55 protein-coding genes (1 of these 55 running past the window's edge) are annotated in these 57,671 nt (G+C 41.4%); 20 read left to right on the top strand and 35 right to left on the bottom strand.

Translation table 11 applies throughout. The annotated features are described in order from the left end of the window. The 23 genes from IE056_RS16405 to IE056_RS16515 all read right to left on the bottom strand — a co-directional run. A partial coding sequence (locus IE056_RS16405) for a N,N-dimethylformamidase beta subunit family domain-containing protein (RefSeq protein ID WP_229793794.1) occupies positions 1-2,067 on the bottom strand: 2,067 nt, incomplete at its 3' end. A gap of 27 nt (positions 2,068-2,094) precedes the next feature. Next, the gene (locus tag IE056_RS16410; protein WP_189605951.1) at positions 2,095-3,066 is read right to left on the bottom strand and encodes a UDP-glucuronic acid decarboxylase family protein; all 972 of its coding nucleotides are present in this window, start codon (positions 3,064-3,066) and stop codon (positions 2,095-2,097) included. Between the two features lie 11 nt (positions 3,067-3,077). Beyond that, positions 3,078-3,932, bottom strand: coding sequence for a glycosyltransferase family 2 protein (locus IE056_RS16415; RefSeq protein ID WP_189605954.1), 855 nt, complete (start codon positions 3,930-3,932; stop codon positions 3,078-3,080). 34 nt (positions 3,933-3,966) lie between these two features. Further along, entirely contained in the window at positions 3,967-4,548 is a 582-nt protein-coding gene (locus IE056_RS16420; protein ID WP_189605956.1) for an LbetaH domain-containing protein, read from the bottom strand. Positions 4,549-4,569: 21 nt separating this feature from the next. Next, positions 4,570-5,739 (bottom strand): glycosyltransferase, encoded by a 1,170-nt coding sequence (locus IE056_RS16425; protein WP_189605958.1) that lies wholly within the window; start codon positions 5,737-5,739, stop codon positions 4,570-4,572. A gap of 258 nt (positions 5,740-5,997) precedes the next feature. Next, a complete protein-coding gene (locus tag IE056_RS16430; RefSeq protein WP_373297321.1) occupies positions 5,998-7,224 on the bottom strand; it encodes a glycosyltransferase family 4 protein in 1,227 nt (408 codons plus the stop codon). Further along, positions 7,187-8,563 carry a hypothetical protein gene (locus tag IE056_RS16435; protein WP_189605962.1) on the bottom strand — a complete coding sequence of 459 codons (1,377 nt, stop codon included), beginning with the start codon at positions 8,561-8,563 and terminating at the stop codon, positions 7,187-7,189. Before IE056_RS16435 ends, IE056_RS16430 begins: the two co-directional genes overlap by 38 nt. Before the next feature lie 7 nt (positions 8,564-8,570). After that, complete coding sequence (locus tag IE056_RS16440; RefSeq protein ID WP_189605963.1) at positions 8,571-9,821, bottom strand: glycosyltransferase family 4 protein; 1,251 nt, start codon at positions 9,819-9,821, stop codon at positions 8,571-8,573. Between the two features lie 22 nt (positions 9,822-9,843). Continuing rightward, entirely contained in the window at positions 9,844-10,878 is a 1,035-nt protein-coding gene (locus tag IE056_RS16445; protein ID WP_229793795.1) for a glycosyltransferase family 4 protein, read from the bottom strand. An 11-nt stretch (positions 10,879-10,889) separates the two neighbouring features. After that, complete coding sequence (locus IE056_RS16450) at positions 10,890-11,810, bottom strand: glycosyltransferase family 2 protein (protein WP_189605965.1); 921 nt, start codon at positions 11,808-11,810, stop codon at positions 10,890-10,892. 42 nt (positions 11,811-11,852) lie between these two features. Continuing rightward, on the bottom strand, positions 11,853-12,941 hold the full coding sequence (locus IE056_RS16455) for a hypothetical protein (RefSeq protein WP_189605967.1): 1,089 nt from the start codon (positions 12,939-12,941) through the stop codon (positions 11,853-11,855). A 43-nt stretch (positions 12,942-12,984) separates the two neighbouring features. Then, positions 12,985-13,860: a glycosyltransferase family 8 protein gene (locus IE056_RS16460; protein WP_189605969.1), complete on the bottom strand. Its 876-nt coding sequence runs from the start codon at positions 13,858-13,860 to the stop codon at positions 12,985-12,987. A 10-nt stretch (positions 13,861-13,870) separates the two neighbouring features. Then, positions 13,871-15,640: a glycosyltransferase family protein gene (locus IE056_RS16465; protein WP_189605971.1), complete on the bottom strand. Its 1,770-nt coding sequence runs from the start codon at positions 15,638-15,640 to the stop codon at positions 13,871-13,873. Between the two features lie 19 nt (positions 15,641-15,659). Next, a complete protein-coding gene (locus IE056_RS16470) occupies positions 15,660-16,955 on the bottom strand; it encodes a lipopolysaccharide biosynthesis protein (RefSeq protein WP_189605973.1) in 1,296 nt (431 codons plus the stop codon). Positions 16,956-17,006: 51 nt separating this feature from the next. After that, complete coding sequence (locus IE056_RS16475; RefSeq protein WP_189605975.1) at positions 17,007-18,155, bottom strand: DegT/DnrJ/EryC1/StrS family aminotransferase; 1,149 nt, start codon at positions 18,153-18,155, stop codon at positions 17,007-17,009. Further along, complete coding sequence (locus IE056_RS16480; protein ID WP_189605976.1) at positions 18,152-19,177, bottom strand: dTDP-glucose 4,6-dehydratase; 1,026 nt, start codon at positions 19,175-19,177, stop codon at positions 18,152-18,154. Before IE056_RS16480 ends, IE056_RS16475 begins: the two co-directional genes overlap by 4 nt. 12 nt (positions 19,178-19,189) lie before the next feature. Further along, a complete protein-coding gene (locus IE056_RS16485; protein WP_189605979.1) occupies positions 19,190-19,813 on the bottom strand; it encodes a NeuD/PglB/VioB family sugar acetyltransferase in 624 nt (207 codons plus the stop codon). 2 nt (positions 19,814-19,815) lie between these two features. Next, positions 19,816-20,934, bottom strand: coding sequence for a DegT/DnrJ/EryC1/StrS family aminotransferase (locus IE056_RS16490; protein WP_189605980.1), 1,119 nt, complete (start codon positions 20,932-20,934; stop codon positions 19,816-19,818). 86 nt (positions 20,935-21,020) lie between these two features. Beyond that, entirely contained in the window at positions 21,021-21,533 is a 513-nt protein-coding gene (locus IE056_RS16495) for an acyltransferase (RefSeq protein WP_189605982.1), read from the bottom strand. 11 nt (positions 21,534-21,544) lie between these two features. Next, on the bottom strand, positions 21,545-22,582 hold the full coding sequence (locus IE056_RS16500) for a Gfo/Idh/MocA family protein (RefSeq protein WP_189605984.1): 1,038 nt from the start codon (positions 22,580-22,582) through the stop codon (positions 21,545-21,547). Positions 22,583-22,655: 73 nt separating this feature from the next. Further along, on the bottom strand, positions 22,656-23,825 hold the full coding sequence (locus tag IE056_RS16505) for a GDP-L-fucose synthase family protein (RefSeq protein WP_189605986.1): 1,170 nt from the start codon (positions 23,823-23,825) through the stop codon (positions 22,656-22,658). 102 nt (positions 23,826-23,927) lie between these two features. Then, a complete protein-coding gene (gmd, locus tag IE056_RS16510) occupies positions 23,928-25,040 on the bottom strand; it encodes a GDP-mannose 4,6-dehydratase (protein ID WP_189605988.1) in 1,113 nt (370 codons plus the stop codon). 586 nt (positions 25,041-25,626) lie between these two features. Next, positions 25,627-26,115, bottom strand: coding sequence for a UpxY family transcription antiterminator (locus IE056_RS16515; protein WP_308427656.1), 489 nt, complete (start codon positions 26,113-26,115; stop codon positions 25,627-25,629). Positions 26,116-27,505: 1,390 nt separating this feature from the next. Here IE056_RS16515 and IE056_RS16520 point away from each other — a divergent pair. After that, positions 27,506-27,883: a DUF423 domain-containing protein gene (locus tag IE056_RS16520; protein ID WP_189605990.1), complete on the top strand. Its 378-nt coding sequence runs from the start codon at positions 27,506-27,508 to the stop codon at positions 27,881-27,883. Positions 27,884-28,017: 134 nt separating this feature from the next. Here the strand turns inward: IE056_RS16520 and IE056_RS16525 are convergent, their stop codons facing one another. Continuing rightward, complete coding sequence (locus IE056_RS16525; RefSeq protein WP_189605992.1) at positions 28,018-28,329, bottom strand: rhodanese-like domain-containing protein; 312 nt, start codon at positions 28,327-28,329, stop codon at positions 28,018-28,020. A 333-nt stretch (positions 28,330-28,662) separates the two neighbouring features. On the opposite strand from IE056_RS16525, the gene IE056_RS16530 reads away from it, so the two are divergent. From IE056_RS16530 to IE056_RS16570, 9 genes are all read left to right on the top strand, one after another. Then, complete coding sequence (locus tag IE056_RS16530; RefSeq protein ID WP_189605994.1) at positions 28,663-30,057, top strand: anthranilate synthase component I family protein; 1,395 nt, start codon at positions 28,663-28,665, stop codon at positions 30,055-30,057. 45 nt (positions 30,058-30,102) lie between these two features. Continuing rightward, positions 30,103-30,768 carry an anthranilate synthase component II gene (locus IE056_RS16535; RefSeq protein WP_189605996.1) on the top strand — a complete coding sequence of 222 codons (666 nt, stop codon included), beginning with the start codon at positions 30,103-30,105 and terminating at the stop codon, positions 30,766-30,768. A 196-nt stretch (positions 30,769-30,964) separates the two neighbouring features. Further along, the gene (trpD, locus tag IE056_RS16540) at positions 30,965-31,960 is read left to right on the top strand and encodes an anthranilate phosphoribosyltransferase (protein WP_189605998.1); all 996 of its coding nucleotides are present in this window, start codon (positions 30,965-30,967) and stop codon (positions 31,958-31,960) included. Between the two features lie 44 nt (positions 31,961-32,004). Further along, entirely contained in the window at positions 32,005-32,796 is a 792-nt protein-coding gene (gene trpC / locus IE056_RS16545) for an indole-3-glycerol phosphate synthase TrpC (RefSeq protein ID WP_189606000.1), read from the top strand. A gap of 93 nt (positions 32,797-32,889) precedes the next feature. Beyond that, positions 32,890-33,483: a phosphoribosylanthranilate isomerase gene (locus IE056_RS16550; RefSeq protein ID WP_189606001.1), complete on the top strand. Its 594-nt coding sequence runs from the start codon at positions 32,890-32,892 to the stop codon at positions 33,481-33,483. An 11-nt stretch (positions 33,484-33,494) separates the two neighbouring features. After that, positions 33,495-34,682 carry a tryptophan synthase subunit beta gene (gene trpB / locus IE056_RS16555; RefSeq protein WP_189606003.1) on the top strand — a complete coding sequence of 396 codons (1,188 nt, stop codon included), beginning with the start codon at positions 33,495-33,497 and terminating at the stop codon, positions 34,680-34,682. Positions 34,683-34,741: 59 nt separating this feature from the next. Next, the gene (gene trpA / locus IE056_RS16560; RefSeq protein ID WP_189606005.1) at positions 34,742-35,503 is read left to right on the top strand and encodes a tryptophan synthase subunit alpha; all 762 of its coding nucleotides are present in this window, start codon (positions 34,742-34,744) and stop codon (positions 35,501-35,503) included. An 80-nt stretch (positions 35,504-35,583) separates the two neighbouring features. Beyond that, a complete protein-coding gene (locus IE056_RS16565; protein WP_189606007.1) occupies positions 35,584-35,736 on the top strand; it encodes a hypothetical protein in 153 nt (50 codons plus the stop codon). Further along, on the top strand, positions 35,736-35,870 hold the full coding sequence (locus IE056_RS16570) for a 30S ribosomal protein THX (protein WP_189606009.1): 135 nt from the start codon (positions 35,736-35,738) through the stop codon (positions 35,868-35,870). Before IE056_RS16565 ends, IE056_RS16570 begins: the two co-directional genes overlap by 1 nt. Here IE056_RS16570 and IE056_RS16575 read toward each other — a convergent pair. The 7 genes from IE056_RS16575 to IE056_RS16605 form a co-directional block, all read right to left on the bottom strand. Beyond that, positions 35,867-36,529 (bottom strand): uracil-DNA glycosylase family protein, encoded by a 663-nt coding sequence (locus IE056_RS16575; protein ID WP_189606011.1) that lies wholly within the window; start codon positions 36,527-36,529, stop codon positions 35,867-35,869. The two genes, IE056_RS16570 and IE056_RS16575, sit on opposite strands and share 4 nt — an antisense overlap. 206 nt (positions 36,530-36,735) lie before the next feature. Continuing rightward, on the bottom strand, positions 36,736-40,188 hold the full coding sequence (locus tag IE056_RS16580) for a pyruvate carboxylase (protein WP_189606013.1): 3,453 nt from the start codon (positions 40,186-40,188) through the stop codon (positions 36,736-36,738). A gap of 139 nt (positions 40,189-40,327) precedes the next feature. Beyond that, positions 40,328-41,089 carry a peroxide stress protein YaaA gene (gene yaaA, locus IE056_RS16585; RefSeq protein ID WP_189606016.1) on the bottom strand — a complete coding sequence of 254 codons (762 nt, stop codon included), beginning with the start codon at positions 41,087-41,089 and terminating at the stop codon, positions 40,328-40,330. Positions 41,090-41,242: 153 nt separating this feature from the next. Then, the gene (locus IE056_RS16590; protein WP_189606017.1) at positions 41,243-41,575 is read right to left on the bottom strand and encodes a type II toxin-antitoxin system RelE/ParE family toxin; all 333 of its coding nucleotides are present in this window, start codon (positions 41,573-41,575) and stop codon (positions 41,243-41,245) included. Then, positions 41,551-41,754, bottom strand: coding sequence for a hypothetical protein (locus IE056_RS16595; protein ID WP_229793796.1), 204 nt, complete (start codon positions 41,752-41,754; stop codon positions 41,551-41,553). The genes IE056_RS16590 and IE056_RS16595 overlap by 25 nt, the downstream gene beginning before the upstream one ends. A gap of 150 nt (positions 41,755-41,904) precedes the next feature. After that, complete coding sequence (locus IE056_RS16600; protein WP_189606021.1) at positions 41,905-42,957, bottom strand: RluA family pseudouridine synthase; 1,053 nt, start codon at positions 42,955-42,957, stop codon at positions 41,905-41,907. Beyond that, positions 42,947-43,564 (bottom strand): PASTA domain-containing protein, encoded by a 618-nt coding sequence (locus IE056_RS16605; RefSeq protein ID WP_189606023.1) that lies wholly within the window; start codon positions 43,562-43,564, stop codon positions 42,947-42,949. Before IE056_RS16605 ends, IE056_RS16600 begins: the two co-directional genes overlap by 11 nt. Positions 43,565-43,665: 101 nt before the next feature. Between IE056_RS16605 and IE056_RS16610 the strand changes: the two genes are divergently transcribed. Continuing rightward, the gene (locus IE056_RS16610; protein WP_189606025.1) at positions 43,666-44,637 is read left to right on the top strand and encodes a D-alanine--D-alanine ligase; all 972 of its coding nucleotides are present in this window, start codon (positions 43,666-43,668) and stop codon (positions 44,635-44,637) included. Between the two features lie 44 nt (positions 44,638-44,681). Next, complete coding sequence (gene coaD / locus IE056_RS16615) at positions 44,682-45,134, top strand: pantetheine-phosphate adenylyltransferase (protein WP_189606027.1); 453 nt, start codon at positions 44,682-44,684, stop codon at positions 45,132-45,134. Between the two features lie 88 nt (positions 45,135-45,222). On the opposite strand, the gene IE056_RS16620 is transcribed toward coaD, so the two are convergent. Together IE056_RS16620 and IE056_RS16625 are read right to left on the bottom strand one after the other, a co-directional pair. Beyond that, positions 45,223-47,514: a TonB-dependent receptor gene (locus IE056_RS16620; protein WP_189606029.1), complete on the bottom strand. Its 2,292-nt coding sequence runs from the start codon at positions 47,512-47,514 to the stop codon at positions 45,223-45,225. 11 nt (positions 47,515-47,525) lie between these two features. Beyond that, a complete protein-coding gene (locus tag IE056_RS16625) occupies positions 47,526-48,812 on the bottom strand; it encodes a PQQ-dependent sugar dehydrogenase (protein ID WP_189606031.1) in 1,287 nt (428 codons plus the stop codon). A gap of 158 nt (positions 48,813-48,970) precedes the next feature. On the opposite strand from IE056_RS16625, the gene IE056_RS16630 reads away from it, so the two are divergent. Continuing rightward, positions 48,971-50,722, top strand: a complete 1,752-nt coding sequence (locus IE056_RS16630; protein ID WP_189606033.1) for a M14 family metallopeptidase — start codon at positions 48,971-48,973, stop codon at positions 50,720-50,722. Here the strand turns inward: IE056_RS16630 and IE056_RS16635 are convergent. Beyond that, positions 50,690-51,313, bottom strand: a complete 624-nt coding sequence (locus tag IE056_RS16635) for an NUDIX hydrolase (protein WP_189606035.1) — start codon at positions 51,311-51,313, stop codon at positions 50,690-50,692. The genes IE056_RS16630 and IE056_RS16635 overlap by 33 nt on opposite strands. A gap of 7 nt (positions 51,314-51,320) precedes the next feature. Between IE056_RS16635 and pyrE the strand changes: the two genes are divergently transcribed. Continuing rightward, complete coding sequence (gene pyrE / locus IE056_RS16640; protein ID WP_189606037.1) at positions 51,321-51,962, top strand: orotate phosphoribosyltransferase; 642 nt, start codon at positions 51,321-51,323, stop codon at positions 51,960-51,962. Positions 51,963-51,967: 5 nt separating this feature from the next. Beyond that, entirely contained in the window at positions 51,968-52,360 is a 393-nt protein-coding gene (locus IE056_RS16645; RefSeq protein WP_189606038.1) for an SRPBCC family protein, read from the top strand. 2 nt (positions 52,361-52,362) lie between these two features. Here the strand turns inward: IE056_RS16645 and IE056_RS16650 are convergent, their stop codons facing one another. Then, on the bottom strand, positions 52,363-53,094 hold the full coding sequence (locus IE056_RS16650; protein ID WP_189606040.1) for a biotin--[acetyl-CoA-carboxylase] ligase: 732 nt from the start codon (positions 53,092-53,094) through the stop codon (positions 52,363-52,365). A gap of 94 nt (positions 53,095-53,188) precedes the next feature. Between IE056_RS16650 and rsfS the strand changes: the two genes are divergently transcribed. From rsfS to IE056_RS16675, 5 genes are all read left to right on the top strand, one after another. Beyond that, positions 53,189-53,560, top strand: coding sequence for a ribosome silencing factor (rsfS, locus tag IE056_RS16655; protein ID WP_189606042.1), 372 nt, complete (start codon positions 53,189-53,191; stop codon positions 53,558-53,560). Between the two features lie 19 nt (positions 53,561-53,579). Next, positions 53,580-55,634, top strand: coding sequence for an ATP-dependent zinc metalloprotease FtsH (ftsH, locus tag IE056_RS16660; RefSeq protein ID WP_189606044.1), 2,055 nt, complete (start codon positions 53,580-53,582; stop codon positions 55,632-55,634). 97 nt (positions 55,635-55,731) lie between these two features. After that, positions 55,732-56,343 (top strand): LUD domain-containing protein, encoded by a 612-nt coding sequence (locus IE056_RS16665; RefSeq protein ID WP_189606046.1) that lies wholly within the window; start codon positions 55,732-55,734, stop codon positions 56,341-56,343. 1 nt (position 56,344) lies between these two features. Further along, complete coding sequence (locus tag IE056_RS16670; RefSeq protein WP_189606048.1) at positions 56,345-57,148, top strand: phosphatidate cytidylyltransferase; 804 nt, start codon at positions 56,345-56,347, stop codon at positions 57,146-57,148. After that, a protein-coding gene (locus IE056_RS16675) for a phosphatidylserine decarboxylase family protein (protein WP_189606050.1) crosses the window boundary here: on the top strand, positions 57,138-57,671 show its 5' portion. It continues 120 nt past the right edge of the window; 534 of the gene's 654 nt are visible here — the first part of the coding sequence; its start codon is at positions 57,138-57,140; its stop codon lies beyond the right edge, outside the window. The genes IE056_RS16670 and IE056_RS16675 overlap by 11 nt, the downstream gene beginning before the upstream one ends.

Consider the following 57,671-nt stretch of genomic DNA (forward strand, 5'->3'; position numbering starts at 1 on the left):
CCCAGTATGGACGCCTGTATTTCCCGACTGCTTGTAAAAACGCACTCCAGTAATAAACCCGTTTTCTGAACTGCGGAATTTCATTCCCACTTGTAAGGGGGAACCATCGCTCCACAAAGGACCCGTGGGTGCCTCGCCGGACGTAAAAACATTACAAGGGCATTCACTCGGTCCCGATGGACCAACCGTCACTGTGACTGTGTCCTCTGCACCAATATTTCCTGAATCATCAAAAGACCTTGCCTTAATGTTCACTTCGCCTTCACTTACAGGTGTCCAGCTATAACTCCATGTACCTGAACCCGTTGCCGGAACCCAGGAAAAACCATCATCCAGGGAAATTTCCACACCGGCCACTGTATGCTCGTCTGTAGCCGTTCCATTCATAGTAAAGGCTCTTCCTACAGGAATAGCACTGTTCTCAGCAGGCAGCAGAATGGTGGTAACAGGCGGGGTCTCATCAGTAGACCCTGTAGTTGGTATAAGTTCAGGGCGAATACTTCCCGGTTGCACTCCCATATCTGCAAGGAGATTTAATGTAGCCTGCTGCATGTTCAGGCTGCTGGGAGACCCGCTTCGATCATGATTGCTGTCAAGCCCCCAGGACCATTGCACTGTTCCCGCCCCAAAAACAAGAGCTCCACTGGAATGACGATACAGGGAAACCTGGTGAATCTTGCCCTCTATTTCTGTACGCGAAAGAATGATCCTGCCTTTAGGGTAAAAAGATTGATATTCCACCTGCTCCGGATTCCACTCAAAACCTATTGTTCCGAAAGGCATAGTTACGCTCTCACCATCTTCAAGAGAAGCAATACTCGTATTCCTCCAAAAACGCAGGGCTTTGAAATCAGCCGGCACCTCAATAGCTGCCTGGGACCAATCCCAACTAATTTGTCCTGTTAATTCATTCTCTGGCCGACAACCGTCCAGGAGAATATCACCAGTCGTATATTCACAGCCACTGCGCCAGAGTCCTGTCCATTCAGGTGTAGGATCACATTTCCCTGCACAAATATATTCACCTTCCATCCCTTCTTTATAACAAACCAAAGTCCTATATGAACTTTCTGCTCCATCTATACTTTTTTCCCAGCGGGTTTTCCAATAAACTTCATTTCCACTAAAAAAAGCCAGGTGAATACCTGCATCACGAGCATCAGTCACATTTTTTCTATGAGTTGCAGACCAATACTCATCATGGCCAACAGAAAGAAAGACTTTATGATTCCTGATTAAATGGCCACGCCTGTCACTATCCACATTAGTAGTATAGCTTACGTCATAGCCATTTGCCTCAAGCCATCGAATCATCGGGTACTCTGCATTGAAGAGCCAGTCTTCATAAGCATCGCCGCCCCCGCCTCCATCTCTGGTGACAAAAGGCCTGTTGTAGCTTACTTTAAATGCTTTACCGCCGACACCGGTGTAAAGGCTTTTCCCATTGTTATTATCTCCATAAACATTATACGCCTGCCAGGTAGCATCAGAGGTTTGAAAAAAAAGATCAGCATTGCTCCCATCATCACGCACTATAAAAGTAATGTGACTCGATCCACCCGTGTCCTGACGGGTGAGCTTGGCAATGTAAATTCCTGAGACTGCATTGGCAGGAATCTGCCAATTTCCGGATTCTGCCCAATTCCCGCAATCCAGAAGACCTGTTTCGGATTCTGTTATGCATAGAGGCTGCGTCTGGGGGAGGTTTGCAGTAACGGCCCCATTCCCCTGGAATCTGGCTCCAAGCCCCTGATAATAACCCAAACGATAAATTCTGATACTGTATGCCGAAGCATTAGTTTTGATTTTAAATCTCGCGGTTTCTCCCCTATTATAGCTTATTTCTGTAGCATAGCCTTGAATGGACCTATCCCCTGCTCCGTCGATCTGCCATTCCGAGGCTGGATTTCCTGGTCTGGAATTTTCCAGTACCACGGGGTTTTGTCCCAACGTACTAAAGGTGCACAACAAGCTGAGCCAGATAGTACCCACACCTATAATTCTACTAAAAATACCTGTGAGTTTGTGAAACATTTGTTTTCCGGGGTTAAGAGCAGTCTTTTCCATTGAAAGAAGTATAGAGGGTTCAGAGAATTATAAATCCACAGTGGCTTCTTTAGCAACTTTTGCTGCCACGATGTTTTCAAAGTAGGCAATGGTTCTTTTAAGCCCATCTTTCCAGTTGACCTCCGGTTGCCAGTTATCCAAATGCTTCTTTGCCAGGGCTATATCTGGTCGTCGTTGTTTTGGATCATCCTGTGGCAAAGGCTTAAATATTAGTTTAGATGCCGATCCGGTGAATTCTAAAACAGCTTCTGCAAGTTCAATCATGGTAATCTCTGTAGGATTTCCCAGATTAACGGGCCCGGTAAAGGCAGCAGGGCTGTTCATCATACGCACCATTCCCTCCACCAGATCATCGACATACTGAAAGGATCTTGTCTGCATACCATCTCCATAAATGGTAATATCTCTGCCCTCCAGAGCCTGCATAATAAAGTTGGAAACCACCCGACCATCATTGGGGTTCATATTTGGCCCATAGGTATTGAAGATCCTAATGATCTTAATTTCCACCTGGTTTTGTTTGTAATAATCGAAGAATAATGTTTCTGCACATCGTTTTCCCTCGTCATAGCAGGATCTCGGACCTATGGGATTTACATGACCCCAGTAGTTTTCCGGCTGTGGGTGAACCTGCGGGTCTCCATAGACCTCACTTGTGCTGGCCTGCAGGATCCTGGCTTTTACTCTTTTAGCCAACCCCAGCATGTTCAGGGCACCCAGAACAGACGTTTTCAAAGTTTTGACAGGATTGTATTGGTAATGTACGGGAGACGCGGGACACGCCAGGTTATAAATTTGGTCCACTTCTATAAAATAAGGAGTGGTGACATCCTGTCTTACTAATTCAAAAAATGGATTTTCCAGCAGGTCAATGATATTCTGTTTATTACCTGTAAAGTAATTATCCAGGCAGATCACCTCATTTCCTTGTTCCAGCAGCCTCTTACATAGGTGTGAACCGATAAAACCTGCCCCTCCAGTTACTAATATTCTTTTCATGTTATTTTGTTTTAAGTATATACTTCTAGCTGCTTTTCTTTTTTCTTTTTCCCACCGGACTCTTGTCTTCTAAGCTCCCTCATTTTTATTATAATTAAGAACTCGTAGTAAGCGATATTGACGCAGTAAATAAGACCAGGAATTCCTTCCAGAAACCCAGCATTAAAAATGTAGGTGTATATAAAGCGCATCACAGGCCAACCGGGAACTCTACTCAACCATGATTTCAACGCAGGATTTCTTTGGCTGGAATCGTTGGAGAAGATGGCTTTAAAGGGAGGAGGATGGTATAGTCGATCCCGGGCTTCCAGGGTAGAATATTTATTGTGCCTGTTAATCCACTGACCCCATCCTTTTGAAAAACTGTAGTGTAAATAAGGTTCCTTTATATAAGCTGCCTTTCCAAATAAAGTGCCTTCCTTCTGCCCGTGTCCGAAATCTGTAAAATCTGCACACCCCTTTTTGAGAAGCCTGAACTGCCATTTAGGAAAATTATCACAGTATTTAAGCCATTTCTCTTCCAGCATCATTTTCCAGCAACAGTAATAACCTGCGATTCCATCAGTCGATGTTGCGATAGCTTCTTCCACTGCTTTTCTAAAGGTGGGGGTAGCGACTTCATCAGCATCCAGAAATAGAACCCAGTCATATTTAAGGTCGAGATGATCCAGAGCAAAATTACGCTGTTGCCCAAAGCTTTTAAAGGCATTATAAGAAACCTTTGCTCCATAAGACTTAGCCACTGAAACGGTATTGTCGCTACTCCCGGAATCCAGTACATGAACATCATCACACCATTTCAAGGATTGCATGCATCGCGGGAGATCCTGCTCTTCATTTTTTGTTAGAATTATTATTGACAGCATATTATTTGGTTATAATTAGACGAAACCGTTTGTTTTAGCTTCGCATAATTCTATTCTTAATAAAACAGGCGGGATTGCCTCCTACTATTGCCCAGGGTAATACCTTTCTAAAGACCGCAGCACGGGCACCAACCACTGCTCCTTCTCCAACTGTCACGCCAGGACCTATAAATGCATCTGCAGCAATCCATACCTGGTCCTCAATGGAAACTGGCTTCACAATGAGGGGAAAATTTGAAATGGTATAATCATGACTCGAGGCACAGATATAGCATTTTTGAGAGACAATAACATGAGAGCCAATCACCACCCTCCCCTGGTTATAACAATCTACTTTTGGACCAATAGTAGTGAAGGTTCCAACTTTCAAATTCCACGGAGCCCAAATCTTAACACTGGCATAAATGTTCGATTTCTTTCCTATCTCCGCACCAAAGAGCCTCAAAATAAAGGCTCTCCAACTATTAAAAAAGCTCAAATTAAAGGGTCTAAAAAGTATCCAGTATGCAAAGAACCAGATTACACGTGCTACCTTGTTCTTAAAACTGAAACTAAAATCGTAACGCTGGAGATCTACTTTGAGATTTCCGGCAAAGGGATTAGATGTAACTGCCATGGGTAAATATTTTAGTTAATGTTAAGCGCAAACAGCTAAGGAAGAGACCATTCTTTTTACTGAATTCTCTATATCGAAATTGTCGGAAAAAGCCTGGAAAGCCATTTGATTCAAAAGAATTCTTTTCTCCGGGGGTGTTGACACCCACTGGAAAAGCATATTGTAAATACCTTCCTCTGTATCGGGAACTACAATTGCGGCATTGGCTTTCTCAATTTCCCGCCAGATGTTTACACGATCGGTTATCAGAACAGGTTTTTTACAAGCTAATGCCTCAACCACAGCAATTCCGAAATTTTCCTGATGGCTTGGCAATACAAAAGCTTCACAATTATAGAAGGCGCCCCATTTTGCATCTCCCTGCAGCATGCCTGGAAAATGAATAGTAGAAGTGGAAGCCATTTTTTTAATTCTTTTCCCATATTCACTTTCCAACCCCGGTCCGGCGATTACCAGATCCGGCAAATCGAACTGTATGCTCAACCGGTTGTAGGCTTTTACAAGTAGATCTACTCCCTTTTTGATATTTATTCTACTGAGAAATAAAAGAAAAGGTCGGCCCTGAACTTGTGGGCACAGCCGGAAAAACGCTTCTCCATATTCACTTTTACTCGCAGGTGGTCGCTGAATTCCATAGCCAACATTAAGTTCGGACTTTGGATGATATACTTTAAATGTTTTCCGGGCGAGGAGCAACTCTTCCTCACAGGTAAAGAGGACTCCATCAACCCCGTTCACCACCTTTTCCTCGATAATATTCCAGAAGAACCAGTTCCTGATGGCCTTAAATCTTCTTCCTTTGGCTACCTGGAAATAGGGATCCAGCATGCCATGAGCCATTACAAAGATGCGGGGGACGCTCTGATTCTTTTTTTTCAACTTTCGCCAGGCCCAATAGGATCCGAAACTATTATGAAGCCACAATCCATGAATGATGACAATATCAAAACGTTGAAAATTTTCCAGCAACCAAGAGTGCAATCGCGCACAATAGGAGTAGGGTCCTATAGCCGGCCCCAATGCATGGATCATATAGGGTTCCTCTTTTAGATAAGGAGAACCTGAGATATCAAAAGAGACGACTTCATTAGATATTCCCAACGGTTGCATGGCTGCAATGTTATTTTTAACTCCCTGACATACTCCTCCCTGTGAAGGATCCATGGAAGCTACAATATTTAAGATTTTCATGTTTTCGATTGAGTTAGTGACGTGTGAAAAACCCGTATGGGATATCATATTTTTCAGTTTGCACACCGTGTCCCATCACAGTGAGAGGCTGTTCCACGGAGCTAACAATTGCCGGGAGCAGCTCGAAGTACAAACAGCCTTTTTCAAAGAAGAAGAGCTACTTCAAACACCCTCTCTCTGAATGTACACAAAGCTTTCTCTTTATCCCTTATTCCACATCAGTGTGAAAACGGCTGGTAAACATTCTTGGAAGCAGGTTTATTTCGCAGTGAAGACCTCTTTTTCATGTGGAGATACTGTGGTAAGTTCCCACTGTCGAAGAACCTTTTGATACGAATTTGCTATTGCCTCTAAAGCTGCTTCATTATTAAATCTTCTGGCATTTTTAAGACCATTAGCTACCATTGATGCTCTTTCTTCAACTGGTAAGGAGAGCACCTTGTGCAATATGCTGGCACATTCCTTCAGCCATGCAGTTTCAGCTGTTTTATCATATGGCGGAATATAGCTCGCCGCGTCTCCCCCTACTTCGGTCATAGGGGCCTTCTGAGTAGTTACAACAGGACATCCACTTGCCATTGCTTCTGCAATGGGCCAACCAAAACCCTCTTCAAGAGAAGGAAATAGCAAGACAGACGCTCCCTGATAACAGGTCCTGAGAAGGTCATCTCCTACTTGCATTGCAAAGAAAATATCCTGGGAAAACTCACATTGCTTCAGCAGAATTTCCATCTTGTGATCCGGTCCGGCTCCAACGAACAACAAGGGAAGTTTGTTTTTTGTTTGTGTTCTCCAGCGAGCATAAATCTTCACGATGCCTCCCCTGTTCTTGTAGAAATGATTTCCTCCTACATGAAGTATAAACCCATTCTGAAGTGGTAGTTTTAGCGCCGCAGATAACTTAAATCGAGCCTGGTCAGGGTCAGCAGTTTTAAAGTCCTGATTCAGTCCATTGTATATCACATTACAAATATCCGGAGGGGAGACAAGAAATGACATCAGGTCCTGCCGTGTATTTTCCGAGATACAAATAAAGTTTTTCCCCCTATTGAAGCCCCTTCTGATGAATTGCTGATAAATTTTTCCCGACCATTTCAACCGGTTTTCCTCAAATCCACCCTTGGCTGACTTCTGTGCCATAAAATCATGACAATGAATAACATGAGGACGATCTGAAACTAACGGCACCCAGGGTCCCAGAGCCTGATCTGAAAAAACAAATAAGGTTTCCTTGTCAAGCCTTCCAATCTTTAATCTCACCAGAATTGGAAAAAACAGGAATTGATCAATATAACCTATATACTTCTTCAGTAAACCGGGCCATTTCACTTTCGTTAGCACAGGAGGAGCTGTCCATATTTGTACCTGATGTCCCTTTGCCCGCATACCCCTAGCAATCATATGAGTGTATTTAGAAATACTCATTGATTCTGAGAATGTCGGATGATTAAACAGAATGATCTTCATAGGACGCCTTTTGTTCATTAAAGGATGCGATCACAAGGCCTCCGATAAATACCACAAATCCGAGGTTAGTGGGCTGAGACCATTGACCCTGCAGGATATTGGCGAATCCGAAGCTCATAAGCATCCACGGCAATATATTGTTCTTCTTTATGGTAACCCAGGATCGATGCAGCAGCCGGAATGATAGGATAATTCTTACTCCTACCAGGATAAGCCCTAAAATCAATCCCATTTCCCCTATAATTCGGCCCCATTCGTCCTCGGCTATCAAATAATCTCCTCTTTTATCACCCATTAAAAGTTCAGCTCCGCCACTGGTGCCCATTCCCAGGCCTGCTCCCCAAAATGTGAAGTTTTCATTAGTAATTGCCGTAATCATTCCCCCCAGAAGCCGGTCGACTAATACCCCTTCCATTCCTCCTTCTACTTCATTAGCAGCAGTAAATCGCTCTGTGAATGCGCTGGAAGCCGTCTGGAAAAACTCAAATTTCCCAATAACTGAAAAGAGCAAAAGAATAATAATAGCCAGGACTAAAAATTTCTTAATGAATCGTGGGTTCCTAAATGAAATGATGATTAAAAACAAAGCAGACAATACGATCTCAAAAAGAAGCATTCTACTTATACTCAGTGGAATGGCAGCCAAAAGAGCACAGCTGGATAGTACCAGGACAACCCTTGATACTTTTTCGTTTTCCCCAGCAGCCCAGAAATAGAAAATGAAAGCAGCAGCTAGACCATAAAAGAGGGATAATCCATTAGTAAAGGAAAAAGTCCCCGGCACCCTGTAAAATCCGGCTGCACCACTAAATCCGGAACCTGCCATATTTCCTCCAACCCCGCGATTAACCCAGGCGGACTGAGGGCTGTAAAACTGAATTGCCACCAGGATGGTCATGGCAATACAAATCCAAAGAAGTACCCGACCTAAAACCAGCACATCCTCCTTGTTCAGAATAGCTCCAATAACAAATATCAGGGGAAACTGAATCACTGTGATCCTAAGGCCATAGAGCGCTACAAGCACATTTCCATGTCCCAGAATAAGTGCTGTAGCAAAACTTAAGATTGTTGTAGCCCAGATTAGGAGCGTGTAAATTCCCGGTGTCCACAAGCCTTTTCTCACCGCGTAAAAAATTATCAAAATTGCCACCGGATCCCTTACCACCAGAAGAGGCGTAGCCAGACCGGGAAGTATCCATTTGCGCAAAGCTCCTTCCATAAGCAATAACCCGAAATACAGCCATATCATTTTTTTTACAATATGCCTCTCATGGGTTACCAGAGAAATGTCTGACGACCAGGCCTCTTTTGCCTGTGCATCCCTGGTTATTAAATGTGTAGCGTTGTGATCCATTACAGCATTATAAAGGAATCCGTTCTACTTCCTGCACAGCAGCTATTAGTTCCTTTTCATAAACTGACCAGGGTCTTTCGGCTGCAGTTTCCCGTGCACATTCTCCCGTACTTTCCAGAATGCCAGGTTTTAATAATATCTCTTCTATAGCTGCCTGCAGGGAGTTTGAAGAACCAGCTTCTGAGATCCAGCCGTTCTCTCCATGATTTATTATATCCGGACCGGCCGTACGATCTGTCGTTATCACTGGTGTTCCCTGTGACATAGCTTCTGTAATGACCAATCCAAACCCCTCAAATAAAGATGGAAAAAGAAGCAAATCGCTTGCCTTCATCAAATGCAGGATCTCCTGATGTGGCAAACTGGGATACCAGGTGTGATTCTGCAGTGCCTTGTTAAGAGCGGCACAATGGTTTACTACCTTGTATCCCACAATAGTTAATTCCACATGAGGAGCAAGGGCTGCCACTGCTTCAAAAAGTTCAGCTATTCCCTTGCGTTGTGATAATCCGCCCACAAATAGAAGCTTTAGCTTTCTTTTTCTTAACGGGCGGTAAGTTTTTCGTTCTCCCACAGGAGGAAAAGCATAGGGCACCACTGCCACAGGAGCCAGTTTACCCGGGAAGAACTTGAGGGTACTACGCGTGAAACTACTGGCAACTATAATTAAATCTGCGAGCATCACCTCCCTGTCTTTTCTCTGTAACTTCTCAAAAGAATCCTGAAGCCCAGTGAGTGTGGAAGACCATTGGGGTCTGCGTTCCCGTTCATTTTCCAGGTAGTACCGGGCTGCTCTCCAGTAGCCTATGGGCAAATCATAAATACAAGGAATACCATTTTCTTTGGCAATTTCAAAAGAAAATGCAGCACCGTCTTCATATGCATAAACAGCTTCCGTCTTCTTATTCCTACCATTTTTTAAAGAAGAAGCTACCCTCCGGTCCAGGTCCCTGTATACAGCATCTACGCAGAATGTTCCTATCTCATGTGCCACGAGTTTTTCCAATCCTGCTCTGGTGGCAATTAGCCTGCCGGCTTCTCTCCAGGGTGCCTGTCTGGTAATTGAACGCAGGGAGGTATCATACCGGCGGCGGCGAATTTCTGAGAACATACGAGTTCCTCCCAGTTGATCTAAAAAACTGCCTTCAAAACTTGCTATAGTGGTATGGAATCCATCCAGCATACCCTGTTTTTGAAAAGAATGGACAGCTGCTCTAACAAAGGAATTACCAGTAGGATGTGAAAGAATGAGTTTCATAGGTACGAATTATTTTTTATGGTCAGGCAGAAACTGCTCCAGTTAAGACACGGAGGTATTTTTCTGCAATTAGTTGGGAGCGATGTTCTTCAAGATGAGCCGGTGCAGCATTTCTACATCTGGCTTCAAGCACAGGATCTTCTAAGATTTTCAACAGGGTATCTACCAGGTCCTCCAGATCTCCCCTTCTGAAGAGAATCCCTCCCGGACCTACTGCCTCCGAGAGGCCGCCTCCCCGGGAGGCAATTGGCACACAACCACAGGCCATTCCTTCAAGAGCTACCATTCCGAAAGGTTCTTCCCACACCGAGGGAATCAATATATACCGATGTTCGTTGAGACAGATCACCAGTTCCTCACCACGCATAGCTCCCTTAAACTCTACAAGGTTCTCTAGCCCCAGCTCCTGCACAAGCCCCTCCAGGGCCTCTCTTTCAGGCCCGTTACCTATAATAGTAAGACAAGGAGGTATGTCACTTTTTCCTAATATCTTTCTATCTATCAAGCGGGCAACAGCCTTTATTGCCAAGTCTGCCCCTTTATCTGAAACAAGCCGCCCTAAAAAAACAAACTGCTTTTTCTTCTGGATATCCGGTAGCACTCTAAAAAGATCCTGTCTATAGGGATTTTTTATAACTTCAGATGACGGTGCTGTCTGTAGTTTCAAAGCATTACTGGCTGACACGGTTTTGCTGGATCTATGAAGCCTCCACATCTTGATCTTATCCTGAACCCCTATTTTTCCATTCTCCCGACGTATCCAGGTATTAATGGAAATAACAAAGGGTCGTTTGATAAAAAATCCCGGCCAGGCAAGTCTGAGACAAGGGTTGTTCTCCAAAATGATATCCGACCATAAATGTGCCTGAATGATTTTTGTCGGTCCTGGATTCCTTATCACCTCATAGGCAAAGCTGCGGACAGCAGGATCGGGTGTCCAGGTGAGGATCTTCACCTGATGTCCTCTTCCAACGAAGTGCTCGGCAAATAGTTCCGTATTAACTTCAATTCCACCTATGAAAGGAAAAAAATTATGAGAAAGTATTAGAATTTTCAAAATCAGTAAAATTAAAAGGTGCCGGAAAGAACAACCCCATCTTTAGAAGTTCTTCCTGCCAAATTCTGTGTGAGAAAATATTTGATGATCTCCTTACGGCTGTGTGCTTTATCTTTGACAACTTCCACATCCCGATAGTAAATCGTTCCCAATGTCCAGATCAGGAGGAATTCCAGCCCTAATCTGAAACAGATCATACCTGCTACCAGATACGGCCACCTGATCTTACCAAACTTGTTTAAGAGGTACCACCTATTCCTGTAAAACCTAATGACCCGCTGGCTCACCTTCTGCGGAGTACCACTGCCTTTATGAAAAGCTTTTAAAGGCATTACTCCAATTTTCCAGCCTCTCCTGGAGGCCCTCATACAAATATCATGGTCAAGTTCGAGCCAGTCGAAATTTTGGTCGAACAAGCCGATATCCTCCAGTACTTCCTTCCTCAAGACCATCGCGCAGGTGAAAACATTGATATGTTTAGGGTGTTTTACAAAATAATTGAGATACCATTGATAAAGTTGTTGCCCTAATAGCAGGCTTAATACCCCTGGCTCTGCCTCAAAAGAAGCCGATGCTGTCCCTGCCGCGTTGACGGTCTGAAAAGTAGCGATGCCCACCTCTGGATTAGTTCTGAAATATTCTTTAATTCCTTTTACATAATTCTCAAGAGGCCAGGCATCCGAATCCAAAAGAAGTATTAGGTCGGAATCCAGGTTTTTCAGACCTCTGTTCAGAGACCGGATGAGCCCAAGGTTTCTTTTATTTCGGATTAGCTTTATTTGAGCAGGAACAGCACCCGGTATTTCAGAAGAACAATCGTCTACCACCAGGAACTGGTCAAAAGGAACCTCTGCATATTCAAAGCACTTTCCAATACATTGGGAGGTCAATTCCCAGGTATTGTAATTAGTAACTAAAATTCCCAGTGTCATATAGTTTCATTTTAATATTGAATATTGGAACCTGCTGTAACGCTACACCAGAGCTTCACTGTGCTTCAAAAAAGTCCTCTGATTAGCCGTTTCAAGACGATCCAAAAACCTAAGGGCCACATTTCGTGTCGTATATTTCTGAATCCATTTATATTGATTTGACTGAATTTCTTCCAGCTGAGAGAGCGTGCAGGAAGAAATCTTTTTCAGAAGATCCTCCTGATCTCGATAAGGGATACAGTTACTCTGGTCGAGGCCATAGGGTGCACATAAAGAATTTTTCTGATCCAGATCTTTAAAACAAAGAATGGCTCCCTTGGCTGCATATTCATAATGTCTCAAACAGTCCCAGCCTTCCCTTTTAGTAGTGACTCCAAACCTGGATCTTCTGATGTCATTAAAATAATCTTCCTGTTTTTCATAACGTGGTTTCCATTTCCCTACTTCTGCCACTTCCAGATCTTTAAAAAGCTCATTTAAGTCTGTGTCAATATTATAATTGACAAATTCCTGCTTCTTTTCTATGAAAGGAATAACCTCAATGTGCTCTTCAGGAATGGACATAGAAATACCATAGTGTTTGGCCGGAACCTTTAAAATTTTTGAAGCAATCCTGTGTATTCCCGGGAATTTGTTCTTAGTGATCCCGTACAATTCTGCTGTACTGGCGTGTTCCCTTTTAAAGAAATGAACCTTTCTAAAGTTATAGAAATAAGACCATGGTCTTACCTTGAGGTTAAAGGTATTATGAAAATACGGAAACATGGAGGCAGAATCATAACCGTCTATAATGCACAACCCTGTTCTTTTTGCAGGACCCAGGCTCTTGTAGATATAATGGAAGAGATCACACTGTTCAAAAATATCTGTAAAGAGGATGTAATCGTATTTTTCTATATCTGATAGCCAGTACGTTCTCTTTCCGCGTATTTTATCATCGTCAGGTAACATCCTGTACAGCGTATTTCCACGGCTGCCGGTTTTTTGAAGGTCCTCATCGGAGGCATCCCTGTACATATAATCCATTCGGGGAATATCCACCACCTCGACCTCACGAATAGATCGCAATCCGTGGAGAAGACCATCTATTAGATAATTAGGCACACTGGAGTTTAGAAAAAGTATTTTCATTGCTACTTCTTTGTTTAAAAGAATTGAAAGACTGGATTGAAGATTAATGCTTCTTTAGGCGTAAAACAATCAGGAATAAAGCTGCGGTTTTTCTTATGATATTAGTCAAACTCCGATCTTGCGGAGAATAATTCCTGAACGGGGTTTCCTTGATGAACTTCCTGTATAGATGCTTGTGAGGATGCCTTAACTGATAATGCCAGGGCTTAAAAGTCTGGTTAAAATGAATGATAGCCGGGTTGTCTATATCAGCAAGTACTTCAGTATCCTGGATCTCTTTTTTCCTGTAAATAAAATCTACCATAAGATTCCATCTTACTGGTAATTCTATCCAATCCTTTAAAAGTACCGCATTGAGGGCATCCTGATCCCAGAACCTGATTTTATCTGGATTAGAGGAAATGAAATCCAGCACCTTTGCCGATATACCTTCTTTTCGCCATTTCTCAAGGTTCATCAGCATCACTCCAGAATTGAACGTTCGGGTATTGCCTAATCCCATTTCTATATTCCGTTTGTTGTCAAACTCAGGGACGGCCGCAATAGCATTATCGGTCAGTTCAGTACTCCAAAGAGGAAGAAGATCGCCATTAATTAAAATATCACAATCCAGGTAAAGCACTCGGGTAACCTCGGAAGGCAGGGCGTCCGGAATTGAAATCCTGTAATAGTTGGCAAGGCTTGCATGCTGCGAGATCATAAAATCCGTATAAAGTGATTCATTAATCTCTATAACCTCCAGGAAAAGTTGGTGCTCCTTACCAAACTGAGCTAGTAATTCTTTTGAGCTACTGCTTAATCCGCCATTAATCACATAAATTTTAAGCCCTTCGGGATTCTTCTGGTGATGGACAAGAGAGACTACAGAAACCAGCAAGTGCTGTACAAAATGCTCGTCTGAACAATATACTATTACCATGGTTTAAAATTTAATGGTTGAAAAACTTGCGTAGCTTTTCCGCTTTAAGCCCTTTTCCAAGGCGGACTGCATAATCTTCTATGGAGACTGATGGAAGTCCTTTCCGTCTGTTCGGAATTTTTAAAATTTCAAAAAGATCATTTAACAGGGTAATTCCTTTTAACCAGATGTTAGAATGTAACACCAGGATCCATTTTTTCAGCCTCTTTACCACCGAAGGATCTTCTTCCTTTGTATACCATGCATGAAGCCTGGAATCATACTCAGACTGGTTACAATTTAGGAGCATGAGATGCAAATCGCCGTACCAGGACACCTCGTGGGGCGCTACCTGATGAATACTTTTCCTGATTTTTTCTTTCCCCGGATCAACCTTTAATTCTTCGCTGTAATGAAGAACATCAATCACCTCATGCACCTTTTTCAGGACGGGATGAACAAGCTTCGAAAACTGTTCTTTTCTTATAAAAGCTTGGGATAATTGTCCATTACACAAAAGCGCTACTAAGTAATAAGCCCATTCTACGGGATCAGGTTCGTGGGCGCCATAGGAACCCAGATTCGCCTGGATAGGATTTAAAATAGTCTCCAGAGCTTTCCGCGGCTCCCCCTTTTTCAGAAAGCAGCGGGTGAGATTGAGTTTTGCTTCGCTCATCCAGGGAATCATGTGCTCGCATTCCTTATATCTTGCAATAGCCTCATCGTAATTTCCTTCTTGAAACGACAAATTTCCCTGACGAAGGCACTCCAGGTGTATTCCTATACCACTGATGTGAAGTGTTTTTTCCCGTGACAGCCTCTGTACTACCTTTAATGCACCAAAGGGGCCTTCCTGGATTATTCTCTGATCAGATCGAAGTTCCTTTTGAAGAACAAACCACTGATAGATCTGGTCCCGCTGTTTCATTGTATGATGACGGTGGACCATTTCATATCCATTTTCAATAAGAGCTACCAATTTTTCCTTGTCGGAAAAGAGGAAATCCATCTTATCCAGGACATTGTTTTCATCTGCAAAAACACAGTTAACCATATCTTCAAACCCTGCGGCCTCCAGCACAGGGGATCGTTCCGTGATCAGGCAACTCCTAGATCCTGGAATCTCCAGGTGCTTCCGTACCATTTCCCGGGCTACTGTACCGCAGGCAGGCACGAACCAGCTGGCATTTATGGTTCTCGCATACTCTTCCCCAAAGATCATAACCGGGGAATGACTTTCATATCCCTTGTGTGGAAAAATCAGCGTAGGGTAACAACTCGCAATTATCGGATTCATCTTTTCTCTCCATGGATAAAGAGCGTTCACATAACCACTGAACATCACAGGAATGACCTTTGTTTGATGATAATCCCTGCATATCTCTGAATCTATAAAATTGGGCCATGTAAAAAAATTCTCTGCCAATCCCGGGGTGTGCTCAGCAGTGGTAGTAGAAATCGAAAAAAAGGTGTCTATTCCCCAATTATCCATATCTGAAATAAACCCGGAGCGACAGTCGCACCAGCCGTCTCCATTGTGCAGACCGAGCTTTGGCACCTGAGGATGACAATGTGTATTTTTTATTTTAATTTTTCTTGCAATCTGGGTCTTATAGCCACTCTCAAACAGAGCTATGTCTGGCTGAAAGTTGTCACACACCTCCCTGTAATCACAGTCGGTGTTTATAACCAGTACCTCAAAGAACTGAGACAGACATCTTTGGTGAAGTTGCATATGCACTTGCAAAAACTGCGGCAGTCCCCGGTGATCCCATTGGAAAAAAATTAATTTTGGTTTCATGTTAAATATCAAATAGTAATTAAATCTCCTGTTCCTCAAGCCTTCCTATTTTGAAGAGGCAATACAACAAATACATTAGTCCTTCCATGGAAGCAACAAAAAGGTTGAATTTTAAAACACCTGCGAGGGAACTGATATCGATCATACTTATTCCGGTTATAATGGTCAGTATGGTAATGGAGATGGACCATATGGGATTGAAAGCCCAGTTTCTGCTGGTGGCCAGGGTAAAAAGAGATACCGCAATTAGGTTACAACAGCCCCCGGCTATACTTAAGATAAGTTCCTTTTCCAGGCCGCGATAATTTTCTCCGAGGATCCACAATAACTGGGTGGGGAAAAGCGCCACAAAACCTATAATCCCCAGACATACCAGGAACAGGCCGCCCAGGATCTGTACAAATCGTTGGAACAAAATTTTTCTTTCGTTTGTTAAACGGGAATAACGAGGAATTATCAGTGTTCCGAAAATGTACGTCACCATAGTTAACGCCATGGAAAGCCTTGCCAGCGCTCCTATTTCTGCAATTGCCGTGGTGGTTCCGAAGATGGTAATAAGCCATACTGTGATTTGTCCGGAAAAACTATTGAAGACAGACCGTGGAAGTACTCTCTTCACTACGCCTAGAATATCCTTTTTAATCTTGGGTTGAGGTTTCTGCTGCCAGTCGGCATAGTGATGAGAAATCTTTCTAAGTTGAAGGTTTCCCCAAATATGAGGAAGCCCGGCAGCAAGGATAGCTATATATGCAAATGGAAAAATAAAAATAAATAATAACAACAAACTTCTTCCCAGCCCCAACCCTAGTTCAATTTTTTGAACGGGAACAATATCCTGATGCAAAGCGGGACCAACCGTCAGAACATACCCAGACAACGAGGTGAAAAATGCGGGTATCAGGGCGGCCAGAATTAGAACAGATGTAATCCATCCTGCACCATGATGACGAAATAAATAAAGGAACAGAGGAACGGAAATAGCCAATAGAACAATTGCAAAGCGTTTTCTGAGGTCATACCCTGTCACTACTACTGCACCGAGCTTTTCTCTGTCTTTCCACACTTTCCCCCCCTGTGCCATCACACTGGTGGTAATCCCTCCATCTGCCAGCATTATCAAAGAACCAAGCATTAAACTGGCTAACGTATAAAGCGCATATTCCTGAGTTGGGAGAATTCTAATGATGAGAATGCCGCACGCAAAACTAATAGCCTGAACCATAATCTGAAAACTCCCTGTTAGAGAAATCAATTTCAGCCATTCAAGAGCTTTAAAATAGGTAGGGCTATATGAAATTAAAGAAGAAATTTTCATATTTATATTTCAGAAACTAATACTGCCACTGCCTTTCTGGAGCGGATGAAATCATTGCCCTGTGGCAACCGGAACTGGAAAAAGCAGCCTAAGGAAAACATTCACAACTTGCTGCACCTCTTCCTGAGCCATTGGAATAAAGAGGGGTAAAATAATAGACCTCTCATTGATATCCTCAGAAACTGGCAGTTCCTCTTGATTATACTGCTGGTAGGCCTTTTCCCGGTGAATGGTCATCACACCTCGCCTGCTGGCAATGCCGGCATCCAGTAATGCCTGCATCAGTGTATTTCTATCTATCACACAATCCTTAGATAAATACACACTATAGGACTGGTAGTTGCAGTAGCTTCCATCTTCTTCCTGCGGAAGGATTATGCCCGGAACATGGTTAAAAGCGGTATTATACTGAGCTGCAATCTTCCTGCGCTCCTTTACAATCCAGTCTAGCTTTTCTAATTGACGTATGCCCACGGATGCCTGAATATCGGTCATTCTGTAGTTATAACCAACTTCCAGATATTCTTCAAAAATCAGCTTATCAGACTCGTGGCGCACCCGATCGTTTACAGACATCCCATGCTGCCTGAGAAGCTTCAGTCTTTCGTAATAATCTTTGCGATTGGTAGTAATCATCCCTCCGTCCCCCGTTGAAATTACTTTCCGCGGATGAAAAGAAAAACAGACCAGTTCAGAATGAAACCCTATTTTATTACCCATGTATTGAGAACCGGCAGCACAGGCTGCATCTTCGATTAATTGTAATTGATATTTCCCGCACAACTCATGAAAGGCATTAATATCTGCTGGCATTCCGAGTTGGTGTACCACAAGAATCGCCCTGGTTTTAGAGGTTATCTTCTTCTCTGTTTCAACAGGATCCAAATTACTGCTGCCTTTTAGTACATCTGCAAAGACCGGGGTAGCTCCTACATATCTGATGGCATTTGCAGTTGCAATATAGCTCAGCGAAGGACAAATGACTTCATCACCAGGTCCTACCCCTGCAACTATCATTGAAAGGTGCAATGCTGTAGTACAATTAGAAACCGCTACTGCATAAGGCGCACCAGTATATACTGCGAATTTCTCCTCAAACTCCTGGACTCTGGGACCTTGTGTGATCCATCCACTAAGAATAGTATCGTATGCCGCCTGGGCCTCTTCTTCGGTTAAATACGGTTTGGCAAGAGGTATCATATCTTTTCCTTTATCCAGTTAAATTCTTCTATCTCATTAAGCACCTGAGGTGACTTTAGCTTATCTCTATAAAACTTTATAGTTTCTTCCATGCCACTGTCAAAATCATATTTGGCCTTGAAACCTGTTTTATTAACGAATTTCTCGGCTTTTACCCATAGCCTGGGGACATCAGCCGGTCTTCCCGGCAAGTATTTAATGCCCAAATGGCTCCTTTCCATTACCCAGAGCAGACGGGAAAGCAATTGTTTCATTGAAATTTCTACGCCCGTTCCGATATTAAAGGTTTGTCCTGTAAGATCGGATACATCTCCTTCCCTGACCATTTCCAGTAGGCGCGAAAGAGCTGTTGCCGTGTCCTTAACATAGAAGAAATCCCGGGTCACACTACCATCTCCAAACAGCACAGGCTGCTGGTCGAATAAAATCTTAACAATACTTCTAGGTAAAATCTCACCTGCGTCTCCTTCAAAATGGGCTCGAGGTCCATAATTATTGAAAATCCTTAAAATGGTAACAGGAAGACCATAACATTCCAGATAAGCACGGGTGTAATGCTCTCCTGCCAGTTTACTTGCGCCATATACTGTTAAGGGATTTGTGGGGGAATCTTCGGTAATAGGAAAAGAGGTGGTACGGCCATAAACTTCTGAAGTTGAAATATAAAAGAAATGTGCCGCATTTTCGGTTCGGGCCGCCTCCAGTACATGAAGCGTCCCCTCGGCATTTACCCGGTGATTCTGGAAAGGGCTGTGGATAGAATTCCTTACTCCCAGGCAAGCCAGGTGAAATACGAAATCTATGCCATACAGTGCCTGCCTGCAGGTTTCAGCATCAAGGATGTCTCCTTCTATGAATTTAAAATTAGGAGATTTTGCCGCGTTGCGAAGGTTCTCCCGGGAGCCGTTCTCTAGATTATCCAGTACAGTAACCTTATAACCCTCCTTCAGTAATTTGTCCGTTAAATGAGACCCTATGAATCCCGCTCCCCCAGTTATTAGAATCGTCTTATTATTTTCCATCGAAAATTAGGATCAGTTAATAATTATATTTCGGGCGGGGTTACCCACCATTCTGGCTCTGGAGTTAACATCTTTCAGGACATTACTTCCTATTCCTATCAGCGAATGATCCCCGATGCTTATTCCATTTATGATACTCGACCCGCTGCCGATATAGCAATTCTTGCCGATTAAAGTACCCCCTGCCACCACCACACCACTTCCGATCAAGGTATAATCCTGCACCTGCGAATCATGATGAATAACGGAATTGGGCAGGATACATACATGATCCCCAATAACTGCATTACTGGTAAGTACCACTCCTGCCATGATGAGGCAATTCTTTCCTATTGTCACTCCTCTACCTACATGAACTTTAGGATGAATAAGAGTTATGAATCGGTCCTCATTGTCCACTAAAGAAGAGATAAGTTCTTTTCTTTTTAAAAAACTATGTGGACTGCCAGGTACTGCCAACAATCGAATCTCCTTATGTTGTAGAATATCTCTTCCAAAAATCTCATAATCCGGGGAGGTTTTACTAGTATCATCATCTATAAAACCAAGAAAATCATATGTTGAGCTATCTAGGCAGTCCAGTGCTTCTATGGCGTTTCCGTTATAAGGAAAAAGGACCAATTTTTCACGGCTCATTGTCAATAAAGATTAAGTACCTCAATCACTCTGTTGACTTCCTCTTCTGTCATTTCTGCATACATAGGAAGAGAAACACAGTGACTGGCTAAATATTCTGCATTTGGCATGTCTCCTTGTCGATAGTTTAATGATGCATATGCTTTTTGCAGGTGACAAGGCACTGGATAATGAAACCCTGGATTGATATTGTGTTCGTTGAGATATTTCTGCAATACCACCGGATCTTTAGTACAGATTACAAAAAGATGATATACCGATTCTGCCCACGAGGGTTGGAACTGCATTTTGAATTTTTCATTGCTGATATGTTCCTGATAGCGTTTAGCTATTTCCCTTCTGCGGTCGTTCCAGGAAGGAAGATATTTTAGCTTTACCCGAAGGGAAGCCCCTTCCAGTCCTCCCATCCTCATGTTGTAACCCACTTCATCGTGGTAATACCGCACGACACATCCGTGGTTCCTTAAACTGAGCAGGTGAGTGTAATACTTTTCATTATTGGTTGTAATACCACCTCCTTCCCCACAGGCACCCAGGTTCTTACCTGGATAAAAACTAAAACAGCCCATTTCTCCAAAACCGCCCACCGGCTGCTTTCTATACAGAGCCCCGTGCGCCTGAGCTGCATCCTCTATAAGGAAGATTCCATTATTTGCACAGATTTGTGACACTGCATCGACGTCAAACGGTTGCCCGTATAAATGGACCCCGATGACAGCCTTCGTTTTGAGGCTGATTTGCTCCTCCACTCTGTCGGCGTCTATTTGCCAGGTATCTTCCCTGCAGTCTACAAAGACAGGAGTGGCCCCTACATAAGTTACAGCCCATGCTGTTGCTATGAAGGTATTGGCGGGTACTATTACCTCATCTCCAGGTCCAATTCCCAAAGCCAGGAGAGCAAGATGTAATGCTGAAGTTCCATTATTGACTCCCACTGCAAATTTCGTACGGCACAAGCCAGCAAACTCTCTTTCAAAATGTTCCACGAAGGAACCTCCCGAGAAAGCTGTTTGGTCATATACCTCCTCAAAAGCTCTGAAAATCTCACCTTTGATACTCTCATGCTGACGATTCAGATCGAGGCACTGAATCTTACTGATATTTTTTTGTAGTACATCCATATTCTTTTTTTTAAACACTAGTGAAACGGGGGCTTTAACGATTTTTTTACGTAGACCTGGCGGCTTCTAGACCGCGTAGTCTGGATTTAATTACTTTCCACTGAAAGTTCATTTTTTTTCTTAATGATTCTGGCGGGATTACCTACCACCATCGCTCCTGCAGGAACATTACGGGTAACCACAGCACCGGCACCCACTATAGCTTCTTTTCCTATTCGTATTCCGCCAAGAATGGTAGCGCTCGAGCCAATAGAAGCACCCTCTTCCACAAAAGTTTCCATGCAGTGCCAATCAGCCTCACTTTGCATGGAACCATCCTCATTTGTCGCCCTTGGAAACTTATCGTTGATAAAGGTCACATTATGACCAATAAAAACGTTGTTTTCAATGTGCACCCCCTCACAGATAAATGAATGACTAGATATTTTGCAATTTTTACCAATTGTGGCTCCTTTCTGAATTTCCACAAAAGTGCCTACCTTAGTCCCGTCATCAATGCTGCAACCGTAAGCATTCACGAAGTTGTAGATTTTCACTCCCTTACCCAGTCTCACATTTTGGAGACTTTGTTTCTCATTCTCAACTGTTATTTTTTCCATTTTATCGCTTATTATGAGTGCATAAGAGCCGCAGCATACGAAGGTTCTAATATGACTTCTTTTCCATGGTTCCGAATTGACTGAGTAGAGGCTTCCAAAATACGGACGACCTCCAGACCAAGATATGAGGAAGATTTTGGGGTATTTTTTTGTTCAATACAACTAATAAAATCTTCCGCCATATTTAACAGGGCCTCTGAAGTTGCGACTTTAGGCACATGAATGTCACCTGTCCTGTAGTCGACCAAAACCTGCTTCTTTTCTTCATCTGTAGCATAACTGTATCCCGTATCATAGACCTTGATCTTTTCCGTTGGTTCCAGATCATTAAAAAGAATCATCTTTTTATCACCACCAATGAGCATCATTCTCAATTTCACGGGACTGCTCCATGAACAATTGAAATGAGCAATGAGTCCGGATTGGAAGTTCACCGTAAGGTAGGCGATGTTCTCTATCCGGTTTTCCGTGTGCGTAATGCCTCGGGCATTCACACTGTATGGCTGTTCTGATACCAGATATTTCAGGATGGAAAGGTCATGGGGCGCAAGATCCCACAAGACGTTTATATCCGACTGGAATAGTCCCAGGTTGATCCTGGTAGAGTCCAGATATTTTATACACCCTAATTCACTGCGATCGATTAGCTGCTTCATTTTCTCTACAGCTCCAGTGTAAAGATAAGTGTGATCCACCATCAGGAGCACTCCTTTCTGCTCAGCCAGATCAATCAATATTTCAGCCTCTTCTACGGAAGATGTCATGGGCTTTTCCAACAACACATTTTTCCCTGCAAGGATTGCCTCCCTGGCCAGTTCGAAATGCGTAAAAACAGGAGTAGCAATAACCACGGCATTGATCTCGGGATCCTGGATGATCTCCAGGGCATGTTTTACTCCCTTTACAGAGGGAAAGGACCGCTCCAATTGCTGTAACCTTTCAGGCCGAAAGTCAGCCACAGATTTGACACAACAGTTCTTTGCTGCAAAAAAATTTCTTACAAGGTTGGTACCCCAGTATCCGTATCCTATAATTCCAACGTTTATCATGAGAAAGTTTTGGTTAAAGTGAAGTAAAAAGCTGCCGTAGCGTGATCTTTGTATTGACAGACAGCTATGAGAGTTATATTTTTACAGGGCTAGAGTTGTACACACTGGACTTATACCACATATACAACCTATAAACTCCCTCGTCCAGCTCGATGTCATATTTCCATCCCAAAGCTCTGAGTTTGGAGACATCTGTAAGTTTTCTATACGCACCATCAGGCTTGGAGGTGTCAAAAAATAGCTTCCCTTTGTATTTCACGATCACCTTTACAATTTCTGCCAGATGTGCAATTGTTATTTCCCTCCCGGTACCTATGTTAATGTGAGTGTTTCTTATTTCTTTAGTAAACCCGCTCATTTCCCCCTGGAGCTCCACTATATCCTGAAAATCATACCTTTCCATTAAAAAAACACAGGCATCTGCCATTTCCTCACTCCACAGAAATTCCCGAAGTGGCTTTCCACTGCCCCATATCTCTATAGCCACTGTCGAATCTGCTTCCGTACCTTCGCTAAGTCGCATCCCGGAATTGTGAATACGCCGAATCCCGTATTTGTGAAGGATCTTTATAATCTCATCTTTTCCCTGGCTCCCGTCAATACCTTCTATAGGCCTCTTATTGAGGTCATCTGCTATAGCCTCCCAATTGTCATTTTCCAGGGCCTTTCCCAAGTGCATCTTCCTGATAAGGGCTGGCAATACATGGGATTTTTCAAGATCAAAATTATCTTTGGGTCCGTAAAGGTTTGTTGGCATTACTGAAATGAAGTTAGTGCCGTACTGCAGGTTGTAACTCTCACACATCTTAATACCTGCAATTTTCGTTATGGCATAAGGCTCATTGGTATATTCCAGAGGGTCGGTAAGTAAATATTCTTCCTTTATAGGTTGTGGACTGTCTTTGGGATAAATACAAGTACTTCCAAAAAACATGAGCTTTGTTACCTTGTGAAGGTAACTGGCGTGAATCACGTTAGTCTGTATCATTATGTTCTGATAAATTGCATCAGCCCTATATATATTGTTCGATATAATTCCTCCCACACGTGCAGCCGCGAGAAACACGTATTCAGGTTTTTCGTTTTCGAAAAAACTCAGAACAGCTTTAGCATCTATAAGATCTAACTCCTGCCGGGTACGAGTTACGAGATTAGAATAACCCTTTTTTCTCAAATCATTGAAGATAGCACTACCTACAAGACCGCGATGTCCTGCAATGTATATTTTGGAATCTGTTTTCATTTTTGCTCAATTTGGCCCTAAAATTCTATCCTGTTAAAAAAATTATTTGTTCTGTCTGTTTTAAATAAGAGGTTAACGGTATCGGCTATGTTTTTGATTTTTTTAATCAAAATAGTTTAGTATCCTGAACCCGGATTCTCTGAGACTATTTTCCTTTTGCATCAAATAAAGGTCGTGTTGCATCATTTCCTTTACAAGAAAATGGAGGTCGTGCTCTGGAACCCATCCCAGTTTGGTTTTTGCTTTTGTCGCATCTCCCACCAACAGTTCCACCTCAGTGGGTCTATAATAACGTGGATCCACTGCCAGCACTTCTTTTCCTTCCTCGACCTGATATTCGGGATTTGCGCAGTACACTACATAAGCTTTTTCGGCAGCACCGGCTCCCTCAAATTTCAAATGGATTCCCACTTCTGCAAAAGCCAACCTTACAAAATCCCTGACGGTAGTAGTTACCCCGGTAGCGATGACCCAGTCTTCCGGCTCGTCTGCCTGAAGAATCATCCACATCATACGCACGTAGTCCTTTGCATGCCCCCAGTCCCTACGAGCATCAAGATTTCCCAAATAAAGTTTGTCCTGGAGCCCAAGAGTAATCCTGGCAGCAGCCCGGGTAATCTTTCGGGTGACAAAGGTCTCTCCCCTCATAGGTGATTCGTGATTAAAAAGAATTCCGTTACATGCAAACATTCCGTAAGCTTCTCTATAGTTTACTGTCATCCAGTAGGCATATAATTTTGCCACGGCATAAGGACTTCTGGGATAGAAGGGTGTGGTCTCACTCTGCGGGACTTCCTGGACCTTTCCGTAAAGTTCCGAAGTGGAAGCCTGATAGATCCTTACCTTCTTTTCAAGTCCTAGCAGTCTTACCGCATCTAATATTCTCAGAGTACCCAGTGCATCTGTATTTCCTGTGTATTCCGGAATTTCAAAGGACACCTGCACATGACTCATAGCCGCAAGATTATAGATTTCATCGGGTTGAATGGTCTGTATGAGCCGAATAAGATTCGTGCTGTCTGTCATGTCCCCGTAATGAAGGATAAAATTTCGATTTTCCACATGCGGATCCTGATACAGATGATCTACCCGCTCCGTGTTGAACTGAGACGCACGACGTTTAATACCGTGGACTATATACCCTTTATTCAGAAGAAGTTCACTCAGGTAGGATCCGTCCTGACCAGTAACCCCTGTAATTAATGCTACTTTCATCATTGATAAGTGTATGTTTTAATTTATTAAGGCATATTCTTCCAAACCCTTATGACCATTCGTTTGCAAATAGTAACAGCCGGTTTCAACCCAGGCCCCCAAATGGTACAATATATGTGTGAGGTCCAAACAGGAATCGATTTTCCAAAACTTTTTACCCTTCCGGCTACTCCGTTACCAAGAGAAACTGTTCCTGCTTAGAAGCAAATACTATGGCTGCTTATATAGTAAAGGGTGGATTCTGTAAGGTGATTATAACCTGATTTCGTAGCTTATGGTCTACTTGCTCTGAAGCTCAACATTATCTTGGGCTCCCACCTGGGGCAGACTTTGTAATTAAAGATTCTTTATTGCCTACTCAGGGAAAGTCTCACAATTTTTCAAAATCCTGAATAACTTAAAAACATCATTACCTGCTGTCCGCTCCACCAGCTGGAAGAGGTATAAAAATTAAACCATAAAATCAGTAAGGGGAGTACACCTCCATTTCAGGAATACTTTTAGACATCCGCTATGGATATTTTCTAATAAATGATCTCTACAAATGGAAGGACGATGGAATCGGAGGGAACATATATTTCACCTCTCACACCGCTATCGGTGTGGGGATAAGGTCTTTAATTCTCGCATTCACGATACATCCAAGTCTGATAAGAATAAGGCGCACCCTTTTTGGTCCAATTTTTTCAATAATTGCTTCTTCATCTTTAAAAGCACCAGATAAGATCCGTATCCTTTCTCCCTCCGAAAGTTGGTGTATTACAAGTTCTTCCACTGTTTCTTGACTGATCCAATTCTTGATGATTTCAATCTCCAAATCTCTCACAACAGCGGGTTTTCCCAACCAATACAGATATCGGACGACGCCTGGTACCTCAAAAACCTTATGTCTGTCCTTTTCTTTTAATCTTACAAAGACATAAGATCGAAACAATGGTACAGTTATTTTCTTCTTACGATCACTCCATTGCCGGATCTCGGTAGTCATTGGACAATAAACTTCTATTTGAACTTTTTCCAGAGTTTCTGCAACTCTTTTTTCGGCTTTTGGCCGGGTGTATAGGACGTACCACATAATGATCTATTGGATTTGTTTAGCTGTTCAATGTTCTTTTGCTTTTTTGCATTTAGGCTTTTATTAACTTTCTAAAGCATTTACTAAAAAAGTTCGTTTAGATTAGAATATTTTATTTAAAAATAGAAAAGGCTATCGCTAATGAATACGGCGGTTTTATACGCTATTTCAGAAATATCAAGTTTAATTAAAGGGAGAGGGAGAAAATTCCAGTAGAGATATTGAGCGGAATCTTAACAGTTTGCGGGAGAAAGGAATTTTTTGATCATATTTTATATGTTATCTACAAAGGATAAAGACATTCTATTTTTTCACGGCTTCGCCGAGTGAGTCACAGTACAGTTCTCACGAGGTTCAGATGTTCTATTTCTTCCTAAATAAATAGAAAGAAAATTAAAGATCAAAGGGGGAGGGGGAAACAATTTTATATAGTTAAAAGTATAAATTATTCATAATTCCCTGAATATTAAATTGTTAATATTTTCTAAAAACGTTTAGAATTATTAATAGTTCCTCCAGTATTTTAAATAATTAAATTTTATGCAAAAAATACCTAACTCCCCAGGACTTTGTTGAGTAATTATCATTTTTTTAAGAATTTTACGGAATATTGAAGATAGGAAACATTCATTCCACTCTTACGACTATCGTTGAAAAACCAAATTTATCCTTAAGTAACCCTGTAAAAATTATTATTAAAAAAATGTGCCTTATGTCACCTCTTCATATGAAAAGAAGCATGTATAGTCACAAAAGTAAATTTCTATCTCTTTAAATTTTAGTGGATAAATCTAACATACTACAAGAATTTTAATTTCTTAAAATAAAGTTAAAGACTGTAAATTCCTACAAAACAAATGTGAAGCAGCAATGCTAATGTGTTGTAAAACATGATTCCAAAGGGATATAAACATCCCTAATAAATTGTATTAACCTGCATACCAATTACTTAAATAACAGTGCTACCCACACAACTAATATAAAAATCCCATAGTGGACTTGGCTTCCCTGTACGTTTTTAAAGAATAAGAATGGTTATGAAGAATGTAGGTAGGTTTTTTCTTCCATGGGATTAAAACAATCATGAATATCGATGTTTATTCAAAAATTGTGAAAAATTTTATTTTCGCTTTTTCAAAATATTTCAATTAAAAATTGAAAATAGGGGAAAAATCCCCAGAAAAAATATATGCATAAGTTAGTATGTTTGCTGGTGTTATTTGAGTTACAATTATCACGATCTAATAAGTAGGGTACGATCTGGTAATCAATGAATGAATGAGGGAGATTGGGGGATCTCCCTTTTTTATTTAAACAAATAGCACATTCTTCAGACAACAGAGAATTCTTCCTGTTATTTTCCGAACTTTGATTCCAAAACATTACTATAATGAAAGAAATTATCCTTATATCGGCTGCTGTATTTGGAGCGCTTACTGTTGTCATTGGAGCCTTTGGCGCACATGCTTTAAAGAAAATTTTTTCGGAAGATCAATTGAAAAGTTTTGAAACCGGAGTAAAGTACCAGATGTACCATGCTTTGGCACTACTCATCCTTGGATTTCAGCTAGATTTTTTGAATACTATGGAGAAAATAATGGGATGGTCTTTTATTGTCGGAATAATACTTTTTTCATTTAGTATCTACGGCCTCACCATTAGCGGAGCAAAAGGAAAGAAAATGACATTTTTAGGCCCGGTTACTCCTTTGGGAGGATTGCTCTTGCTCACAGGATGGGTGTTGCTGTTAGCTACTTTCTTAAATTAAAAGCATTCAGCATTTTCTGCTCGGTACAAAAAACCCCGAAAATCAGTTACAAAGACATCTGTAATCAAAGTTCAGGGTTCTATTTTTCAGGAAGAACCGACAAAACCGGAACATTTCCCAGGTAATCAAAAGTTTTACTGCTGAACGTCCCCATCCCATTCCATAAATCCACCCTGGAGGTTGTTGGTATTCTCAAATCCCATTTGCTCCATGATGCTGCAGGCCTGCGCACTTCGCTTTCCTGAACGGCAATACACGTAGTAATTCTTCGATTTATCCAGCTTTTCAATTTCACTAACGAATTCCGGACCCTTATAAATATCGATATTTTTGGATTCCGGGATGTATCCCTCCTGCACTTCCTCTTCAGTTCTTACATCAAGGATCATGGCATTATCATCACCGCTTATTTGTTTTTTCCATTCTTCTTTGGTCAAATCTTTCATAGCTGTTTCAGTTATTAAGTTACAGTTCATTTACTGCACGGTTTTTCACCATGCCCTACAAAGATATAAAACCTATTTGTTCAGGGCTGCACAAACATCTTTAGAAAACAAATTTATAGGGGCCAACTTTCTGCTGAAAAGATGTAAAAAAAATTTGTTTTAAAAATTTTGATCTCTATATTTGTCATTCAAATGAAGAAAAATTTAGCACATAACTGGTGGTGGAACAACTTACGTCAAACGTCGTGAGCAAAACCTCCTGTATGTAAAAATTATACAAAGGCTTGTCATCACGACAAGCCTTTTTTTTTGCCCATACTTTAAAATTTTTTTATGTTCAAACTAAAAACCACCTATAAAAAACTACTTGCAGATACCATTACTCCTGTAAGTGTATACCTGAAAATCAGGGATAAATTTCCGAATAGTCTGCTTCTGGAGAGTAGTGATTACCACGGCAGCGATAACAGTTTCTCCTACATCTGCTGTAATCCCATTGCTTCCATTAAGGTAGAAAATGAACTTCTTACCCAAACTTTTCCCGATAAATCTAAAACTGAAACCAAGATTACTTCCGAAGTCAATATTCCTGAAGCCATTCATAAATTCTCTCAGCAGTTTGAAACAGAGAATAATAGTTTTAAGTTCATCAACAAAGGCTTATTCGGATATATCGCCTATGATGGCGTTCGCTACTTTGAAAATGTAGAGATCACCAAAAAAGAAAAAGATCTTAAAATTCCGGATATTTACTACGCTGTTTATCAGAACATCATTGCGATCAACCATTTCAACAACGAAGCTTATATTTTTGATCATAATTACGATTCAGAAAATAACCTGGAGGAGATCGCACAGCTTTTGAAAGTAAAGAATTTTGCTTCTTATAATTTTTCTACGGAAGGTGAAGCGGTCTCAAATATCAGCGATGAAGATTACAAGCAAAATGTGGAAAAAGCGAAGCAACACTGCTTCCGGGGAGATGTTTTTCAGCTGGTCCTTTCACGCCGCTTTTCTCAGAATTTCAAAGGGGATGAATTTAATGTATACCGGGCACTGAGGAATGTGAATCCATCGCCATATTTATTTTATTTCGATTATGGCGATTTCAAAATCTTCGGAAGTTCTCCCGAGGCACAGCTGGTGGTAAAAGACGGACAGGCAGAAATCCACCCAATCGCCGGAACTTTCAAGCGCACCGGAAATGATGAAGAAGATGCTGAAAGTGCAAAAAGACTGGCTGCAGATGAAAAGGAAAATGCAGAACACGTCATGCTGGTAGATCTAGCCCGAAACGACCTGAGCAGGCACGGCAGCGAAGTAAAAGTGGAGAAATATAAGGAAATCCAGTTTTTCTCACACGTGATCCATTTGGTAAGTAAGGTTACAGGGAAAAAGCATACTAACACCAGCACCATGCAGGTAGTAGCCGACACTTTCCCGGCCGGAACTTTAAGTGGTGCCCCAAAGCATAAAGCCATGCAACTCATTGAAAAATATGAACCCGTAAACCGGGATTTTTACGGCGGGGCTATCGGGTTTATGGATTTTGAAGGTAATTTCAATCACGCCATCGTGATCAGGTCGTTTCTGAGCAAAAATCACCAATTACATTTTCAAGCGGGAGCAGGAATTGTTTCTGAATCTAAAGAAGAAAACGAACTTCAGGAAATTTACAATAAACTGGGAGCCCTTACCAAGGCATTAAAAATAGCGGAAGAAATATAAGATCCTTCCCTCCCCTTTTAAAGAAGGGGAGTTAAAACAAAAAATATGAACAGCAATAATTCAACTTCACGACCTTCCACACAGGATCAAACAGGTCCATCGGTCCTCGTAATTGATAACTATGATTCTTTTGTTTACAACCTCGTGCATTATCTCGAAGATTTAGGATGCAAGGTCACGGTGAGGCGAAACAACGAATTAACTATAGAAGAAGTAGAAAAATACGATAAAATCCTTCTTTCTCCCGGTCCCGGAATTCCCGATGAAGCCGGACTTTTAAAAGAAATTATTTCCACTTATGCTCCTTCAAAAAGTATTTTTGGTGTCTGTCTTGGACAACAAGCCATCGGGGAAGTTTTTGGAGGAAAATTACAGAACCTTCCGGATGTTTTTCACGGAGTGGCCTCCAAAATCAAAGTATGTGTACAGGATGAATCCTTGTTCAACGGACTCGAACAGGAGATGGAAGTAGGAAGGTATCATTCCTGGGTAGTGGACGGAAAACTTCCTGATTGTCTCGAAGCAACTTCCTACGATGAAAACGGACAGGTAATGTCGCTGCGCCACCGTGATTTTGATGTCCGGGCAGTACAATTTCATCCTGAGTCGGTTTTAACTCCGCAGGGAAAAAAGATGCTGGAGAACTGGGTAAATAGCCCTTCCTTCAAAGCATCTGAAGGAAAAGGCAAAGCCGTCCAGCAAAAGGTTTAAAAAAACGCTCAGGAAAGTTGACAATAATTTAATTAACCAATAAACTAAAAATGCGACTGTTTGAAAAATCTTTAAAAACGTCATTCTGAATGGATTTCAGCATCTAAACAATAATTTAATCAGAATTCATTAGAACCGGAAACTAGTTCAGGTTGATGTCAAAAGCAGACTTTTTAGACAACTATATTAAGAGAGGATGAAACAACTACTTAACAGGCTTATAAATCACGAAACCATTTCTAAAGAAGAAGCAAAAGCAGCTTTGGTGAATGTTTCCCAGGGCGACTATAACGAAAGCGAGATTGCTGCTTTTCTCACCGTTTATATGATGCGCAGCATAACCATTGATGAACTCGAAGGGTTTCGGGATGCACTGCTGGAAATGTGTTTACCGGTAGATCTGGAACAGTACAATCCAATCGATCTTTGCGGAACGGGAGGCGATGGAAAAGACACTTTTAATATATCTACTTTATCATCTTTTGTAACAGCCGGGGCCGGAGTCAATGTTACAAAACACGGGAACTACGGGGTTTCTTCCAGCTGCGGAAGTTCCAACGTGATGGAATACCTGGGTATCAAATTCAGCAATGAAAGTGATTTTTTGGAGAAGAGCATCAATGAAGCTGGGATCTGTTTTTTACACGCGGCACTTTTTCATCCGGCAATGAAAAAAGTAGCACCTATCCGAAGAAATCTGGGTGTAAAAACCTTTTTCAATATGCTGGGGCCCATGGTAAATCCTGCATTTCCGAAGAATCAGGTCGTTGGAGTTTTTAATCTGGAGCTGGCCAGGATGTATGGTTATCTTTATCAGAAAACCGATAAAAATTTTACTATTTTACATGCGCTGGATGGTTATGATGAAATTTCTTTGACAGGAAATACTAAAGTGATTTCCAATAATTCTGAAGGAATTTTGAAACCTCAGGATTTCGGGGTTCAGGAAATAAAGGAAGAAGATATTGCAAGCGGAAGTTCCATTGAATCTGCTGCACAAATTTTTATGGACGTCCTCAGTGGAAAAGGCACAGCACCCCAAAACAACGTAGTTTGTGCCAATGCCGGAATGGCCATCGCCACGGCCAAAAATCTGGCTCCAAAACAAGGTTTTGATGAAGCAAAAGAATCTCTCCTTTCCGGAAAGGGGCTGGCAGCTTTTACCAAACTAAAGGAGATCAGCAAAAATTAATTCTTTTCTGAATAAAAACAGGATTAAAACAACTGAGAAAACAAATGAATATTTTAGAAAAAATAGCACTTGATAAAAGAGCCGAAGTAGAAGAAAAGAAAGACCTGATTCCCATGAAAAGCCTGGAATTGATGCCGGGATTCAGCCGAAAATGTGTTTCCCTGAGTCAGCAACTGCGGGACAGCAACACCGGGATTATTGCCGAATTTAAACGCCGCTCCCCTTCCGTTCCTGATTTAAATTTAAATGCAGATGTTAAGCAGGTCACCGGCGGTTATGAAAAAGCCGGTGCATCGGGAATTTCAGTTCTTACAGATGAGATCTATTTCGGAGGTTCTATGGACGATCTTTTTGCTGCACGTGAAGAGGTAAAAATTCCGATTCTCCGGAAAGATTTTATGATCGATGAATACCAGATCCTGGAATCCAAAGCCATTGGCGCAGATGTAATTTTGCTAATTGCAGCTCTTCTGAACAAAAAGGAAATAAAAGCATTTTCGGAACTGGCAAAAAGCCTGGGAATGGATGTATTGCTTGAAGTTCATAACGAGGAAGAACTACAGAAGTCGATCATGTCTTCTATCGACATGATAGGTGTGAACAACCGAAACCTGAAAAATTTTGATGTTGATACCAACATCAGCAAAGAACTTTCAGAAAAGATCCCGTCGGAATTTGTAAAGGTTTCTGAAAGCGGTATTAGCAGCACGGCAGCTATCAAAGACCTTCAGAAATATAATTTCAAAGGATTCCTGATTGGTGGGAATTTCATGAAAACCGAAGATCCCGGAAAAAGTGCAGAAGAATTTATCAGGGAATTAAAATCCAAAAAGTAATCAAGCACAGAGATGAATTCCGAACTGAAAAATAAAGAAAAATCGCGCCCTTTTCCCGATGGGCAGAGAGGTCTAAAGCTGAAAATTTGCGGAATGAAATTTCCTGAGAACATTGAGCAGGTGGCAGTACTTCAGCCAGATTATTTGGGATTCATATTTTTCGAAAAATCTCCACGGAATTTTGAGGTTGCTATTCCAGAACTGGATAAAGCGATTAAAAAGACAGGAGTTTTTGTAGATGCCTCTTTAGATTTTATTCTGGAAAAAGTTAAAAAACATGAATTACAGGCGGTTCAGTTACACGGGAAAGAAAGTCCGGAGTTTTGCGCAGCTTTAAAAGCCGTAGGTCTGGAAATAATTAAAGTGTTTTCGGTAAAAGATTCCTTTGATTTCAGCATTCTCCAGCAATATGAAAGCAAGGTAGATTTCTTTCTTTTTGACACCAAAGGCAAAGCCAAAGGTGGAAACGGGATCACTTTCGACTGGGAAGTTTTAAAAAATTACCCTTCAGAAACTCCATTTTTCCTGAGTGGAGGAATCGGATTGGAGGAAATCGGCAGGTTGAAAGATTTTGAGTTTTCGAAGGCATTTTACGGCATTGACGTAAATAGCCGTTTTGAACTGGAACCGGGATTCAAAAACCTGGATACCCTGAAAGAATTAAGAACAATCATACCTCAAAGGTAAAAAAACATACAATGAAAACAACTTATCAAGTAGATGAGCGAGGCTATTACGGCGATTTTGGAGGAGCATATATTCCTGAAATGTTGTACCCAAACGTGGAGGAACTTCGTACACGGTACCTGGAAATAATGAAAGAAGAATCTTTTCAGAAGGAATTCAAACAGCTTTTGAAAGATTATGTGGGACGTCCTACTCCGCTATATTTTGCTGAAGGTTTCAGCAAAAAATACAACACAAAAATCTATCTCAAAAGAGAAGATCTCTGCCACACGGGAGCGCACAAGGTGAACAACACCATCGGACAGATCCTGATGGCGAAAAAACTCGGAAAAACCCGTGTGATTGCAGAAACCGGAGCAGGGCAGCATGGCGTTGCCACGGCTACTGTTTGTGCACTAATGGGAATTGAATGCGTGGTGTATATGGGTGAAATTGACATTGCCCGACAGGCACCCAACGTGGCACGAATGAAGATGCTGGGAGCCACTGTGGTACCGGCAAAATCGGGCAGCAGAACTTTAAAGGATGCTACGAATGAGGCTATCAGGGACTGGATCAATAATCCGGTAAATACACATTATATCATAGGATCTGTGGTTGGGCCGCATCCGTACCCCGATATGGTGGCGCGGTTTCAGAGTGTGATTTCCGAAGAAGTAAAGATCCAGCTGAAGGAAAAAGAAGGACGAGAAAATCCGGATTATGTGGTTGCCTGCGTTGGTGGCGGAAGTAATGCCGCCGGCTTGTTTTACCATTACCTTGACAACGAAGACGTGGGAATCATTGCTGTGGAAGCAGCCGGAGAAGGTGTTTTAAGCGGAAAAAGTGCAGCGACCTCAGCTCTCGGAAAAGAGGGAATTATCCATGGAAGCAAAACCCTGCTGATGCAAACCGAAGACGGACAAATCACGGAGCCGTATTCCATTTCCGCCGGACTCGATTATCCCGGAGTTGGGCCGATGCACGCGAACCTTTTCCGCACCGGAAGAGGAGAATTCATTTCCGTGACCGATAAAGATGCCATGGACGCGGGATTAGTATTATCAAAACTGGAAGGGATTATTCCGGCGATTGAAACGGCGCACGCCCTTGCCATTTTTGAGACGAGAAAATTTAAAGAAGATGATGTGGTGGTGATCAACCTTTCGGGACGTGGCGATAAAGATTTGAACACCTATATCGAACATTTTAATTTATAAACAACTCTCAGACTTCACTGGTTTTGGAAACCTGTGAGGTTTAATTCAATAGTAAAATAATGAACCGCATCAACCAAAAACTACAGGAAAGTCAGAAGTTGCTTTCCATCTATTTCACGGCTGGATATCCCGAAATAGAAGATACAGCAAGGATCATCGAAGCACTGGAAAAAAGCGGAGCCGATATGATCGAAATCGGACTTCCATTCAGTGATCCGTTAGCCGATGGACCTACTATCCAGCAAAGTTCTGAGGCTGCCTTAAGAAACGGAATGACTACGAATAAGCTGTTCAGCCAGATAGTTAATATCCGGAAAACGGTGAATATTCCGTTGATCATAATGGGATATTTTAATCCGATACTTCAGTATGGCGTGGAAAAATTCTGCCAGAAATGTAAGGAAACAGGAATTGACGGATTGATCATCCCGGATCTTCCGGTGGAAGAATACAAAACCCATTATCAGGAAATCTTTGAAAAATATGATCTTATCCCGGTTTTTCTAATCACTCCGCAGACTTCAGAAGAAAGGATCCGTTTCATTGATGATGTCTCGAACGGCTTCATTTATATGGTTAGTAGTGCGAGTGTCACGGGAGGCACCACAGGTTTTGGCGATGAACAAATGGATTATTTTAAAAGAATTTCTAACCTTGACCTGAAAACTCCCACAATCGTTGGCTTCGGGATTAGCAGTGCAGCCTCTTTCAAACAAGCTACTGAATTTTCTAAAGGAGCAATTATTGGAAGTGCATTTATCAAGCACCTCTCCCATCATGGGGTGGATAAAATTTCTGAATTTGTTAAAGTTCTGAGATAGTTTAACCTACTTATAACAGGTCTTTAATAGATATAATCTTCTTTATTTCTTAAATTAGATAGAATTTAAAAACTAAGACTATGGGACAGATTGAAGATAAACACAGACAACGAAAAGAAAAACGAAGAAGTGACAATGACCCATTGAGTGGTGAAATAGGAAATCGTGATGAGCGAACCAATGATTTCGACATTGACGAGAAAACCATAAAAGACCAGCAAAACAAGAAGTAATGGGGAAAGGAGACAAAAAGACCAAAAGAGGAAAAATTTCAATTGGTAGTTTTGGAAAACTACGGCCTAAACGACAAAAGTTTAATGTAAGGCCAGGTAAAATAAAAAACCCTCAACAAAAAGATCCCGTCTAATCTTCTTCAAGAAATTGACGGTATTGCAAAACCCTGAAATCAATTGTATTGAATTCAGGGTTTTGTTTTTTTAGTTCTTTGTAAAGCTGCATGCTCCCGATGGCCCTGTTAGCTGAGCCGGAAGGTGCTGTAAGTGAAACTGTGTTTATAAGCCTTCCATCCAGCACAAACTGGTGTACCCGGGGCACATCATTGGCAATTACTTTCAGTTTAAGATCATATAATTTCAGGAGTTTTCTAAAGAAAAATTCAGGTCCGTTTTTGCTGTTTCCGCCTGTAAAAAGCAGGGTTTTAATGGTGGGATGTTTTCTTAGGACCTTTATCAGATCCCTTAATTCTACCTCCTGCATTCCCAGGTCGGATGCATCTATCTTTTCCCTTCGGCAACTTTCTACCGTATCGCAGATTCCTATGTTATTTTTGATCAGAAAATCTTCCCGCTGCCGAATTGCCTCTGCAGTGGTTTCGTATTTCAGATCAAGTTCAAATACCTCATCAATTACCTTCCATAAGAGTCCGTCGCGGCTTCCGTAGCAAAAATCAACATCTCCTTCCTTTAATTCGCCTGTAGTGAACCTGGGAGGCGGTAAGGTACCGGCGATGAGTTTGGTGGCATTCTCAGGAATAAAAGGTGGATATGGATGTTTGTGGTGAAACATGTGCAAGATTTGAAAAATTAAATTTGAGATTTGAGAACTGGTGACGGTGTGATCTTGTGATGCTGTAATATTTTCAGATTACCTCTAATAGATATGGTTGATACGAACGAGACGCTCGTATCTTACCTATCTAATACTTCATAACAGACGCGAGCGTGCCGCTTGTGTTTTTCATCTCCAACATGGCGCGAGCGTCCCACTCGTGCTTACTTCATTACCACCACTAAATCATCGGCAAATACCATCGTTCCTTCTTTTAGGATAATTTTATCTACTTCTCCCGGAGCATTGGCTGTAATCGTGGTTTCCATTTTCATCGCTTCTATAACGAACAGCGGCTGATTTTTGTCGACTTTTTCACCCGGTTCCACGAGCACTGAAGACAGTGATCCCTGAAGGGGAGCTCCAATTTCTTTTTTATTTTCTTTATCCACTTTTTGATGAACTACCTTCTCAACTTTTACAGATTTATCCTGAACTTCAATATTTCGGGTTTGTCCATTCACCTTGAAGAAGATCTTCACTATCCCGTCTTCATCGGCTTCTCCAACGGAGGTAAGCTGAATCAAAAGGGTTTTCCCTCTATCCAGTTCCACAATAATCTCTTCCCCTATTTCCATTCCGTAAAAGAAGTTTTTTGTAGGAAGATTTATAACACTCCCATATTTCACATGATGATTGTATGCATCGGTGAATACTTTCGGATATAATTTATAGGAAAGGAAATCTGTTATATCAACGTCCCTACCCAGTCCTTCTTTAAAAGTACTTTCAAATTCTTTAAATTCTGTTTCGAAATCAATGGGATCAAGGTGGGCATTGGGTCTTTCTTTATAAGGCTCTTCGCCTTTTAAAACGATCTTCTGAATTTTCTCCGGAAAACCTCCGTAAGGTTGTCCCAGTTCTCCCCGGAAGAAACTCACTACTGATTGTGGAAAGGAAATATCTTCCCCTTTTTCAAGTACATCCTCAATACTAAGATTGTTACTTACGAGGAACTGTGCCATATCCCCCACCACTTTGGAACTTGGAGTTACTTTTATAATATCTCCAAAAAGATCGTTAACCTTACTGTACATTTCGGTGATCTCATGGAACCTGTCTGCCAGACCCAGAGATTCTGCCTGAGGTTTCAGGTTGGAATATTGTCCTCCTGGAATCTGATGTTTGTAAACTTCACCCGAACCTGCCTGTAATCCAGATTCAAACGGATAATAATAACGTCTCACGGCTTCCCAGTACTGACTGTATTCATTCAGTTTTTCGGAATTGATTTGTCTTCCACGGTCATGGAACCTCAGCATTTCTACAACAGAATTAAAGTTTGGCTGTGAAGTTAATCCCGAAAGACCTCCCAGGGCCACATCTACAACATCTACCCCTGCTTCTATGGCTTTAAGATAAGTAGCAGCCTGGATTGAAGAAGTATCATGGGTATGTAAATGTACTGGAATATGAACCCTGGATTTTATTGCAGAGATCAGTTCAAAAGCAGCATCGGGCTTCAGGATTCCCGCCATATCTTTAATTCCGAGGATATGTGCGCCGGCGTTTTCAAGGTCCTTGGCCATCTGTATGTAATACTCCAGATTGTATTTCGTTTCAGAAGGATCCATAACATCACCTGTATAGCAAATAGTACCTTCTGCGAGTCCGTTGGTTTTCTTTCTTACATATTCTATACAAGGCGCAATGGATTCCATCCAGTTTAGGCTGTCAAAGATCCTGAACACATCCACCCCGTTCTCCCAGGACTGCTCGACAAATTTCTCGATCAGGTTATCGGGATAGGCCGTATAGCCCACTCCGTTGGAGCCACGTAACAGCATTTGCAGTAAGACATTCGGCATTGCTTTCCGGAGCAATCTTAAACGCTCCCACGGATTCTCTTTCAGGAAACGCATACTCACATCAAAAGTGGCGCCTCCCCATACTTCCAAACTAAATATTTCAGGATGGTTTTTAGCAAAACCTTCCGCAACTTTCATCATATCGGTAGTTCGCATACGGGTCGCCAGCAGACTTTGATGTGCATCCCGCATGGTGGTATCTGTATAATGAACTTTTCCTTCGTGAAGCAGCCATCTGGAAAATTTTTCAGGCCCGTACTCTGTCAGAAGGTCTTTTGTACCTTTGGGATAACCTCCCATTTTATCATAAGACGGAACCACCGGTTTGATAAATTTTCTTTTTAAATCGGGCTTTTTTACATCCTCGTTTCCATTGACAATAACATCTCCCAGGAACTGCACCATTTTGGTAGCCCTGTTTCGGCCTTTTTTAATGTCAAATAATTCAGGATGTTCCTTAATAAAATTCACAGTAACCTCTCCATTTCTGAAGGTAGGGTGCTTTAAAATATTATCCAGGAAACCGATATTGGTCATCACTCCACGTACCCGGAATTCTGCCAGGGCACGACGCATTTTTCGACAGGCGCCGTCTAAGGTCCGGCTGCTTGCTGAAATTTTTACCAGCATGGAATCAAAGAAAGGAGAGATCGAAACCCCTTGATAAATACTTCCTGCATCCAGTCTTATTCCAAATCCTGAAGCACTTCTGTAAGTGGTGATCGTACCATAATCTGGTTTAAAATCGTTGGTTGGATCTTCGGTAGTTACCCTGCACTGCAAGGCAAATCCGTTGGTTTTTAAGGATTCCTGACTTTCAATTTTTATCTGCTTATCAGATAATTTATATCCGCCGGCAATGAAAAGCTGGGCTTTTACAAGATCAATATTAGTGATGATCTCAGTAACTGTGTGCTCTACCTGGATACGCGGATTCACCTCTATAAAATAGATACTTCCGTCGTCGTCCACCAGGAACTCTACGGTTCCAATGTTATTATAGTCAACCGCTTTACAGATTTTTAAAGCATAGTCATAAAGTTTATGCTTTGTGTCCTCATCCAGACCAAAAGAAGGAGCAAATTCTATAACTTTTTGATACCTGCGTTGTACGGAACAATCCCGCTCGAACAAATGAACCATATTTCCATGTTCATCGGCAACGATCTGGATCTCTATATGCTTCGGATTTTCAACAAATTTTTCCAGAAACATGGTATCATCTCCAAAGGCATTTTTCGCTTCTCGTTTAGATTCGGGAAATGCACTTCTTAACTGATCTTCATCCCTGATGACCCGCATTCCACGTCCTCCTCCTCCCGAAGCAGCTTTCAGCATCACGGGATATCCAATTTGTTTTGCTTCAGTTAAAGCAGTTTCCACACTATCCAGATCTTTTTCACTACTCTGAATGATAGGGATATCATTTTTTACAGCCACTTCCTTGGCTTTCACTTTATCCCCTAAAGATTTAAGGACCGAAACTTTTGGACCTACAAAGATGATGTCGTTCTCTTCACATTTACGGGCAAATTCAGCATTTTCAGAAAGGAAACCATAACCGGGATGGATGGCATCCACGTCGTTTTCCTTCGCTACCTTTATAATGGCATCAATATCAAGGTACGGCTTTAAAGGTTCATTTTCGGCACCGATCTGGTAAGATTCATCGGCCTTGTAACGGTGGAGGGCATACCGGTCTTCAAAGGTGTAAATACCAACTGTTCGTATTCCAATTTCTGTGCAGGCTCTGAAAACCCTGATAGCGATTTCTCCTCTGTTTGCTACTAAAACCTTATTTATTTTCATCCTTTAAATCTGCTTTTTTTTGGTTGTATTTGTACTAACATCCTAAGTTATGGAAATTCCTGATTCCTGAAGAAAATAAAAAGAAAAAAGCGGTGAGACACCGCTTTTTAAATACTTTTAACACATTTTCTTCTGAAGTTTACCTCGTAAAAACAAGCTCATTCTTTTTAACCGTTTCTTCTTCACTGTACCTGTAGCCGTCATAATCAAATGCTTTTAGATCATCAAACGTTTTTGCTTCAGAATCAATTATATACCGCACCATAGATCCCCGGGCTTTTTTAGCATAAAAGGAAATGATCTTTAACTTGCCATTTTTAAAATCTTTAAAAACCGGCGTGATTACCGGAACTTTCAACGCTTTTGTATCAACAGATTTAAAATATTCCTGACTCGCCAGGTTTACAAACAGCTCATCCTCCTCCAATTCATTATTTAAATATTCTGTTATATCCTTCTGCCATAATTCGTACAGATTATTCTTCTTCCCAACAGAAAGGTTTGTGCCCATCTCCAGGCGGTAAGGCTGAATAAGATCCAAAGGTTTTAAGATTCCGTAGTAGCCGGATAGAATACGTAAAGTATTTTGAAGGTCATCTAGTTTTTCTGTCGGGATATTATAGGCGTCAAGACCTGTATAAACATCTCCGGCGAATGCATAAACGGCAGGTCGGGAATTCTTTTTGTTGTGTTCCTCCTCAAACTCATGATACCTCGCATGATTAAGGTCTGCCAGCTTATCGCTGACGCCCATCAATTCCGAAATTTCTTTTTTGGACATCCTGGAAAGTTTCCGGTTTACTTTTGCAGTTGTTTCCAGAAATGGAGGTTGCGTACCTCTGGTAGTAGGAAGTTTGGATTTATAATCAAGGGATTTGGCGGGGGAAATAACTATTTTCATATAAGCAGATTTTCCGGAATTGGATTTTTTTTAGTTTAAGGTACTAAAATACTACTTCCTGTACGACTGAAAAAAGCCTCTCTCCTTTTACTTTTAATATTGCTATTGAAAAAGTTGATGGAAAGGAAAGTTAAGGGGATTTTCCGAAGAGATTTATCGGAAATTATCATTCTTAAGTATGCTGTAGAGTTTTTCTGGATCCTGACGATTATCCCAAAATGCCATTATCAAAATCTTTGATTCACCAATCCTGTAAAAAATACTGAAATGTCCCAAAGTGGCTTTTCTCACATCCTGAAGAACAATTTCTATTGATGCATATGGATTTTCAGCTATAAATTCGGTTCTTTCCCAAACCAGTTCAGTCAGGTTTTCAGCGTACCGTGTTGATTTATTCCTCTCTGTCCAATAGTTTAAAATGTGGAAAAATTGAATTTCTGCAGTCTTAGTCCATTCAACGACTAACTTTTCTTGCTTTCCAGCCATTGAAGTGATTTTGACTTTAGATCATCTTGAGATATCGTACGGCCGTTTGCAATGTCTTCTTCACTCATTGCAAGCATAAGCTCTTGTTCCTTCGTTAATTCAAAAGGTCCAGATTTTTCCGCACTTGAAGAAATTAGCGTATCCAGGGCAAGTAAAAACTCCTCGTTTTTGATAGTCAAAATTTGACTTATCAATTTATTCCTAATGTGATCTACTTTTGTCATACCTCAATTTACGATATCCTCTAGCATTTCCAAAAATTAATCTACTTCCATAGCCGGAACAATATTATCCGAACATTATTTAAACAATAGCACTATTCAGCGAGATCACTCTATAACCTCCTTCTGGTTCTTTGAATAGTTTCTCCATTTCTCGATACATTCCTGCATATCTTCCGGAATCGGGGTGTCGAAGCTCATCCATTCTCCTGAAACCGGATGTTTAAAGCCGAGGGTTTTTGCGTGCAAAGCCTGACGAGGAAGAATCTTAAAACAATTTTCCACAAATTGCTTGTACTTTGTAAAAGTAGTGCCTTTCAGGATCCTTTCACCTCCGTAGCGTTCATCATTAAAAAGCGTATGCCCTATATGTTTCATATGAACCCTGATCTGGTGGGTTCTTCCTGTTTCCAGTTTACAGGAAAGCAGTGTTACATACCCCAAACGTTCCAGCACCTTAAAATGGGTAACCGCTGGTTTTCCTTTATCTTCATCATCTCCAAGATAAACGGTATTTTGAAGTCGGTTTTTAGGATGGCGTCCAATATTCCCCTCTACAGTCCCTTCATCTTCCTCCACATTTCCCCATACAATGGCAACATATTCTCGCTCACTGCTTTTGTCAAAGAATTGTTTTGAAAGTTTGGTCATTGCCTGTTCGGTCTTTGCTACTACCAGAAGTCCGCTGGTATCTTTATCGATTCGATGTACCAGTCCCGGGCGTTCACTGCTGTTCTGCGGTAGGTTATCAATATGATAGATCAGAGCATTGATTAATGTTCCGCTGTAGTTTCCGTGGCCCGGATGCACTACCATTCCGGCAGGTTTGTTCACCACGAGCAGAGCATCATCTTCATAAACGATGTCAAGTGGAATATTTTCGGGAGTAAGCAGGAATTCATAGGGAGGATGCTCGAACATCACCTGTACCACATCTCCCGGTTTCACCTTGTAGTTTGATTTTACAGCTACTTCGTTCACATAGATGTTACCATCCTTCGCGGCTGTCTGAATTTTATTTCGGGTAGCACCTTCGATATAATTCATAAGGTACTTGTCCACCCGAAGTGGCTGCTGACCTTTATCGGCTACAAATTTATGATGCTCATAAAGTTCATCATCAGTTTCTTCAGGTTCTGGGTTATTATATTCAGAGTTCATATTCCTCGCTTTCAAATTCATCTATACTTTCTTCTGATTCCTCTTCCATTTCATATCTTTCAGAACCATCCCCTACTACGAGGTCAATTTTAGAAGTTTCCTTCAGTTTTGTTCCGGGCTCCAGTTTCTTGCCTTCATGGCGTAATTCCAAAACATCATTAGAAACATCGGGTTTATAGGTAATCGACCCAATTTCAAAGCCAATGGATCTCAACGTGGGTTCTACTTGTCTTCTCGTTCTTCGTATCAGGTTCGCGGGAATTTCAATGGTTCGATATCCGGAAGGATTCAGGGTTAGATAGATCTTTCGATCCTCCTTCACATATTTTCCAGGAAGTGGCACCTGATCTATTACTGAATAAGGTGGATAATCAGGATTATAATTGGCCGAATCCAGAATCTCCCTGCGCAGCTCCAACTCTTCCAGCCGCTCGTCTACCTTGTCCAGACTTAGCCTCGCAAGGTTCGGCACTTCAATACGCTGATCCTGATTGGTGGAATAATCCAGCCATTGAAGCGTGATAAATACAATTAAAACCAGAGCCACAACGGCTAAAACTATTTGCAGCAAAAAGGTTTTACTGAAAAGAAATTTAATGAAATTCATAGAGTTCTTTAAAAAAACAAAGATATAAAATCAGGTGGTTTTGCAGACATTCATTTTATAGTCCTACTTTTGTTAACGGAACTTACTATGTATTATTTGTAATGAAGAAAAATATTGCCATCGCAATGGGTGGTTATTCTAATGAGCACCGCATTTCCATCAACAGCGGAAATGTCGTTTATAAGAACCTTGACCGCAGCAAATACAATCCTTATCGGGTACACATTCTTCAAAAAGAATGGTTTGTGGTTGCCGATGATGACACTCCCTACCCCATTAACCGAAGTAATTTCACCGTAACCATCAAAGGGAAGCTCATCGCTTTTGATTGTGTTTTCAATACCATTCACGGTACTCCCGGGGAAAATGGACTCTTACAGGCTTATCTTGAATTGCTGGGAATCCCTCAAACTACCTGCGGATTTTATCAGGCGGCACTCACTTTTAATAAACGGGATTTGATAAGTGTCTTAAAACCCTACGGCGTAAAAACTGCTACCAATTATTTTCTGAATAAAGGGGAAGAGGTGCATCCTGAAGAAATCATCGCAAAAGTAGGTTTGCCCTGTTTTGTGAAAGCCAATAAAGCGGGGAGCAGCTTCGGAATTACCAAAGTAAAAAATGAAGACGACCTTATTCCTGCAGTAAAAACAGCTTTTAAAGAGGATGACGAGATTATCATAGAGTCTTTTTTGGACGGGACAGAAGTTTCCGTAGGAGTCGTGATGTACGAAGGAAAAATACTGGCCTTGCCGGTAACTGAAATAATTTCAGAAAATGAATTTTTCGATTATGAAGCAAAATACCTCGGAAAATCACAGGAGATAACCCCGGCCAGAATTTCAGAAGAGCAAACTTCGGAAGTACAGGAAGCAGCAAAGCTCATTTATTCCAAGCTGAAGATGAAAGGTTTCACCCGATCGGAATTTATTTTTCATAATAATCAGGCGCATTTCATCGAGATGAATACCACCCCCGGGTTAAGCGAAGCCAGTATTTTACCTCAGCAGTCATTAGCTGCAGGAATTTCTTTGCAGGATCTCTTCGGAAATGCAATAGAGGCAGCAATTTAAAATACATGATCTTTATCTTATTTAAAAAACCTGAAAAAGACATTATGAAAAAAGCGGTTTTTCCAGGATCTTTTGATCCTATCACTTTAGGACATACAGACATTATCGATCGAGCCTTGCCTTTATTTGATGAAATCATCCTGGCCATTGGGATCAATGCAGATAAAAAATATATGTTTTCACTGGAAGACAGGGTTCGTTTTCTAGAGGAAACCTATAAAAATGAATCGAGGATAAAAGTTACAACCTACAACGGACTTACAGTAGATTTTTGCAAAGAACAGGACGCTCCTTTCATCCTTCGCGGCCTGCGTAGTGGAACTGATCTTGATTATGAAAAAGCCATCGGACAAACGAATTTTAAACTCTCCGGAATTGAAAGCGTCTTCCTGATCACTTCCTCCGGAAAAAGCCATATTTCATCCAGCATTGTAAGGGATGTCATTAGAAACGGCGGTGATTACACCTTTATGGTGCCCGATGTGGTGAGGAAGTAATCTTTGTTTCGTTTTTCCACAAGTGCATAAACTAATTTCCCTAGCATGTCACTCCTTCACATCTTCACTCCGCCACTTCATCACAATTTCAAAACAAATACTTCAGTTGCACTCCTCCAAAGTAATTCCTTGGGTTTCCGGGATAATAATACCTGGGAGCTGAACCTCCGAAGCCTACGGAGTTGGGGATGATACTCGCAGCATAAGCTTCATCAAAGATGTTATTGACTCCGCCGAAAAACTGGGTTTCAAAACCTCCCGGCAAATTTAGATTATACGATGCTTTCAGGTTAAGCAGGTTATAATTGTCATTGAATCCGGAGTTGGCGTCATCCAGCGGCATCTCTCCCTGATGCTGAAAAACAGCATGAAAATTGAAGCCGGGATCGGTAAAGATGTCGAATCCTGCGGTGATGCTTCTTTCGGGTACTCCGGGAAGTTTGTTTCCGGAGTAATCGATTCCGTCATCTGTAAACTCATCGAATTCGAAGAAGTTAAAAGCAGCATTGACATAGGGTCTCGCCTGGATGCCCCGGGTTAGATCGAAATTGTAGTTCAGGAGAAATTCTATACCGTTGTGATCTGTTTTTCCGGCGTTACGCCCAATATATTGATCCTGCCCTACACGTTCTGCAACCAAAAGATTTTCCACCTGGATCGAAAACAAAGCTACTTCAGTGTATAACTGGTTGTTGAGCCAGTTTCCTTTAAAACCAACCTCATAATTAATTCCGGTTTCTGGCTCTAAATCTGTATTGATTTGCCCTTCAGGAGTCAAAGTTTCAGCAACGGTGGGTGTTGAAAATCCGTGGCTAATACTGGCATAAACACTTTTATTTTCAGAAACATTATAAACCGCTCCCATCCGCGGAGAAAGAATCGTTTCAAACCTGTAGTCACCCGATTGATCTACCTCATCACGGTTAAAAAGATCTGTAAGTTTGTATTTCGTGGTATTGAGATTTACTCCCGTTTCCAGCTGAAATGCTTCTGAAAAGGCAAAATTCCACTGTGCAAAGAAGTTATAGTAATTCCTGTCCTGATTATTGTTGCTAAGGCTATTCCCGGCAACACTTCCCTCTCCTGGAAAATCCTCATATAAGTTCTCAAAAGTGGCCGTGTCATACCATTCGCGGTAAATTTCAGATCCCACGCTGAATTCAGTTTCTATTCCGGCGAGATCAATTCCGAAGTTAAATTTTGTCCTGGCACCGGTCGCTACTTGTTCTTCTTTCAGAATATCAAATGGTCGCGGTTCATAAGCATCCCTGAAATTCATAAAGATGCTGGTGGTATTATAAAAATTATCGGAGAAATTGTGCCGGTAAGACAAGCCGAACAAACCTTTGTCATAGGATTCATACCCCTGAGCAGCACCCCAGGTGTAAGCTGCGGAAGAGGGATCATGTTCTAAAGTTTCCCTATTTAAAGAACTTGGAATATACGCCATAAGTCTTGTAAACTGAGCCAAAACAGAGAGCGTACCGTTATCACTCCCGCTCACTCGGCCGTGAACAGTAAAGGAATCCCGCTCATAGTCGCCGTTTTCCCGAAAGCCATCACTTTCAAGATGATTATATGCGGCTACCAGATTGGTAGATCCGGAAGCATGTGCAGCTTTGACTGTGTTTTTCATGAGTCCGAAACTCCCGAAGGTATGTCGGGTGCTCGCCTGCGTCCCGTCCTCGTCTGCATCTGCGGCGTAGAGATTGATCACGCCACCCAGTCCTGCGCCATAAACGCTCGAGTTAGGGCCTTTTATGATCTCTGCCCGTTCTATCATCGACTGGTCAATATCATCCAAAGTGGTTTCCCCTTCGGCTGTTGAAATGGGAATTTCTTCAAAATATGCTTTTACGCGGTTGGTGCTGTACTGTGAACGGGCACCAATCCCGCGAATACTAAGTTTATTTGTGTTTAAAGCCCCCTGGTGCACATATACTCCGGGTGCCGTGTTGATGACCTTCACAATATTTGTTTCATCAAAACGCTCAAAATCTGTTTCAGAAATGATACTTACAGCTGCCGGTGTTTGTCGCAGCTCGTTAGGAATTATGGTACTGCGAAGCACAATTTCGGAAAGTGCTTCTGCCTCCGGAAATAAATACACCGTAAGCTCTTCCGCTGCATTTCGCACCGTTAGTTCTTTATTCACAAATCCCAGCGCAGAGAATTCGAGCCTTACCGGAAGCCTGGATACCACAAGGGAAAATTTTCCGTCTTCTGCAGATACGGTTCCGGTTGTTGCATCTGCCACTTTAATGGCAACACTGGCCATGGGTTCTCCAGAAGCAGCGTTCAGGACGGTTCCTTCTACTTGCTGGCTAAATATATTTCCGGAGCAAAAAAGCAGTAAAAAAATGAGGATATTCTTTTCCAATAGTAAAATTTTTATTCAGCTGAAACTTTCCAGATTATGTTTGCATCATCGTCATTGACCAGCAAAGAACCATCGGGCATCGTAGTTACGCAAACCGGCCGGCCGTATACGGTGCTTCTTTCTTCGTTGGCTATAAATCCTGTAAGAAAATCTTCCGGTTGTTGCGGTTTTCCATTTTCAAAAGGAACAAAAACTACTTTATAGCCTGAAAATTCTGCACGGTTCCAGGAACCATGTTGTCCTACAAAAGCTCCGTTCTTATATTTCTCCGGAAATTGATCGTGTGTGTAAAACTCGAGTCCGAGTGATGCTGTATGCGGTCCCACGGAAACATCTGGCACTATTGTTTTTTCTACCAGCTCCATATGCGGATCTTCTGCCCAACGCGGATCCTGAATTTGCCCAAAATAAGAATAAGGCCAGCCATACCAGCCACCTTCCTGTACACTCGTAATATAATCGGGCACCAGATTATTACCGATTTTGTCCCGTTCATTTACGGCTGTCCATAATTCCCCGGTCACCGGATTCCAGTCCATCCCCACCGGATTTCTTAGTCCGGCTGCAAAAACTCTTTCTCCAGATCCGTCAGGATTTACTTCAAGGATATTTGCGCGTCGCACCTCCCTGTCCATTCCATATTCCCCCACATTACTGGCAGAACCAACGGAAATGTATATTTTATCTCCGTTTTTTCCAGCCAGTAAATTACGGGTCCAGTGATTATTGTATCCTCCTGCAGGAAGTTCTACGATCTTTTCACCTTCGGCTTCTATTTTCATCTGGCCGGGCTCATATGGATACCGGTAAAGTCCGTCTGTATTTGCTACGTAAAAATAACCATCCAAAATCAGCATTCCATAAGGCTGATTTAAATTTTCCATAAAAATTCCGCGTTCATCTGGCATACCATCATCATCGGTATCTCTTAAAATGCTGATTCTGTCGGCACTGTTTTCGGTATTCGCTTCGACTACAAAAATATCGTTATTGGGCGCAATGTAAGTACAACGGGGATGCTGAAAACCATCGGCGAAACGGATCACTTTAAACCCTTCCGGAGCTTTGGGCGTTTTATCTTCAGGCCAGCCGATGACCTTACTTTCCTTTTCCACCGATTCCGAAGAAAAAGGAGGTACCAATGTCAAAGGACCAACAGCAGTTTCCACAACATCGGGAGGACGATTGGCTAATTCATTTTTCCGTTCCTCACTTAGATCCTCATTCACCTGTGCAAATGCAGCAAAATGAAATACCAGCAAAAACAACAGGAAATACAGATTTTTAATACGTTTCATAAAATTTTTTTTTAAAATTAGTCGGAAATTAGGTTGTAAAAAAGTTTGCGACAGCTATTAGTTTTTCTTTAACAGGAATCTATTTCGCCGGAATAAAGTTTAATATTGGCTGCTTTTAGACTTTTTGGCTAAGTTTACAGCCTAACAATATGTACCAGATGAAGAGATTTTTCCCTGTTCTACTCCTTTTATTCATTTTTAGTGCCTGTGATTTTTCTAATTATATTCTTGAAACAGATTATGATTTTGATACGGTTTTTGAAAAATCTGAAGGAAAAGAAACAGCCACTTACCCGGAAGTTATCGAATACTACAGTAATCTGGCTGCAGTTTATTCTAATGTGAGCATTCAGGAGATGGGGATCACAGACAGTGGAGAGCCATTGCATCTCGCAATCTTTAGTCCAAACGGAAATTTTGATCTTGAGGAGTTACGACAAGATCATAGTATCCTTTTGATCAATAACGGAATTCATCCGGGAGAAAGTGATGGGATTGATGCTACTATGATGTTGTTCCGCGATCTGGCACAGGATTCTATTACAGTTCCTAAAAACACCGTGATTGCCACTATTCCCGTCTATAATATTGGTGGTGCTTTAAACAGAAATTCAACTACACGCACCAATCAGAATGGCCCTAAAAGCTACGGATTCAGAGGGAATGCCCAAAATTATGATCTTAACAGAGATTTTATCAAAGCCGACACGCGAAACACCCTCGCCTTTTACGAAATCTTTCACACAGTAAAGCCCGATGTATTTATTGACAACCACGTAAGCAATGGCGCCGATTACCAATATACCCTCACTCATTTATTCACACAGCATAATAAACTGGGAGGAGACCTCGGAAAATATCTCCATACAGAGATGATGCCCGGCCTTAGAAAAGCCCTTGAAAGAAAAGAGTGGGATATTACTCCCTATGTGAATGTTTTCAACGAGGTGCCCGAAAAAGGCTTTACTCAGTTTCTGGATCTGCCAAGATACTCCACGGGATACACCAGCCTCTGGAATACCCTTGGAATGATGGTAGAAACGCACATGCTAAAACCTTACGACAAAAGAGTTTTGGGTACATACGAATTAATGCGGTCTATGATCGACATTACTGACGAGGACACGAAGCTCATCAAAAGAATGCGTGCACAGGCGAACAGGAACTCCAGAAAAATAACCAATTTTGAATTCAATTTTATTCCCGACAGTACAAAACCATCTACGTTGCAGTTTAAAGGATATGAAGGCCGGGAGATCAGAAGTGAAATAACCGGATTTCAGCGGTTGGAATACGATACTACCCAGCCATTTACCAAAGAAGTTACCTACTACAATAACTTCAAACCCACCCAACAGGTAAAGATTCCGAAGGGATATATCATTCCGCAGGGATGGTGGAATGTTATTGATCTATTGGAAGCAAATCAGGTAAAGATGCAGGTTTACGAGAAAGATACGGTCTTACAGGCAGAGTCCTATCGCATAGCTGAATATCAAACCAGGAATTCACCCTATGAAGGACATTACCTTCATTATGATACCAGGGTAGAAAAAAGTACCACTGAAATAAAGATAAGAGAAGGTGACATTTTTGTCCCTACAGATCAACCTGCTATAAGATATCTCCTGGAAACCCTGGAGCCGGAAGCTCCTGATTCCTTCTTCAACTGGAATTTCTTCGACAGCATTCTTCAGCAAAAAGAAGGTTTTTCACCTTATGTTTTTGAAGATATTGCTGAAGAACTCCTGGAGGATTACCCCGAGATCGAGGAAGAGTTTATTCAGAAAAAGCAAAACGACAGCGAATTTGCCGCCAGCTGGTATGCACAACTGGAATGGCTACACAAACAATCTGATCATTACGAAAAAGCTCATTTACGATACCCAATTTTTCGCGTAGCCAGATAAGTATTCTTCAGGAAAAAGAAGTTTGATATTCCCGTACGATTTTTCGAGAGCCTTTTTGGCTTTATCAGAATTTTTCCATTTCACTTTTTTGATGCCTTCGCTTTCTTCAGGTTCAAGAGGCCCCGTATAATCGGTTTTCATCCTGTACCAGTGGGTTACCTTAAGTTTATACTTTCCGTTTCGCTGAAAAATATGATAGGTTTCCTGCAAAAATTCGGTGATCTCAAGATCTTTTACTCCTGTTTCCTCCTCTACTTCTCTAATGGCACCTTCTTCCAGACTTTCCTTTTTTTCAACTTTACCCTTTGGAAGATCCCACCTGCCATTTCTGTGAATAAACAGGATCTCATCCTTTTGGTTAAAAACAAGACCACCTGCAGCAGTCACCACAGGTAATTTTTTTAAAAGATGTTTAATAAGCTTCTCCTCTTTTTTATGGTACAAATTCACATAGAGCAGCCTACCGTTGGTGATATTTTTAATAATTGCCTTAAATTCGGCTTTCTTTAGAGGTATGGAAGTATATTTTTCACCCATATCCTCTTTTGTAGAAAGAATTATAGGAATATCATTTACAAAAACTTTATACATTTGCAGTATGATTTTAGATAAAGAAACAGCAAGAAAGACTGCTGAGTTATTGTTGCAAATTAAAGCAATAAAACTTGATGCACAAGAAAGTTTTACATGGGCCAGCGGATGGAAATCCCCTATTTACTGTGACAACAGAATTATACTTTCTTACCCTCCAATTAGAAATTTCGTGAGAGAGAACATGGCCAAACAGGTAGAAGAGTTGTACGGCCGGGCAGATGTCATTGCTGCTGTGGCTACCGGTGCCATTGGAATTGGAATGCTTGTTGCGGAATATTTAGGCCGCCCTTTCATCTATGTAAGACCAGAGGCAAAATCTCACGGCCGCCAGAATCAAATAGAAGGAAACCTTGAAGAAGGACAAACGGTAGTGGTTATTGAAGACCTCATAAGCACCGGAAAAAGCAGCCTCAATGCCGTAAAGGCAATTAAAGAAGCCAAAGGAAATGTAAAGGGAATGCTTGCCATCTTTTCTTATGGTTTTGATACTGCGGAAGAAAACTTTAAAGAGGCCAATGTTGAACTGCATACCTTGAGCAATTATCAATATCTCCTGGAGGTAGCTCAAAAAACGAATTACATCAATCAGTCTGAAGCTGAAACTTTACAGGATTGGAGAAAAGATCCTGCAAACTGGAAAAAATAAAAACTATGGAATTAGAAAGTCAAAAAGTAACTGTACAGAAAAGCCAGCAGGAATTATATAATTTCCTGACAGACGTGGAAAATTACGAGCAAATCATGCCCGAAAGCAAAGAGAAATTTGAAGTTAAATCAAAAGACACTTTTGCTTTTGCATTAAAAGGAATGCCCGAAATTCAACTTCAAATTCAGGATACAAGAGAACCAGATTTGATCGTGCTGGGTTCAACCTCAGATAAATTTAATTTCTCTCTTGATGTTGTTATTGGAGACGCCGGGGAAAACCAAAGCGAAGCACAGTTATTCTTCCACGGAAAATTTAATGCCATGATGTCAATGATGGTAAAGGGACCTTTAAAAAAGTTTATTGGCAATCTGGCAGAAAACACAGCTAAACTTTAAGCCTAAAAACAAAGTTTAATTTCTTTAAGTTCAAATTCCTTTATAGTCTCATTTTCCGTTTTCACCAGAAGTTTTCCGCTTTCGGAAACATCTTCAATGATTCCAGTGAACATGGTAAGATCGGGTAACTGAAACGTAGACGGTACTCCAAGACGAAAAAGCTGACGCCTGTACACCTTCATGATGTCCTCATCCTGAAGGTGTTTCATGGCACTAAGACCATCTTCAATGGACTTCAGCACTCCCTCCAGAACTTCATCCAGATCGAAGTTATGGCCTGTGAGCAGTTTCATCGATCCGGCAGTTGGTAATCCTCCAAAGTCGGTTTGATTCACGTTGAGTCCCACCCCAATTACAGAAGCAGCCAGTTTACCATCAGAAATAACATTTTCGATGAGGATTCCGCATAGCTTTTGGTTTGCTGCCATAATGTCGTTAGGCCATTTCACCTTCAGCCTTGGCACACTAAATTTCTGAAGGCTTTCTACAATGGCTGTAGCCACCACGGCACTGAGCAAAAACTGGTGCCCCGGAGTCACATCGGGCTTAGGCCATAGAATACTGAATGTAAGGTTTTGCCCCGGATTTGCCATCCAGCTGGTGCCCCTTTGCCCCCTGCCCTCTAACTGTTCTTTTGCAACAATACAGGTAGCTGTTACAGCAGGTTTTTCCTTAAACATTTCACGCGCAAACGAGTTTGTTGATTTGATGGCATTAACTTTGATAAGATGCATATGTAAACTATAGATAATGCAGGCGTTAAATGTTACGAAAACCTGCTCTTAAAAAGAGCAAAAAGTAATAACTTTGCGCAAAGAAATAAATTTAATGGCAAAAAAAGAAAAGAACAACGACATACTTATTGCACATATAATCAAAGGGATCGAGGAAGTAAAAGGAAATGACATAGATATCCTGGATCTGCGGGACATAGAAAACACCGTGTGTGATTATTTTGTTATCTGCAACGGAACTTCAAATACGCAGGTAAACGCCATAGTAAATTCCATTCAGAAATCGGTTAGCAAATCACTGAAAGACAAACCCTGGCACATAGAGGGATCTGATAATGCCGAATGGGTCCTGATGGATTATGTAAACGTGGTAGTACATGTTTTCCAGAGGCATATAAGGGAATTTTATGATATTGAGAGCCTGTGGGGAGATGCCAAAACAACATCCATTGAAACAAATTATTAAGATATTTAAGTAACAGAGAATGGCCAAAGAGCAACCTAAGAAAAATCTGGACCCAAAGAAGCCGAAGTTTAGCGCATATTGGATTTATGGCGCAATCATTTTGATCTTCCTTGGTATTAACTTCTTTAGCGGAAGTGGGTTCAATGAACCTGAAAAAACAAACCCTGCCGAATTCTTGACTTTCCTTGAAAACGGAGATGTTGAAAAAGTGGTTATAGTAAATAGAAATCAGGCACGCGTTTTTCTTTCAGAAGAAGCAAAATCGAAAGAAGTACATCAGGGAACTACCGAAAGTGAATTATTTCCTTCAGGAGACACCCCCGATTACACTTTTGAATTTGGAGATCTTCAAAATCTTGAAGATGACATTCGGGAAGTAAAAGCAGAACAGAATATCAATACTCCGGTAGTATTTGAATCTCAACACAACGTTTGGGGAGATATCTTGCTTACGCTTCTTCCGTTTATCCTTATCATAGGGATCTGGATCTTCATCATGAGAAGAATGAGCGGTGGTGCCGGTGGCGGTGCTGGCGGACAGATCTTCAATATTGGAAAATCGAAAGCAAAACTTTTTGATCAGAATACAGATGTCAAAACATCTTTTAAAGATGTAGCAGGACTGGAAGGTGCAAAAGAAGAGGTTCAGGAAATTGTAGATTTCCTTAAAAACCCTGATAAGTATACTGCCCTTGGAGGTAAGATCCCAAAAGGAGCCTTATTGGTAGGACCTCCGGGAACCGGTAAAACCTTGCTTGCAAAAGCTGTTGCCGGCGAAGCAAAAGTTCCGTTTTTCTCTCTATCAGGATCAGATTTCGTGGAGATGTTTGTAGGAGTTGGAGCATCCCGAGTACGTGACCTGTTCAAACAGGCCAAAGAAAAGTCGCCCGCTATTATTTTCATCGATGAGATTGATGCCATTGGGCGTGCCCGTGGCAAGAGTAATTTCTCTGGTTCTAACGACGAACGGGAAAATACCTTGAATCAGCTGTTAACAGAAATGGATGGTTTTGGCACTAATACCAATGTTATTGTGATTGCCGCAACTAACCGTGCAGATGTACTGGATAAAGCCTTGATGAGAGCCGGAAGGTTTGACCGTCAGATCTACGTTGACCTACCCGATGTTAGGGAACGACAGGAAATATTTGATGTTCATTTACGTCCCCTTAAAAAAGTGGCAGACGAACTTGATACAGAATTTATGGCAAAACAAACTCCGGGATTCTCTGGAGCAGATATTGCCAATGTGTGTAACGAAGCTGCTTTAATAGCTGCCCGTCAAGGAAAAACTGCCGTTGGGAAACAAGATTTCCTCGATGCAGTAGATAGAATAGTTGGTGGCCTGGAGAAGAAAAACAAGATCATCACTCCTGAAGAAAAACAAGCCATCGCCTTCCATGAAGCAGGTCACGCCACCGTAAGCTGGATGCTGGAACACGCCGCACCCTTGGTAAAAGTTACTATTGTTCCTCGTGGACAATCTCTTGGAGCCGCCTGGTATCTTCCGGAAGAAAGACTTATTGTAAGGCCCGAGCAGATGCTGGATGAAATGTGTGCTGCAATGGGTGGTCGTGCTGCCGAAAAGGTAATGTTCAACAAAATATCTACCGGAGCTTTAAGCGACCTCGAAAAAGTAACCAAGCAGGCAAGAGCCATGGTCACTATCTATGGATTGAATGAACAGGTAGGAAACCTTACTTATCACGATTCATCAGGACAGGGGGAATATAATTTCACCAAACCATACAGTGAGAAAACTGCTGAATTGATCGATAAGGAAATTTCTAACCTAATCGAAACACAGTACCAGAGAGCTATTAAGTTACTGGAAGATAATAAAGACAAGCTGACTCAGCTGGCAGAGATCCTGCTCGATAAAGAGGTTATTTTCAAGGATAACCTGGAAGAAATCTTCGGAAAAAGACCCTACAAAAGCAGGGATGAGATCATGAGTGGTGAAAATGCTAAAAAAGAAGTGCCGGTAAGAGAAGAAACAGTGACTGAGAAGTCTCTTCCGACAGGTCCAGAAACTGAAAAAGTTACTACTGATAATACTTCAGAAGAAAAATAGTTGATGAACCGGTAAAAAATCTTAATTTACTAAAAGTATAAGTTAAGATTTTTTACCTTTGGTTAAAATGCTACTCAGCGTAATACTTAAAACTTATATGAGTCTATTTAGAAATTTTTTAAACCCTAAATCTAAATCAGACAAAGGTCAGGATCAACAAGAAAATTCTGACCGTAGCAAGTATATGCCAGACGTAAAATTACCCACAGATGAGCGGTTCATGCTCAACTTCAAAAATAATGGTGGGAAATTCCTTTATTGTGAGAGTAATGAGGAAGTGATGGAAGTTTTCGACAATATTATGTTGGAAAATGATTGGTATGAAAAGAAATCTTGTTGCTTTGATTCAGGATTAAGGGAGAAGTTTGCAGATTATAATTTAGAATTTACATTTTCAGGGGAAGCTGCCTTCTTTCTTTCCACCTGTGAATATTTAATAGCCAATGATGGCTCTATTTTGATTTCTTCAAATCAAATCAAGGAAAAGAAACTGGGAGAATTACCCTATAATTTCGTAATCCTGGCCTCCACCAGCCAATTGGTAGACGCTATTGGAGAAGGACTTCGGGGAATCAAATTCAAAAACCGGGACCGTATACCTTCTAATATTACCACCATAAAAAATTTTGAAAACAACAAGGAAGGAGACTTCATGAGTTACGGAAGTAGTACAAAAAACCTATATTTGCTACTTTTGGAAGATTTGTAACATGAAGGAAAATATTATCAGGGGATTATCGGGTGTAATGTATGTTTCTATTCTCGTAGTCTCTATTTTCTCATCTGAATTTGCTTTCACTACACTTTTCCTCTTATTTGGCTTCATCTGCCTTAGAGAACTACAACGTTTACTGCGACTTACCAGCATACTCAGTTATATTTTATTAGTAGCTCTTTTCTATTTCTTCAGCTATGCACGGCTGAGTCCGTATGGTACTACTGCACTTTTACTAACCACTATTTTTGTGAATATGTTCCTGGTAAAGGACCTTGTGATCGTGCACAAAATACCACTCTTTGAAAAAAAGAAGTACGTCATTATCATTTTCTACTTAATTGCTTCCCTTATATTCCTTACGCTTATTCCAAGTTATAACGGTGATTTTACCCCGGAACTGGTGATTGGAATCTTTAGTCTTATTTGGATTAATGATACTTTTGCATATCTTGTAGGGAAGAACTTTGGAAAGAGAAAATTATTTGAACGCATTTCCCCTAATAAAACCATAGAAGGCTTTTTAGGTGGTTTGGTGTTTGCTGCACTTGGAAGTTATGTGGTGTTTTTAATAACAGACCTTCTAAACATTCTTACCTGGTTAGGACTTGCCGTGATTCTGAGTATTTTCGGCACCCTGGGAGATCTTATCCAGTCAAAGTTCAAGAGACAGGCAGGAGTGAAAGACAGCGGGAAATTAATGCCCGGGCATGGCGGATTATTAGATCGGCTTGACAGTATCATATTTTCCAGCCCATTTGTTTATGGTTATTTACATCTATTGAATTATGTTTCATAAAGAAGGATACAAAATAATGGCAGTTACAGTGGTTTTACTAATCCTGGTAAACCTGGCTGCACAAGCATTCATTTTAACCGATTGGATCAAACTGGTGATCCTCATTGGCACCATCATCCTTTTCTTCCTCATCGTACAATTCTTCAGGAACCCTGAAAGAAAAACCGATATTAGCGACACCCATGTGGTTGCTCCTGTAGACGGGAAAGTGGTGGTTATTGAAGAAGTTTTTGAAAAGGAATATTTCAAGGATAAAAGATTAATGATTTCGGTGTTTATGTCCCCCATTAATGTACATGTCACAAGACATCCTGTAAACGGAAAAGTAAAATACAGTAAATATCACCCCGGAAAATATCTTGTTGCCTGGCATCCGAAAGCCAGCGAAGAAAATGAACGAACCACAGTAGTGGTGGAGAATGAAATTACCGGAGAAGTCCTGTACAGGCAAATTGCAGGAGCCCTGGCAAAAAGGATCGTCAATTATGCCGAAGTCGGCAGGGAGGTCGTGCAGGGAAGCGAT

Source organism: Salinimicrobium marinum, assembly GCF_014651535.1.
Lineage (GTDB): Bacteria > Bacteroidota > Bacteroidia > Flavobacteriales > Flavobacteriaceae > Salinimicrobium > Salinimicrobium marinum.

What these genes read in the sequence shown, in the direction of transcription:
- IE056_RS16410 (WP_189605951.1), bottom strand. Translation starts at nt 3,066, where the DNA reads ATGAAAAGAATATTAGTAACTGGAGGGGCAGGTTTTATCGGTTCACAC.
- IE056_RS16415 (WP_189605954.1), bottom strand. Translation starts at nt 3,932, where the DNA reads ATGCTGTCAATAATAATTCTAACAAAAAATGAAGAGCAGGATCTCCCG.
- IE056_RS16420 (WP_189605956.1), bottom strand. Translation starts at nt 4,548, where the DNA reads ATGGCAGTTACATCTAATCCCTTTGCCGGAAATCTCAAAGTAGATCTC.
- IE056_RS16425 (WP_189605958.1), bottom strand. Translation starts at nt 5,739, where the DNA reads ATGAAAATCTTAAATATTGTAGCTTCCATGGATCCTTCACAGGGAGGA.
- IE056_RS16430 (WP_373297321.1), bottom strand. Translation starts at nt 7,224, where the DNA reads ATGAACAAAAGGCGTCCTATGAAGATCATTCTGTTTAATCATCCGACA.
- IE056_RS16435 (WP_189605962.1), bottom strand. Translation starts at nt 8,563, where the DNA reads ATGGATCACAACGCTACACATTTAATAACCAGGGATGCACAGGCAAAA.
- IE056_RS16440 (WP_189605963.1), bottom strand. Translation starts at nt 9,821, where the DNA reads ATGAAACTCATTCTTTCACATCCTACTGGTAATTCCTTTGTTAGAGCA.
- IE056_RS16450 (WP_189605965.1), bottom strand. Translation starts at nt 11,810, where the DNA reads ATGACACTGGGAATTTTAGTTACTAATTACAATACCTGGGAATTGACC.
- IE056_RS16455 (WP_189605967.1), bottom strand. Translation starts at nt 12,941, where the DNA reads ATGAAAATACTTTTTCTAAACTCCAGTGTGCCTAATTATCTAATAGAT.
- IE056_RS16460 (WP_189605969.1), bottom strand. Translation starts at nt 13,860, where the DNA reads ATGGTAATAGTATATTGTTCAGACGAGCATTTTGTACAGCACTTGCTG.
- IE056_RS16465 (WP_189605971.1), bottom strand. Translation starts at nt 15,640, where the DNA reads ATGAAACCAAAATTAATTTTTTTCCAATGGGATCACCGGGGACTGCCG.
- IE056_RS16470 (WP_189605973.1), bottom strand. Translation starts at nt 16,955, where the DNA reads ATGAAAATTTCTTCTTTAATTTCATATAGCCCTACCTATTTTAAAGCT.
- IE056_RS16475 (WP_189605975.1), bottom strand. Translation starts at nt 18,155, where the DNA reads ATGATACCTCTTGCCAAACCGTATTTAACCGAAGAAGAGGCCCAGGCG.
- IE056_RS16480 (WP_189605976.1), bottom strand. Translation starts at nt 19,177, where the DNA reads ATGGAAAATAATAAGACGATTCTAATAACTGGGGGAGCGGGATTCATA.
- IE056_RS16485 (WP_189605979.1), bottom strand. Translation starts at nt 19,813, where the DNA reads ATGAGCCGTGAAAAATTGGTCCTTTTTCCTTATAACGGAAACGCCATA.
- IE056_RS16490 (WP_189605980.1), bottom strand. Translation starts at nt 20,934, where the DNA reads ATGGATGTACTACAAAAAAATATCAGTAAGATTCAGTGCCTCGATCTG.
- IE056_RS16495 (WP_189605982.1), bottom strand. Translation starts at nt 21,533, where the DNA reads ATGGAAAAAATAACAGTTGAGAATGAGAAACAAAGTCTCCAAAATGTG.
- IE056_RS16500 (WP_189605984.1), bottom strand. Translation starts at nt 22,582, where the DNA reads ATGATAAACGTTGGAATTATAGGATACGGATACTGGGGTACCAACCTT.
- IE056_RS16505 (WP_189605986.1), bottom strand. Translation starts at nt 23,825, where the DNA reads ATGAAAACAGATTCCAAAATATACATTGCAGGACATCGCGGTCTTGTA.
- gmd (WP_189605988.1), bottom strand. Translation starts at nt 25,040, where the DNA reads ATGAAAGTAGCATTAATTACAGGGGTTACTGGTCAGGACGGATCCTAC.
- IE056_RS16515 (WP_308427656.1), bottom strand. Translation starts at nt 26,115, where the DNA reads ATGTGGTACGTCCTATACACCCGGCCAAAAGCCGAAAAAAGAGTTGCA.
- IE056_RS16520 (WP_189605990.1), top strand. Translation starts at nt 27,506, where the DNA reads ATGAAAGAAATTATCCTTATATCGGCTGCTGTATTTGGAGCGCTTACT.
- IE056_RS16525 (WP_189605992.1), bottom strand. Translation starts at nt 28,329, where the DNA reads ATGAAAGATTTGACCAAAGAAGAATGGAAAAAACAAATAAGCGGTGAT.
- IE056_RS16530 (WP_189605994.1), top strand. Translation starts at nt 28,663, where the DNA reads ATGTTCAAACTAAAAACCACCTATAAAAAACTACTTGCAGATACCATT.
- IE056_RS16535 (WP_189605996.1), top strand. Translation starts at nt 30,103, where the DNA reads ATGAACAGCAATAATTCAACTTCACGACCTTCCACACAGGATCAAACA.
- trpD (WP_189605998.1), top strand. Translation starts at nt 30,965, where the DNA reads ATGAAACAACTACTTAACAGGCTTATAAATCACGAAACCATTTCTAAA.
- trpC (WP_189606000.1), top strand. Translation starts at nt 32,005, where the DNA reads ATGAATATTTTAGAAAAAATAGCACTTGATAAAAGAGCCGAAGTAGAA.
- IE056_RS16550 (WP_189606001.1), top strand. Translation starts at nt 32,890, where the DNA reads ATGAAATTTCCTGAGAACATTGAGCAGGTGGCAGTACTTCAGCCAGAT.
- trpB (WP_189606003.1), top strand. Translation starts at nt 33,495, where the DNA reads ATGAAAACAACTTATCAAGTAGATGAGCGAGGCTATTACGGCGATTTT.
- trpA (WP_189606005.1), top strand. Translation starts at nt 34,742, where the DNA reads ATGAACCGCATCAACCAAAAACTACAGGAAAGTCAGAAGTTGCTTTCC.
- IE056_RS16565 (WP_189606007.1), top strand. Translation starts at nt 35,584, where the DNA reads ATGGGACAGATTGAAGATAAACACAGACAACGAAAAGAAAAACGAAGA.
- IE056_RS16570 (WP_189606009.1), top strand. Translation starts at nt 35,736, where the DNA reads ATGGGGAAAGGAGACAAAAAGACCAAAAGAGGAAAAATTTCAATTGGT.
- IE056_RS16575 (WP_189606011.1), bottom strand. Translation starts at nt 36,529, where the DNA reads ATGTTTCACCACAAACATCCATATCCACCTTTTATTCCTGAGAATGCC.
- IE056_RS16580 (WP_189606013.1), bottom strand. Translation starts at nt 40,188, where the DNA reads ATGAAAATAAATAAGGTTTTAGTAGCAAACAGAGGAGAAATCGCTATC.
- yaaA (WP_189606016.1), bottom strand. Translation starts at nt 41,089, where the DNA reads ATGAAAATAGTTATTTCCCCCGCCAAATCCCTTGATTATAAATCCAAA.
- IE056_RS16590 (WP_189606017.1), bottom strand. Translation starts at nt 41,575, where the DNA reads ATGGCTGGAAAGCAAGAAAAGTTAGTCGTTGAATGGACTAAGACTGCA.
- IE056_RS16600 (WP_189606021.1), bottom strand. Translation starts at nt 42,957, where the DNA reads ATGAACTCTGAATATAATAACCCAGAACCTGAAGAAACTGATGATGAA.
- IE056_RS16605 (WP_189606023.1), bottom strand. Translation starts at nt 43,564, where the DNA reads ATGAATTTCATTAAATTTCTTTTCAGTAAAACCTTTTTGCTGCAAATA.
- IE056_RS16610 (WP_189606025.1), top strand. Translation starts at nt 43,666, where the DNA reads ATGAAGAAAAATATTGCCATCGCAATGGGTGGTTATTCTAATGAGCAC.
- coaD (WP_189606027.1), top strand. Translation starts at nt 44,682, where the DNA reads ATGAAAAAAGCGGTTTTTCCAGGATCTTTTGATCCTATCACTTTAGGA.
- IE056_RS16625 (WP_189606031.1), bottom strand. Translation starts at nt 48,812, where the DNA reads ATGAAACGTATTAAAAATCTGTATTTCCTGTTGTTTTTGCTGGTATTT.
- IE056_RS16630 (WP_189606033.1), top strand. Translation starts at nt 48,971, where the DNA reads ATGAAGAGATTTTTCCCTGTTCTACTCCTTTTATTCATTTTTAGTGCC.
- IE056_RS16635 (WP_189606035.1), bottom strand. Translation starts at nt 51,313, where the DNA reads ATGTATAAAGTTTTTGTAAATGATATTCCTATAATTCTTTCTACAAAA.
- pyrE (WP_189606037.1), top strand. Translation starts at nt 51,321, where the DNA reads ATGATTTTAGATAAAGAAACAGCAAGAAAGACTGCTGAGTTATTGTTG.
- IE056_RS16645 (WP_189606038.1), top strand. Translation starts at nt 51,968, where the DNA reads ATGGAATTAGAAAGTCAAAAAGTAACTGTACAGAAAAGCCAGCAGGAA.
- IE056_RS16650 (WP_189606040.1), bottom strand. Translation starts at nt 53,094, where the DNA reads ATGCATCTTATCAAAGTTAATGCCATCAAATCAACAAACTCGTTTGCG.
- rsfS (WP_189606042.1), top strand. Translation starts at nt 53,189, where the DNA reads ATGGCAAAAAAAGAAAAGAACAACGACATACTTATTGCACATATAATC.
- ftsH (WP_189606044.1), top strand. Translation starts at nt 53,580, where the DNA reads ATGGCCAAAGAGCAACCTAAGAAAAATCTGGACCCAAAGAAGCCGAAG.
- IE056_RS16665 (WP_189606046.1), top strand. Translation starts at nt 55,732, where the DNA reads ATGAGTCTATTTAGAAATTTTTTAAACCCTAAATCTAAATCAGACAAA.
- IE056_RS16670 (WP_189606048.1), top strand. Translation starts at nt 56,345, where the DNA reads ATGAAGGAAAATATTATCAGGGGATTATCGGGTGTAATGTATGTTTCT.